General features: G+C 65.3%; 62 protein-coding genes, 2 tRNA genes and 1 other RNA gene (1 of these 65 only partly in view). 25 read left to right on the forward strand and 40 right to left on the reverse strand.

From position 1 onward, the window contains the following. The 15 genes from rpsB to ACTF4R_RS15435 all read right to left on the reverse strand — a co-directional run. Positions 1-682 carry the 5' portion of a 30S ribosomal protein S2 gene (rpsB, locus tag ACTF4R_RS15365; protein ID WP_433628113.1) on the reverse strand. It extends 107 nt beyond the left edge of the window, so 682 of the gene's 789 nt are visible here — the first part of the coding sequence; its start codon is at positions 680-682; its stop codon lies beyond the left edge, outside the window. Next, entirely contained in the window at positions 679-1,884 is a 1,206-nt protein-coding gene (gene eno / locus ACTF4R_RS15370; RefSeq protein ID WP_440008763.1) for a phosphopyruvate hydratase, read from the reverse strand. Before eno ends, rpsB begins: the two co-directional genes overlap by 4 nt. Further along, positions 1,881-2,060, reverse strand: coding sequence for a DNA-directed RNA polymerase subunit K (locus ACTF4R_RS15375; protein ID WP_113277456.1), 180 nt, complete (start codon positions 2,058-2,060; stop codon positions 1,881-1,883). Before ACTF4R_RS15375 ends, eno begins: the two co-directional genes overlap by 4 nt. Further along, positions 2,060-2,260, reverse strand: coding sequence for a DNA-directed RNA polymerase subunit N (locus tag ACTF4R_RS15380; RefSeq protein ID WP_433628107.1), 201 nt, complete (start codon positions 2,258-2,260; stop codon positions 2,060-2,062). The genes ACTF4R_RS15375 and ACTF4R_RS15380 overlap by 1 nt, the downstream gene beginning before the upstream one ends. Positions 2,261-2,272: 12 nt before the next feature. Then, entirely contained in the window at positions 2,273-2,668 is a 396-nt protein-coding gene (locus ACTF4R_RS15385; RefSeq protein ID WP_113277458.1) for a 30S ribosomal protein S9, read from the reverse strand. Beyond that, positions 2,662-3,099: a 50S ribosomal protein L13 gene (locus tag ACTF4R_RS15390; RefSeq protein WP_113277459.1), complete on the reverse strand. Its 438-nt coding sequence runs from the start codon at positions 3,097-3,099 to the stop codon at positions 2,662-2,664. The genes ACTF4R_RS15385 and ACTF4R_RS15390 overlap by 7 nt, the downstream gene beginning before the upstream one ends. After that, positions 3,096-3,449 (reverse strand): 50S ribosomal protein L18e, encoded by a 354-nt coding sequence (locus ACTF4R_RS15395; RefSeq protein WP_113277460.1) that lies wholly within the window; start codon positions 3,447-3,449, stop codon positions 3,096-3,098. The genes ACTF4R_RS15390 and ACTF4R_RS15395 overlap by 4 nt, the downstream gene beginning before the upstream one ends. A gap of 30 nt (positions 3,450-3,479) precedes the next feature. Then, positions 3,480-3,564: transfer RNA gene (locus ACTF4R_RS15400), tRNA-Leu, on the reverse strand. A gap of 171 nt (positions 3,565-3,735) precedes the next feature. Then, entirely contained in the window at positions 3,736-4,482 is a 747-nt protein-coding gene (locus ACTF4R_RS15405; RefSeq protein ID WP_113277461.1) for a DNA-directed RNA polymerase subunit D, read from the reverse strand. A 3-nt stretch (positions 4,483-4,485) separates the two neighbouring features. Beyond that, the gene (locus ACTF4R_RS15410) at positions 4,486-4,875 is read right to left on the reverse strand and encodes a 30S ribosomal protein S11 (RefSeq protein WP_113277462.1); all 390 of its coding nucleotides are present in this window, start codon (positions 4,873-4,875) and stop codon (positions 4,486-4,488) included. After that, positions 4,872-5,393, reverse strand: coding sequence for a 30S ribosomal protein S4 (locus ACTF4R_RS15415; RefSeq protein WP_440008764.1), 522 nt, complete (start codon positions 5,391-5,393; stop codon positions 4,872-4,874). The genes ACTF4R_RS15410 and ACTF4R_RS15415 overlap by 4 nt, the downstream gene beginning before the upstream one ends. Further along, positions 5,393-5,908 carry a 30S ribosomal protein S13 gene (locus ACTF4R_RS15420; protein ID WP_440008765.1) on the reverse strand — a complete coding sequence of 172 codons (516 nt, stop codon included), beginning with the start codon at positions 5,906-5,908 and terminating at the stop codon, positions 5,393-5,395. Before ACTF4R_RS15420 ends, ACTF4R_RS15415 begins: the two co-directional genes overlap by 1 nt. A gap of 27 nt (positions 5,909-5,935) precedes the next feature. Then, positions 5,936-6,020 (reverse strand) — tRNA-Ser (locus ACTF4R_RS15425). A gap of 149 nt (positions 6,021-6,169) precedes the next feature. After that, positions 6,170-7,051 (reverse strand): mechanosensitive ion channel family protein, encoded by an 882-nt coding sequence (locus tag ACTF4R_RS15430; RefSeq protein ID WP_440008766.1) that lies wholly within the window; start codon positions 7,049-7,051, stop codon positions 6,170-6,172. Beyond that, positions 7,051-7,296: a YhbY family RNA-binding protein gene (locus tag ACTF4R_RS15435; protein WP_113277466.1), complete on the reverse strand. Its 246-nt coding sequence runs from the start codon at positions 7,294-7,296 to the stop codon at positions 7,051-7,053. The genes ACTF4R_RS15430 and ACTF4R_RS15435 overlap by 1 nt, the downstream gene beginning before the upstream one ends. Before the next feature lie 84 nt (positions 7,297-7,380). Between ACTF4R_RS15435 and ACTF4R_RS15440 the strand changes: the two genes are divergently transcribed. After that, a complete protein-coding gene (locus ACTF4R_RS15440; protein ID WP_440008767.1) occupies positions 7,381-7,866 on the forward strand; it encodes an SRPBCC family protein in 486 nt (161 codons plus the stop codon). Between the two features lie 159 nt (positions 7,867-8,025). On the opposite strand, the gene ACTF4R_RS15445 is transcribed toward ACTF4R_RS15440, so the two are convergent. Then, the gene (locus ACTF4R_RS15445) at positions 8,026-8,598 is read right to left on the reverse strand and encodes a plastocyanin/azurin family copper-binding protein (protein WP_440008768.1); all 573 of its coding nucleotides are present in this window, start codon (positions 8,596-8,598) and stop codon (positions 8,026-8,028) included. A 148-nt stretch (positions 8,599-8,746) separates the two neighbouring features. Further along, positions 8,747-9,805 (reverse strand): M42 family metallopeptidase, encoded by a 1,059-nt coding sequence (locus tag ACTF4R_RS15450; RefSeq protein WP_440008769.1) that lies wholly within the window; start codon positions 9,803-9,805, stop codon positions 8,747-8,749. 114 nt (positions 9,806-9,919) lie between these two features. Here ACTF4R_RS15450 and ACTF4R_RS15455 point away from each other — a divergent pair, with 114 nt between their 5' ends. Beyond that, a complete protein-coding gene (locus tag ACTF4R_RS15455) occupies positions 9,920-10,177 on the forward strand; it encodes an MTH865 family protein (RefSeq protein ID WP_440008770.1) in 258 nt (85 codons plus the stop codon). Here ACTF4R_RS15455 and ACTF4R_RS15460 read toward each other — a convergent pair whose 3' ends face one another. Both ACTF4R_RS15460 and pdhA read right to left on the reverse strand, forming a co-directional pair. Then, positions 10,178-10,420: a hypothetical protein gene (locus ACTF4R_RS15460; protein ID WP_440008771.1), complete on the reverse strand. Its 243-nt coding sequence runs from the start codon at positions 10,418-10,420 to the stop codon at positions 10,178-10,180. A gap of 91 nt (positions 10,421-10,511) precedes the next feature. Further along, on the reverse strand, positions 10,512-11,573 hold the full coding sequence (pdhA, locus tag ACTF4R_RS15465; protein WP_440008772.1) for a pyruvate dehydrogenase (acetyl-transferring) E1 component subunit alpha: 1,062 nt from the start codon (positions 11,571-11,573) through the stop codon (positions 10,512-10,514). A 212-nt stretch (positions 11,574-11,785) separates the two neighbouring features. Between pdhA and ACTF4R_RS15470 the strand changes: the two genes are divergently transcribed. From ACTF4R_RS15470 to ACTF4R_RS15480, 3 genes are all read left to right on the forward strand, one after another. Then, a complete protein-coding gene (locus ACTF4R_RS15470; protein WP_440008773.1) occupies positions 11,786-13,096 on the forward strand; it encodes a M20/M25/M40 family metallo-hydrolase in 1,311 nt (436 codons plus the stop codon). A 154-nt stretch (positions 13,097-13,250) separates the two neighbouring features. Beyond that, complete coding sequence (locus ACTF4R_RS15475; RefSeq protein WP_440008774.1) at positions 13,251-13,982, forward strand: NAD(+)/NADH kinase; 732 nt, start codon at positions 13,251-13,253, stop codon at positions 13,980-13,982. 88 nt (positions 13,983-14,070) lie between these two features. Continuing rightward, complete coding sequence (locus ACTF4R_RS15480) at positions 14,071-14,505, forward strand: DUF7313 family protein (protein WP_440008775.1); 435 nt, start codon at positions 14,071-14,073, stop codon at positions 14,503-14,505. Between the two features lie 163 nt (positions 14,506-14,668). On the opposite strand, the gene ACTF4R_RS15485 is transcribed toward ACTF4R_RS15480, so the two are convergent. From ACTF4R_RS15485 to ACTF4R_RS15500, 4 genes are all read right to left on the reverse strand, one after another. Next, on the reverse strand, positions 14,669-15,820 hold the full coding sequence (locus ACTF4R_RS15485) for an NAD(P)/FAD-dependent oxidoreductase (RefSeq protein ID WP_440008776.1): 1,152 nt from the start codon (positions 15,818-15,820) through the stop codon (positions 14,669-14,671). Between the two features lie 183 nt (positions 15,821-16,003). Next, on the reverse strand, positions 16,004-16,432 hold the full coding sequence (gene lrpA1 / locus ACTF4R_RS15490; protein ID WP_113277477.1) for an HTH-type transcriptional regulator LrpA1: 429 nt from the start codon (positions 16,430-16,432) through the stop codon (positions 16,004-16,006). Between the two features lie 131 nt (positions 16,433-16,563). Continuing rightward, positions 16,564-17,499, reverse strand: coding sequence for a thiamine pyrophosphate-dependent enzyme (locus ACTF4R_RS15495; protein ID WP_440008777.1), 936 nt, complete (start codon positions 17,497-17,499; stop codon positions 16,564-16,566). A gap of 1 nt (position 17,500) precedes the next feature. Further along, complete coding sequence (locus ACTF4R_RS15500; protein WP_440008778.1) at positions 17,501-19,393, reverse strand: 2-oxoacid:acceptor oxidoreductase subunit alpha; 1,893 nt, start codon at positions 19,391-19,393, stop codon at positions 17,501-17,503. Positions 19,394-19,702: 309 nt separating this feature from the next. On the opposite strand from ACTF4R_RS15500, the gene ACTF4R_RS15505 reads away from it, so the two are divergent. Continuing rightward, positions 19,703-23,011: a PKD domain-containing protein gene (locus ACTF4R_RS15505; protein WP_440008779.1), complete on the forward strand. Its 3,309-nt coding sequence runs from the start codon at positions 19,703-19,705 to the stop codon at positions 23,009-23,011. Between the two features lie 34 nt (positions 23,012-23,045). Next, positions 23,046-23,984, forward strand: coding sequence for a hypothetical protein (locus ACTF4R_RS15510; RefSeq protein WP_440008780.1), 939 nt, complete (start codon positions 23,046-23,048; stop codon positions 23,982-23,984). A 3-nt stretch (positions 23,985-23,987) separates the two neighbouring features. Here ACTF4R_RS15510 and ACTF4R_RS15515 read toward each other — a convergent pair whose 3' ends face one another. After that, a complete protein-coding gene (locus ACTF4R_RS15515) occupies positions 23,988-24,200 on the reverse strand; it encodes a DUF7976 family protein (protein WP_440008781.1) in 213 nt (70 codons plus the stop codon). 3 nt (positions 24,201-24,203) lie between these two features. Next, positions 24,204-25,238, reverse strand: coding sequence for an Mrp/NBP35 family ATP-binding protein (locus tag ACTF4R_RS15520; protein WP_440008782.1), 1,035 nt, complete (start codon positions 25,236-25,238; stop codon positions 24,204-24,206). 202 nt (positions 25,239-25,440) lie between these two features. Here ACTF4R_RS15520 and moaA point away from each other — a divergent pair, with 202 nt between their 5' ends. Further along, complete coding sequence (gene moaA / locus ACTF4R_RS15525; protein ID WP_440008783.1) at positions 25,441-26,400, forward strand: GTP 3',8-cyclase MoaA; 960 nt, start codon at positions 25,441-25,443, stop codon at positions 26,398-26,400. Positions 26,401-26,427: 27 nt separating this feature from the next. Here moaA and ACTF4R_RS15530 read toward each other — a convergent pair whose 3' ends face one another. Together ACTF4R_RS15530 and ACTF4R_RS15535 are read right to left on the reverse strand one after the other, a co-directional pair. After that, positions 26,428-28,374 (reverse strand): ABC transporter ATP-binding protein, encoded by a 1,947-nt coding sequence (locus ACTF4R_RS15530; protein ID WP_440008784.1) that lies wholly within the window; start codon positions 28,372-28,374, stop codon positions 26,428-26,430. Between the two features lie 108 nt (positions 28,375-28,482). After that, positions 28,483-29,220 (reverse strand): FAD-dependent oxidoreductase, encoded by a 738-nt coding sequence (locus ACTF4R_RS15535; RefSeq protein ID WP_440008785.1) that lies wholly within the window; start codon positions 29,218-29,220, stop codon positions 28,483-28,485. A 117-nt stretch (positions 29,221-29,337) separates the two neighbouring features. Between ACTF4R_RS15535 and ACTF4R_RS15540 the strand changes: the two genes are divergently transcribed. After that, positions 29,338-29,868, forward strand: a complete 531-nt coding sequence (locus ACTF4R_RS15540; RefSeq protein ID WP_440008786.1) for a type II toxin-antitoxin system RatA family toxin — start codon at positions 29,338-29,340, stop codon at positions 29,866-29,868. Between the two features lie 3 nt (positions 29,869-29,871). On the opposite strand, the gene ACTF4R_RS15545 is transcribed toward ACTF4R_RS15540, so the two are convergent. Both ACTF4R_RS15545 and ACTF4R_RS15550 read right to left on the reverse strand, forming a co-directional pair. Then, a complete protein-coding gene (locus tag ACTF4R_RS15545; RefSeq protein ID WP_440008787.1) occupies positions 29,872-30,729 on the reverse strand; it encodes a DMT family transporter in 858 nt (285 codons plus the stop codon). A 167-nt stretch (positions 30,730-30,896) separates the two neighbouring features. Further along, positions 30,897-31,067: a hypothetical protein gene (locus ACTF4R_RS15550; RefSeq protein WP_433628040.1), complete on the reverse strand. Its 171-nt coding sequence runs from the start codon at positions 31,065-31,067 to the stop codon at positions 30,897-30,899. 159 nt (positions 31,068-31,226) lie between these two features. Between ACTF4R_RS15550 and dpsA the strand changes: the two genes are divergently transcribed. Next, entirely contained in the window at positions 31,227-31,763 is a 537-nt protein-coding gene (dpsA, locus tag ACTF4R_RS15555) for a DNA starvation/stationary phase protection protein DpsA (RefSeq protein ID WP_440008788.1), read from the forward strand. Between the two features lie 124 nt (positions 31,764-31,887). On the opposite strand, the gene ACTF4R_RS15560 is transcribed toward dpsA, so the two are convergent. Next, positions 31,888-32,619 (reverse strand): fumarylacetoacetate hydrolase family protein, encoded by a 732-nt coding sequence (locus ACTF4R_RS15560; protein ID WP_440008789.1) that lies wholly within the window; start codon positions 32,617-32,619, stop codon positions 31,888-31,890. Positions 32,620-32,731: 112 nt separating this feature from the next. On the opposite strand from ACTF4R_RS15560, the gene ACTF4R_RS15565 reads away from it, so the two are divergent. Next, positions 32,732-33,469, forward strand: a complete 738-nt coding sequence (locus ACTF4R_RS15565) for a metal-dependent hydrolase (RefSeq protein WP_440008790.1) — start codon at positions 32,732-32,734, stop codon at positions 33,467-33,469. A 166-nt stretch (positions 33,470-33,635) separates the two neighbouring features. Here the strand turns inward: ACTF4R_RS15565 and ACTF4R_RS15570 are convergent, their stop codons facing one another. Beyond that, positions 33,636-34,601 (reverse strand): transcription initiation factor IIB, encoded by a 966-nt coding sequence (locus ACTF4R_RS15570; RefSeq protein ID WP_113277492.1) that lies wholly within the window; start codon positions 34,599-34,601, stop codon positions 33,636-33,638. 139 nt (positions 34,602-34,740) lie between these two features. On the opposite strand from ACTF4R_RS15570, the gene rnhA reads away from it, so the two are divergent. Both rnhA and ACTF4R_RS15580 read left to right on the forward strand, forming a co-directional pair. Beyond that, a complete protein-coding gene (gene rnhA / locus ACTF4R_RS15575; RefSeq protein WP_440008791.1) occupies positions 34,741-35,334 on the forward strand; it encodes a ribonuclease HI in 594 nt (197 codons plus the stop codon). Then, positions 35,327-35,875 carry a DUF7108 family protein gene (locus tag ACTF4R_RS15580; protein ID WP_440008792.1) on the forward strand — a complete coding sequence of 183 codons (549 nt, stop codon included), beginning with the start codon at positions 35,327-35,329 and terminating at the stop codon, positions 35,873-35,875. Before rnhA ends, ACTF4R_RS15580 begins: the two co-directional genes overlap by 8 nt. Here the strand turns inward: ACTF4R_RS15580 and ACTF4R_RS15585 are convergent. Further along, positions 35,856-36,212: a PadR family transcriptional regulator gene (locus tag ACTF4R_RS15585; RefSeq protein WP_440008793.1), complete on the reverse strand. Its 357-nt coding sequence runs from the start codon at positions 36,210-36,212 to the stop codon at positions 35,856-35,858. The genes ACTF4R_RS15580 and ACTF4R_RS15585 overlap by 20 nt on opposite strands. A 202-nt stretch (positions 36,213-36,414) precedes the next feature. Between ACTF4R_RS15585 and ACTF4R_RS15590 the strand changes: the two genes are divergently transcribed. The 4 genes from ACTF4R_RS15590 (at position 36,415) to ACTF4R_RS15605 (ending at position 40,036) form a co-directional block, all read left to right on the forward strand. Further along, positions 36,415-36,948: an inorganic diphosphatase gene (locus ACTF4R_RS15590; protein ID WP_433628023.1), complete on the forward strand. Its 534-nt coding sequence runs from the start codon at positions 36,415-36,417 to the stop codon at positions 36,946-36,948. Positions 36,949-37,093: 145 nt separating this feature from the next. Next, complete coding sequence (locus tag ACTF4R_RS15595; RefSeq protein WP_440008794.1) at positions 37,094-38,206, forward strand: DHH family phosphoesterase; 1,113 nt, start codon at positions 37,094-37,096, stop codon at positions 38,204-38,206. Between the two features lie 85 nt (positions 38,207-38,291). Continuing rightward, on the forward strand, positions 38,292-39,638 hold the full coding sequence (locus tag ACTF4R_RS15600) for an alkaline phosphatase family protein (RefSeq protein WP_440008795.1): 1,347 nt from the start codon (positions 38,292-38,294) through the stop codon (positions 39,636-39,638). 188 nt (positions 39,639-39,826) lie between these two features. After that, complete coding sequence (locus tag ACTF4R_RS15605) at positions 39,827-40,036, forward strand: hypothetical protein (RefSeq protein WP_113277499.1); 210 nt, start codon at positions 39,827-39,829, stop codon at positions 40,034-40,036. 5 nt (positions 40,037-40,041) lie between these two features. Here ACTF4R_RS15605 and menD read toward each other — a convergent pair whose 3' ends face one another. Genes menD through ACTF4R_RS15620 form a run of 3 tightly spaced genes read right to left on the reverse strand, consistent with a single transcriptional unit; the run spans position 40,042 to position 43,762 of the window. Beyond that, entirely contained in the window at positions 40,042-41,811 is a 1,770-nt protein-coding gene (menD, locus tag ACTF4R_RS15610) for a 2-succinyl-5-enolpyruvyl-6-hydroxy-3-cyclohexene-1-carboxylic-acid synthase (RefSeq protein ID WP_440008796.1), read from the reverse strand. Next, complete coding sequence (locus ACTF4R_RS15615; RefSeq protein ID WP_440008797.1) at positions 41,808-43,133, reverse strand: isochorismate synthase; 1,326 nt, start codon at positions 43,131-43,133, stop codon at positions 41,808-41,810. Before ACTF4R_RS15615 ends, menD begins: the two co-directional genes overlap by 4 nt. Positions 43,134-43,165: 32 nt before the next feature. Then, positions 43,166-43,762, reverse strand: a complete 597-nt coding sequence (locus ACTF4R_RS15620; protein WP_440008798.1) for a sulfite oxidase-like oxidoreductase — start codon at positions 43,760-43,762, stop codon at positions 43,166-43,168. Positions 43,763-43,974: 212 nt separating this feature from the next. Here ACTF4R_RS15620 and ACTF4R_RS15625 point away from each other — a divergent pair, with 212 nt between their 5' ends. The 6 genes from ACTF4R_RS15625 (at position 43,975) to ACTF4R_RS15650 (ending at position 47,886) form a co-directional block, all read left to right on the forward strand. Then, positions 43,975-44,235, forward strand: coding sequence for a hypothetical protein (locus ACTF4R_RS15625; protein ID WP_433628006.1), 261 nt, complete (start codon positions 43,975-43,977; stop codon positions 44,233-44,235). A gap of 179 nt (positions 44,236-44,414) precedes the next feature. After that, a complete protein-coding gene (locus ACTF4R_RS15630; protein ID WP_113277504.1) occupies positions 44,415-44,633 on the forward strand; it encodes a ribbon-helix-helix domain-containing protein in 219 nt (72 codons plus the stop codon). A 72-nt stretch (positions 44,634-44,705) separates the two neighbouring features. Beyond that, positions 44,706-44,984 (forward strand): UPF0058 family protein, encoded by a 279-nt coding sequence (locus tag ACTF4R_RS15635; RefSeq protein WP_433628003.1) that lies wholly within the window; start codon positions 44,706-44,708, stop codon positions 44,982-44,984. Positions 44,985-45,030: 46 nt separating this feature from the next. Then, positions 45,031-45,786, forward strand: coding sequence for a hypothetical protein (locus tag ACTF4R_RS15640; protein WP_440008799.1), 756 nt, complete (start codon positions 45,031-45,033; stop codon positions 45,784-45,786). 104 nt (positions 45,787-45,890) lie between these two features. Continuing rightward, positions 45,891-46,772 (forward strand): winged helix-turn-helix domain-containing protein, encoded by an 882-nt coding sequence (locus ACTF4R_RS15645; RefSeq protein ID WP_440008800.1) that lies wholly within the window; start codon positions 45,891-45,893, stop codon positions 46,770-46,772. A gap of 343 nt (positions 46,773-47,115) precedes the next feature. Continuing rightward, positions 47,116-47,886 (forward strand): aldo/keto reductase, encoded by a 771-nt coding sequence (locus ACTF4R_RS15650; protein ID WP_440008801.1) that lies wholly within the window; start codon positions 47,116-47,118, stop codon positions 47,884-47,886. On the opposite strand, the gene ACTF4R_RS15655 is transcribed toward ACTF4R_RS15650, so the two are convergent. The 5 genes from ACTF4R_RS15655 to ACTF4R_RS15675 form a co-directional block, all read right to left on the reverse strand. Beyond that, positions 47,887-49,911: an AMP-binding protein gene (locus tag ACTF4R_RS15655; RefSeq protein WP_440008802.1), complete on the reverse strand. Its 2,025-nt coding sequence runs from the start codon at positions 49,909-49,911 to the stop codon at positions 47,887-47,889. It abuts the gene before it with no gap. Positions 49,912-50,108: 197 nt separating this feature from the next. Further along, entirely contained in the window at positions 50,109-50,420 is a 312-nt protein-coding gene (locus tag ACTF4R_RS15660; protein ID WP_113277510.1) for a DUF7565 family protein, read from the reverse strand. A gap of 161 nt (positions 50,421-50,581) precedes the next feature. Next, positions 50,582-50,894, reverse strand: an RNA gene (gene ffs / locus ACTF4R_RS15665) — signal recognition particle sRNA. An 81-nt stretch (positions 50,895-50,975) separates the two neighbouring features. Then, positions 50,976-51,401: a DUF5658 family protein gene (locus ACTF4R_RS15670; RefSeq protein WP_440008803.1), complete on the reverse strand. Its 426-nt coding sequence runs from the start codon at positions 51,399-51,401 to the stop codon at positions 50,976-50,978. 107 nt (positions 51,402-51,508) lie between these two features. Next, positions 51,509-51,913 (reverse strand): DUF7548 family protein, encoded by a 405-nt coding sequence (locus tag ACTF4R_RS15675; protein WP_440008804.1) that lies wholly within the window; start codon positions 51,911-51,913, stop codon positions 51,509-51,511. A gap of 82 nt (positions 51,914-51,995) precedes the next feature. On the opposite strand from ACTF4R_RS15675, the gene ACTF4R_RS15680 reads away from it, so the two are divergent. Both ACTF4R_RS15680 and ACTF4R_RS15685 read left to right on the forward strand, forming a co-directional pair. After that, on the forward strand, positions 51,996-52,316 hold the full coding sequence (locus ACTF4R_RS15680; protein ID WP_440008805.1) for a DUF5798 family protein: 321 nt from the start codon (positions 51,996-51,998) through the stop codon (positions 52,314-52,316). Between the two features lie 37 nt (positions 52,317-52,353). After that, a complete protein-coding gene (locus tag ACTF4R_RS15685; protein WP_440008806.1) occupies positions 52,354-53,334 on the forward strand; it encodes a PLP-dependent cysteine synthase family protein in 981 nt (326 codons plus the stop codon). Positions 53,335-53,355: the final 21 nt, after the last annotated feature.

The raw sequence follows: 53,355 nt of genomic DNA on the forward strand, positions 1-53,355 counted from the left end.
CCTTGTTGTTCGTCGGGACGACGAGGTCGACGTTGCTCGTGTTGTTGTTGGAGTCGCACATCGCGATGACGGGGATGCCGACCGTGATGGCCTCCTTGACCGCCTGGGCGTCGCCGATGGGGTCGGTGACGACCAGGACGTCCGGCTCGATGTAGCCGTCGTACTTCGGGTTCGTCAGCGTGCCGGGGATGAACCGGCCCGTGCGAGCGCGCGCGCCGACCGCGTCCGCGAACTTCTCCGCCGGGAAGCGACCGTACTGGCGCGAACTCGTGACGAGAATCTGCTCGGGGTCGTAGTTCGCCAGGAAGTCGGCCGCCGTGCGGATGCGGCCGTCCGTCCTGCTCACGTCGAGGACGTAGAGGCCGTCGGTCCGGACGCGGTGGATGAACCGCTCCATGTCCTGGGTCTTCTGCTGGGTGCCGATGTGGACACCGGCGCCGAGGTAGTCCTCGACGGGGATGAGGAGGTCGGCCTCCTCGTCGCCGAGCACGTCCTCGTCCAGTCGGGGGCCGTCGTCGGCCTCTTCTGTCTCGGTCTCTTCGTCCGCCTGCGCGCCGACGTCCTCGTCGGGGTCGACTTCGGGCTCCGCGCCCGACTCGCCCGTAGGCTCGGCGTCGATCTCCTCCTCGGCGGCGTCGAGATCGTCCGATTCGTCTACCTGTTCGGATTCGTTGTCGCTCATAATCGTGATGCGTTCTGCTCGATGCGGATGAGTTCGTTCAGTTTGGCTGTTCGTTCACCGCCGACCGCACCCGTCTTGATGAACGGCGCGTCGGTGGCGACGGCGAGGTGTGCGATGGTCGTATCCTCCGTCTCGCCGCTGCGATGGGAGATGACCGGGTCGTACCCGTTCTCGACCGCGAGTTCGACGGCGTCGACGGCGTCCGACAGCGTCCCGATCTGGTTCGGCTTGATCAGGATGGAGTTGGCCGCGCCCTGCTCGATGCCGTCCGAGAGGCGCTCGGTGTTGGTGACGAACAGGTCGTCGCCGCAGATCAGCGTCCGGTCGCCCACCCGGTCGGTGAGTTCGGCGAACCCCTCGTAGTCGTTCTCGTCGAGGGGGTCCTCGACGTACGCGAGGTCGTACTCGTCGACCAGGTCGGCGACGTACTCGATCTGCTCGTCGGTCGACCGCGTCTCGCCGTCGTAGTGGTACTCGCCGTCCTCGTAGAGTTCCGCTGCGGCCACGTCGAGGCCGAATCGGATGTCGAAGCCGAACTCCTCGGAGACGGCGTCGACGGCCTCCTCCATCAGTTCGAACGCGTCGGCGTCGTCGATGGACGGTGCCCACGCGCCTTCGTCGCCCTTGCCGGCGGCGACGCCGCGCTCGTCCAGGAGGTCCGCGACCTCCTGGTGAACCGCGGCGTTGGCGAACACGGCGTCCTTGACGTTCGGTGCGCCGACCGGCGCGGCGAGGAACTCCTGGATGGACGTCGCGTCCGCCGCGTGCTCGCCACCGCCGATGACGTTGCCGAGCGGGACGGGGAAGTTCTCGCCCCGGAACGCGCCGCCGAGATGCTGGTACAGTGGTGCACCGAGCACGTCGGCAGCCGCCTTCGCGGCCGCCATGCTGATGGCGACGGCGCTGTTCGCGCCTATCTCGGAGAAGTTGTCCGTTCCGTCGGCCGCGCGCAGGGTGCGGTCCACGTCGCGCTGGTCGCCGACGTACACCGTCCCTTCGAGTCGTGGCACCGCGCGTTCGCGCGCGGCGGCGATGGCCTCGCCGGGGTCGAGTTCGATGGCCTCGTACTCGCCCGTGCTGGCACCGCTCGGTGCGGCCGCGCGGCCGAACCCGCCGCTCTGGGTGACGACGTCGGCCTCGACGGTCGCGTTGCCACGCGAGTCGAGCACCTGCCGGAGACGGACGCTCTCGACGAGGGTCATTTCCCCTCCCGCCGCACGGTGAACGGTAGGACGCCGGCGTCGTACTCCTCGGCCGCGATGAGGATGGGCTGTGACTCGTCCGTGTCGATGAGCACCGGTGCGCCGTACGACACTTGCAGGGCTCGTGCCCCGATGATGCGCGCCTTCTCGTACCGGGAGTAACGTTGCTGGGCCATCACTGATAGGGTGCCACGATGTCGACGAGGTCCTTGTGCGAGACGAGCATCCGCCGACAGCACTGGCGCTCGACGCCGAGGTCGTCGAGTACCTTCTCGGGGTCCTCGTTGCCTTCCTTCGTCTCGGCGCGCGCCTTGTACTCCTGCCAGTGTTCACCGACGACCTTGCCGCACGTGAAACACCGAACTGGTACCATCATGTTTGAATCACCTTAGCGGTAGGACTTCTGGTAGCGGGCCCGAGCGCCGGGACCGCCCCACTTCTTGGGTTCGGACTGGCGAACGTCGTTCACCAGCAGCGACCGGTCGAACTCCATGAACGCGTCGCGGAGTTCGGCGTCGCCGGAGTGCTGGACGATACCGCGGGCGATGGCGGTCCGGACCGCGTCGGCCTGACCGCTGATGCCGCCACCGGAGACGTCGACGTCGACGTCGACGCTCTCGCGCTCGTCTTCGGCGATGCGGAACGGTTCCAGCATCTTCAGGCGAGCCATCTCCGGTTCGACCAGTTCCACTGGCTGGGAGTTGATGCGCACCCGACCCTCGCCCTCGGTAACCGTCGCGCGGGCGATGGCCGTCTTCTTCTTGCCGCTCGTGTTCGTTACCATGTGACGTTAGCACCCAGGTTTTCGCTGACTTCGCCCAGCTGGACGAAGCGGATGTTCGAGAGTCGGTCCAGCGACGTGTCGTCGAGGACGTCGGCGTCCTCGTCGAACGGATTGCCGACGTAGACCCGGACGTTCTCGAAGGCCTCTCGCCCGCGGTCCTGCTTGTACGGAAGCATGCCGCGAATCGAGCGCTTGAATATCATGTCCGGTCGCTTCGGGTAGTACGGTCCGCTGTCGGAGCCGAGGTCGACTCGCTTGCGGAACGTGGACATCACGTCTTCTTCGCTGCCCGTGATGACCGCGTCCTCGGCGTTGACGACGGCGACCTTCTGGCCGTCCATCGCCTTCTGTGCGACCTGACTCGCCACGCGTCCGAGAATACAGTCCCGGGCGTCGACGACGACGTCCGCGTCGAATTCCGCGATACTCATCGAATCACCCGTACGTTCGCGCCGCTGGGGTTCTGTTCGACTGCCTGTTCGAGTTCGATGGGCTCACCGTTCGCCTGCTCGATCTTCGTCTCCGCGCTCGAAGAGAAGTCGACTGCGGCGACCGTGACGTCCTTCTGGAGCGCACCGCTTCCGAGAACCTTGCCGGGCACGACGACGGTCTCGTCCTCCTGGGCGTATCGCTCGATGCGACCCAGGTTGACCTCTGCGTGCGTGCTCCGTGGTTTCTCGAGGCGCTCTGCAACGTCGCTCCACACGTCGGCCTCCGAATCGCGGGAAACCGACTTGAGTTCGGCGATAAGACTAGTGAGCCTCGGATTCGTCTTGCTCATGCTACTTCCTCCTTGTAATAAGAGCTGAAGTGCAGGGAGCAGGATTTGAACCTGCGGACTCCTACGAGACAGCGCCCTGAACGCTGCGCCGTTGGCCTGACTTGGCTATCCCTGCACGCTGAGAACACGTGCGCACCCTCGCGGGTATCACACTGTTGCAGGCGACCCTTCAAACCACTTTCGGTCTGCCGATTTCCGCCGTCGAGAGTTCCGGTCCGACGACGGTCGGCAGTTGCCACTTCGCGAGTGGCGGACGCGTCAGGGAGGTTCGAAGGGCCAGTCATTGCTATAGTTGAATTGCTTCTTCCAGTTCGTCTGCGCGCGCTTCTATCGTGTCGACCGCTTCCAGCACGAGGTCCTCGATGGACAGCGACCCGTCCGTCTCGACGTCGAACACGAACGCGCTCGGCACGTCGTGGACCTCGACCTCCTTGCCGGGATACCGGTTCGTGAGGTCGTGGTCGAACTCCTCCGTCGGGACGAGTTCGCCGTCGTCTTCGATGACGCCGCGAAGAATCTGGGTCTCCTCTTCCTCGTACTCCTCGCGGTCGCCGACGACTTCGACGCGCTGCAGGTGGCGGTAGCCGACCGCGATGCCACCCTGGTGCTTGGCGTGGTCCTTGCCGGTCGAGAGCACGGCGTCGGCCTCGAGCTCGAGGCGCTGGTCGTCCTTGAGGTCGATGATGGGGACGTTGTCGTCCGCGGGCTGGACCATCTCGTCGGAACTGATGAGATCGCCCGAGAACGCGGTGCCCGGCCCCGACACGTCGAGACTCAGGGTCACCGTGTCACCCTCCTCGAACTCGCCGACCGGCGTGGTCAGCGGCACGAGACCGAGGCGGAGTCCAATCTGCTCGTCGAACATGACCGACGAGTTCTCGATGACCCGGATGGTGTCGATGGCCATCGTCGGCACGTCCGCGATGATCGCCCGCCGGATGCCGTTGGCGAACGCCGGCGAGACGTTGCGGACGAGGAACCGCGCCTCGCGGTCGCCGCGGTCGATGAACTCTACGTCGAAGTCTTCGCTCATGGGTTAGAACCCACTACCTTTCGGTGCGCGGGTACCGTCGTGCGGAATCGGGGTCACGTCCTCGATGCGACCGATCTCCAGGCCGGCGCGCGCCAGCGCCCGGATGGTCGCCTGCGCGCCCGGACCGGGGTTCTGCTGCTGGTTCCCGCCGGGGCCTCGCACGCGAACGTGGACGCCGTCGATGCCGGCGGCCTGGACCTCTTCGGCGACCGTCTCGGCCATCTGCATGGCCGCGTACGGCGAGGACTCGTCGCGGTTCTGCTTGACGACCGTCCCGCCGGAGGACTTCGCGATGGTCTCTGCACCGGTGAGGTCCGTGACGGTGATGATAGTGTTGTTGAACGATGCGTGCACGTGGGCGATGCCCCACTTCTCGTCGTCGTTTGCGCTCATTCGTTATCCCCCGCGCGTTCGGGATGGAGTTCGTCCGAAAGCGGGCTGTTCTCGTCGAACTCGACGGTCGCTTCCTCGTCGACTTCGACCTTGTAGGAGGGTATCGACACGCGACGGCCGTCCACGCGGACGTGTCCGTGCGTGATGAACTGTCGCGCCTGCTCGGGCGTGTTCGCCAGACCCTTGCGGTAGGCGACCGTCTGGAGGCGACGCTCGAGCACGTCGGTGAGCTCCAGCAGCAGCACGTCGCCGAGCTCGTCGCCCTCGTCGAGGACGCCGATGCGCTTCAGCCGGGAGACGAACTCCTCGCCCTCGCCGGACTCCTCGCCGGTCATGCCGCCGAGCAGCTGACGGGCCTCGCGTCGGAAGTTACGGAGCTGACTCTGGGACCGCCAGAGTTCCTCCTTGTTCGCGAGCCCGTAGCGGTCCATCAGGCTCTGCTCCTCGGCGATGCGCTCGCCCTGGAACGGGTGGTTCGGCGTCTCGTAGAACTTCGTGTTCTCGCCAGGTAGCGACATTACTCCTCACCAGCCTCCTCTTCGGCGGCCTGTTCTTCCTTGATCTCTTCGACGTTCACGCCGATGGTCCCCTCGGTACGACCCGTGGACTTGGTTCGCTGACCGCGAACCTTCTGCCCGCGCTTGTGGCGAGCGCCCTTGTACGAGTCGATCATCTTCATCCGGTTGATGTCCTGCCGACGCGTCATCTGCAGGTCGTTACCGGTCTCGTGGGTGGTCTCACCGGAGAAGTACCCGTTGCGGTGGTTCGCGAGCCACTCGGGAATTTCGTCGGCGTACGTCTCGACGGCCTCGACGACGCGTTCGATCTCCTCGTCCTCGAGTCGACCGAACGTCGCCATCCGGTCGATGTCCGCCTTGTCGGCGATGATTCTTGCGGTCCGACGACCGATCCCGTTCATCTCGCTCAGGGATCGCTCCACCGTCTTCGTCCCATCGAGGTCGGTCTGCCCGATGCGGACGAAGTATCGGAGGTCGTCGTCGTCCTCCTCGTCCTGTGGTTGTTCCGTACTCATGGTTGGTCTTTTCGAGCGATGTCGGAGCGTCGAGGGAGGGATTCGAACCCTCGAGGCTTGACGCCACAGAGTTAGCAACCCTGCGCCGTGGGCCAGACTAGGCTACCTCGACACACACTTACGTTCGCCCTCTCGGACTCGGGACGTCACGTCCCTACAGTTCACTGCACTCGTACGTTGGACGAGGGGTTATTTAAGCCCAACGAATCCACTGGAGGAGAACGGTTCCCCGGACCCCGGTGGCCGGCGTCTCGACCGGAGTCAGTCCCCGCTGACCTCGGCGAGGTTCGCGGCGTCGGTCACCTCGATGCCGCCGGCCAGCGTCCGGTGGGGGTAGGGGATGTCGATGCCCTCCTCGTCGAAGCGTCGCTTGACCGCCGAGACGTACTCCGCGCGCGTCCGGACGAAGTCGCTCCGCGCGGGGTCTGCGATCCAGAACCGCGACCGGAGCCCGACCGCGGAGTCGCCCAGTTCGGTCAATCGCACCGACGGTTCGGGGTCGTTCAGGACCTCGGGGTGCTCTCGCGCCTCGTCGACGATTACCTCCGTCGCGCGCTCGACGTCGTCGTCGTAACCGATGCCGAAGTCGAAGGTCACCCGGAGCCTGTCGTACGCCACCGGGTTCTTGATGACGCCGTCCGTGAGCACGGAGTTCGGCACGGTCAGCAGTTCGTTGTCGAACGTCCGCACCCGGGTCACCCGGAGGCTGATGTCCTCGACGATGCCCTTGTAGTTCCCGTCGTCCCACTCTATCCAGTCGCCGATCTTGAACGGCTTGTCCGTGAAGATGAACACGCCGGCAACGAAGTTGGCGATGATGTCCTGGAGCGCGAAGCCGACGGCCAGCGTCGCGGCCGCGGCGACGGTGGCGAGCGCCGTGAGGATGTTGCCGTAGTCCGCGAAGCCGAAGGCGAGCGCGACGGCCGCGAACAGGACGCCGAAGTGAGCGAGCTTCGCCAGCGGCTTCGTCACGCTCTGGTCGTAGTCCCGGCTGTCGAGGACGCGTCGCACGACCGGTAACACGGCCAGCCGACCGACGAGGTACAGCGCGACGAACGAGCCGACGAAGTACAGCGACTGCGTGACCGCTATCGCGTACTCGGTTTCTAGAATCCTGTCGAGGAACGGCAGGGGGGTCACCATCAGTGGTACACTGCAGTGTTCCCCCGCGTCTCCACGAGGTCGGCGCCGACGCGCTCGGCGAGGTCCGCGGCGAGTTCGTCCGTCGACGTGCCGCCGCGCGCCGCCCGGAGGAACTTCACCTTCACGAGTTCGCGGTCGGACAACTGGTCGTCGAGTTCGCCGGTCACCGATTCGAGGCCGCTCTTGCCGACCCAGACGGTCACGTCGAGGTCGTGTGCCTTCTTCCGGAGATCCTGGTCGGTCATGACGAACGGACCTTGGCGGCGGTCCCGTTTAAAAGTTCTACTCCCGACGAAGGGCCTTTACTCCGCGCGCCCCACGCTCGAACGATGGCCACGTATCAGCGGGAGGTCCGGGTCGACGCACCGCTCGACGAGGTCTGGGCGTTCCACTCCGCGATAGACGGCCTGGAGGCGCTCACGCCCGACTGGATGAACCTCCGCGTCGAGGCGATGCGGGGACCGGACGGCGACCCCGACCCAGAGGTGCTCTCCCCCGGCACCAGAATCAGGCTCGCGGCGCGGCCGTTCGGCGTCGGCCCGCCCCAGCGGTGGGTGTCGGAGATAACGCGCCGGGAGCGCGAGGACGGCGCGGCCATCTTCGAGGACGTGATGCACGACGGTCCGTTCGAGACGTGGCGACACACCCACCAGTTCTTCGCCGCAGACGGCGGAACGCTGGTGCGAGACCGCGTGGAGTACGAGTTCCCGGGCGGTCCGGTCGGCCGGGCGGTCGGCCCGCTCGGATGGGTGGGCTTCGAGCCGATGTTCCGGTACCGCCACCGGAAGACGAAGGAACTGCTCGAACGACGCTGACCGACCGCGTCGAAGCCACGAGGGCGGAGACTGCGAGGCTACCGGAACGCGGAGGTCAGGCGTGTCGGAACGCAGTCGTCTCGGGGTCGAAACGACAACTGCCGGGAAGCGAGAACCGACGACGGGTTCGCGACGCCGGGATGGACGACGCCGAGTCGGTTACTCGTACTCGCCGAGCTCGCCGTAGTCGCCGCCGAACTTCATGAAGAAGTACGCCAGTCCGAGCGTGGTCATCAGCGCGCCGGAGGTGGCGACGCCGAGCGTCTTCGCGCCCTTGGGCACCGCCGGCTTGGAGGACCCGCTCGAAGAGGCCCCGCCCTCCTGGACCGTGACGGTACCGGTCATCCCCATCGCCTTGTGGGGGGCACAGTAGTACTCGTAGGAACCAGTAGACTCGAACGTGTGCTCGTGGGTGTGGCCCTTGTCGTACAGCTTCGACTCGCCGCCCTTCGTCCCCTCCCAGTTGGAGCCGTCGGGCTGGTTCTCGACGACGATGTTGTGGCCGTTCCCTTCCCAGACCCACTTCACCGTCGTGCCGGGCGCGACGGTGACTTCGTCCGAATCGAACTCGTTGTCGACGACCTTCACCGTCTTCGTGCCGCCACCGCCGCCGCTTTCGCCGCCGCCTTCCTGGGCGCTCACGCCCCCGACCGCGCCGGTAGCCGCCGCACCGGCCGTCCCGAGCATGAACCCGCGTCGCGTCACCGAACCAGTCGTTTCCCCATCTGTCATGGCCGGGGCTTTGGACCGACGGTTACTGAATACTTTGGTTTGCACCCACCGTTTTGCTTCGTCGGATGCGCTCCCGTCCTTCGTACACTACTCGAAACGCTGGATCGAAAACGTGTCCGCTCCCTGCGGTCGTTCGCCGGACGGCGCGCTACAGCCGGTAGTCGTGCTCGCCGGTCTCCGTGTCGAGGAACGCCGCGAGCAGGTCGATGGCTGTCGCGACGTCGTCGCCGTGGACGCTCTCGGTGACGGTGTGGAGGTAGCGCGTCGGAACCGAGATGGCACCGACAGGCTTCGCGCCGTGGGTGTTCTGGAATCCGGCGGTGTCCGTGCCGCCGGAGGGGAGAATCTCGGTCTGATGTGGAATCTCTCGTCGCTCGGCGACCGACCGCATCCGGCGGTGGACCTTCGGCGTCGTCACGACGCTGCCGTCCTTGAGCTTCACCGCGGCACCCTCGCCGAGTTCGGTCACGTAGTCGGCCTCCTTCTCCACCGCCGGCACGTCCTGGGCGACGGTCACGTCGAGCGCGACGGCGAGGTCCGGGTCGAGGTCGACGCCGAGCGCGGACGCACCGCGGATGCCGAGTTCCTCCTGGACGGTCGCACAGAAGTGGACCGTCACGTCGGGGTCGTCGACGCGCTTCGCGGCTTCCAGCATCGCGAACAGGCAGACGCGGTCGTCGAGCGCCTTGCCCGTGACGTGCTCGCCGACCCGGGTCGTCGTCTGCTCCATCGTGACGAGGTCCCCGACGGCGACGCGCTCGTTCGCTTCCTCGGCGGGCAGTCCGAGGTCGACGTGAACGTCCTCGACGCCCCGTTCGTCCTCGTCGTCGTCGTCCAGCAGGTGCGGCGGCACCGAGCCGATGACGCCCGTCAGGTCGTCCGCCTCGGCGTGGACCGTGACGCGCTGTGCTTTCAGGACCCGCGGGTCCCATCCGCCGAGAGCGTCGAGCGCGAGGAACCCGTCCTCGTCGACGTGCCGGACCATGAACCCTATCTCGTCCATGTGCGCCGCGACGGCGACCTCGTAGTCGGCGTCGCCGTGGACCGTCCCGACGACGTTGCCCATCGCGTCCGTTCGCACTTCGTCCACTATCCCGTCGAACTCCCGCCGAACGACCGCCCGCACGCGGTCCTCGTACCCCGGCGCGCCGCTCGTCTCGGTGAGTTCCCGAAGCAGGTCGTAGTCGAACGCGAACTCGTTCGTCATCCCCAGGTCATCTGGTGGCAAGTGGCATAAACCCACGCGAACGGGGGATAAACTCACAACCTATTTAGTGTTGTTCCGGAACGTTTTTGCCACGTAATCACGCAATTGCCGTACATGGTAGACAAGGAAGCCGAATTCCGACAGCAGTTCCACGACGCATTCGAGGGCGCGGACTACCCCGTCAGCAACCCGATGGACCTCGTGCCGGCGCTCCCGAACGGACCCGGAACCCGGTTCGAGGCTGGCGACACGAGTTTCACGGCGATGGAACTGTCGACGAAGATGTCCGATGCACAGGACTTCCCCTACGACGACGTCGACACGCTCGTCGACGACCTCATCGAGGGGCTCAGAGAAAAGGACATGCTGTAGTCAGTCGTCGTCCTCTTCTTCGGTCGGCATCGCGACGAGCAGTACCTCCCAGACGTCGTGTTGCTCGTTGAATCGGCTGTTCAGGACGCGGTCTTGCTCTCCGATGGGAATCGGTTGCTGGGGCCGAGACAGTTCGAGCCACGTCAGCGTCGGTTCCGTAATCTCCATCTCGGCGATGTCCTCGGAGGGTATCGGCTCCGCTCCCGACTCCTCTACCCCCATCTGTGGATCGTGACGTTCCATGATGAACCCCACAGTCGGTTCTACAGCGGCTCACATAACTATGCTGGCGCGAACGCCGACTCGGACCGTGGCGGACCGCCCGCCGGCGGTCTCAGCGCTCGACCTGCGGGTCGTCGGGCACCGTCTCGCGCTGGTCGGGATGGCGGGGGTGTTCGTCGGCGTAGACGTGGTCGAACATCGCGTCGGTGTCGAAGCCGTCGTGAGCCTCCGCTGCGTCGACCGCTTCGGCGACCCGGGCCTCGCAGTCCTCGCGGAGGGCCGCTTCGTCTTCGTCGGTCCACCCGTGCTCGGCCTGGAGGTACTCCCGGGTGCGCTCGATGGGGTCTTTCTCGACCCACTCCTCGACCTCGGCCTCCTCGCGGTACTTCGAGGGGTCGTCGGTCGTCGTGTGTGCGCCCTGCCGGTAGGTGACCGCCTCGATGAGCACCGGTTCGCCCCGGCGTGCGCGTTCGAGCGCCTCGGTGACCGCGCGGTAGACGGCGAACACGTCGTTGCCGTCGATTCGCATCCCGTCGAAGCCGTAGGCGTCGGCCTTCTGGGCGATGGTCGCGCTCGCCGTCTGGCGCTCGCGCGGGACCGAGATGGCGTACTGGTTGTTCTGGCAGAAGAAGACGACGGGCGCGTCGAACACGCCCGCGAAGTTCATCGCCTCGTGGAAGTCGCCCTCGCTGGTCGCGCCGTCGCCGAAACTCGCCAGCGCGGCCGCGTCGTCGCCGTCGTAGTCCGCCGCCATCCCGACGCCGACGGCGTGCGGAAGCTGGGTGGCGATGGGAATGGTGGGAGTGAACGTCCGCAGTCCGTCGGGGTCCTCGCGGTCGACGTAGTTGCCCGCACCGAGCAGGTGCAGGAGGACGTCGCGCATCGAGTGTCCCCGCGTGAGATACATCGCGTGGTCGCGGTACGTCGGGAAGCAGTAATCGTCGGTCGAGAGCGCGTAGGCCGCCCCGACCTGCGCCGCCTCCTGCCCCTTGAGGGGTGCGTACGTCCCGATGCGTCCCTGGCGGTGTAGCGACACGGCCTTCTCGTCGAACGTCCGTGCGAGCACCTGGAGGCGGTAGACGTTCCGCGTGTCCTCCGCCGACAGTTCGACCTCGCCGTCGACGGTTCCGTCCGGTGCGACGACCTGCGTCACGTCAGGAGCCTGTGAAGCCATTCTTGGAAAACACCGACTGTCTATCGATAGAACACGCTCTTTCGTTATAAAACATCGCCGAGGTCCGTATATATCTCTGAATCACAATGGAGTATTTGTACCCCGACGACGACATTTCGAATCCTCCCCCGGTACGAACCGTCTTTTTCGACGATTCTTCGGGATGTTCCGATTCGAAACACTTAGGCGGCGACCCGGAGACACGATGGCGTATGACACAGTGGATCGGGACGACGTTCGAAAGCGACGCCGGGTGGGACCACCTCGAAACGCTCGTCGACGTCGGCGACCGGATGGCCGGCAGCGAGGGCGAACGACGGGCGGCGGAGGCGACGCGAGACGCGCTCGCGGAGGTCGGCGCACGCGACGCTCGCATCGAGGAGTTCGACGTGCAGGGGTGGACGCGGGGCGGTAGCGAGATTCGTGCGGGCCAAACGAGCCAGGACTGTATCGCGCTCCCCCGGAGTCCGGACGCGTCCGCGACGGGGGAACTCGTCGATCTCGGGTACGGCCTGCCCTCGGACTTCGAGGACACCGACGTGGAGGGGAAGGTCGTGATGGTCGCGACGAACGTTCCCGACTACTTCGACCGGTTCGTCCACCGACGCGAGAAGTACTACTACGCCGTCGAGGGCGGTGCGGCCGCGTTCGTGTTCAAGAACCACGTCGAGGGCTGTCTCCCACCGACGGGCAGCGTCGGCACCGCGGACGACCCCATCGGTGACGTCCCCGCAGTCGGGGTGAGCAAGGAGGTCGGCGCGCGCCTCTCCCGGCGCTGGGAGGGCGAGACGGTCACCGTCGCGGTCGACGCGGACGTCCACGACGCGACGAGCGGGAACGTCCACGCCGAACTCGGTCCCGACACCGACGAGGAACTGCTCGTCACCAGCCACGTCGACGCCCACGACATCGCCGAGGGAGCGATGGACAACGGCGCCGGAACCGCGATGGTCGTCGAGATGGCGCGGGCGCTCGCGGACCGCGAGGACGAACTCGACGCGCGCGTCCACTTCGTCGCGTTCGGCGCGGAGGAGGTCGGCCTCGAAGGGTCCGGACGCATGGCCGAACGGGCGAACTTCGACGACGTCAAGGCCATCGTGAACAACGACGGCGTCGTCCGCGGACGCACGCTCTCGTTCTACACCCACGGGTTCGACGCGCTCGACGAGGCGGCCCACGCCGTCGCCGACCGCTTCGACCATCCCGTGAAGACCATCCCGGAGCAGGGACCGCACAGCGACCACTGGCCGTTCGTCGAGTGGGGCGTGCCGGGCTACCACGTCATGAGCGAGACGGGCGACGAGGGTCGCGGCTGGGGGCACACCCACGCCGACACGCTGGACAAACTCGAGGTCCGGGACCTCCGCGAGCAGGCCATCCTCCTGACGGAACTGACGGTCCATCTCGCCAGCGACGAGTTCTCGGTCGCGCACAAGGCGCCCGAAGAGATCGCCGAGGCGCTGGAAGCGGAGAACAAGGCGAAGGGTATGAAGATAACCGGCGACTGGCCCTACGACGAGTAGGCGTCTGTCGCCGTCTAGCCCGCCGGAAACCCCCGCGACACTGCGCGAGTCTCGGAGGGAACGGACGTCGCCGACCGCAGCGGTCCGCATGCTTTTCAAGCCCCGGCGAGCAACGTCCAGTGATGAGCGACACGTGGCATCCGGGAGAGGAGCGATGACCGTCGGCGTCGTCGGCGAGTCCGACCTGGCGACCCGGGTCGCCGATGCGGTCCGCGACGCGGACGGGACGGTCGAACGCGGCACGGCCGCGACGGTGCTCGACGCGGACCCCTCGGTCGTCGTCGCGCCCGGCGAACCGGCGGTGCTCGACGCGGTTCGCGCCGGGACGTCCGTCCCCGTGCTCGCCGTCGCGGCAGGACCGGAACTGGCCAGCGTCCCGGAGTCCGACGTCGAGGAGGCGGTGGCGGACCTGCTCGCCGACGAGTGGTCGACCACCGAGCGCCCGTTACTCTCGGTGCGTATCGACGGCGAACGCGTCGCACGTGCGCTGTACGACGCGATGCTGGTGACGAGCGAGGCCGCCCGCATCTCGGAGTACGCGGTCCGGACAAGTCACAGCGACGTCGACCAGTTCCGCGCCGACGGCGTCGTCGTCGCGACGCCGACCGGGAGCACCGGGTACGCATACGATGCCGGCGGGCCGGCAGTAGAGCCGGAAACGGACGTCCTCTCGGTCGTTCCCGTCGCCCCCTTCGCCATCCATCTCGGGAACTGGGTGCTGTCGGGGCCGGTGACGCTGTCCGTCGAGCGAGACGATGGCGAAGTGTCGCTGTACGCCGACGACCGCAAAGTCGCGGAAGTGCCGCCGCGGACCCCGGTGGAACTGGCGTACGACGGCGCGGTCGAACTGGTGACCGTCGAGGGGAGCCGGCGGTTCTTCGAGTAGCGCTCGCGACTCGGAACCCCCTTTTTCGAGCGGGACCGGCCAGGCGAATTGGAAAGAATATAATATGCTACCGCACTCAGTTCCGGACATGCAACTGCTATCGCTGCTCGGGCCCATCGACGTGCTCGAACCCGTGGCCGGCTACCTCGTGGTCGTGCTCGTGCTGGTCAACATGGGCACGCGGTGGCTCGCGTTCGGGAAATACCGCGAACAGGCGAAAGACGACGACCGAGAGGAGGTCGACCGCTGGATTCCCCACGAACTGACGAACGTCCTGCTCGTGCTCGCGTCGTTCTACTACCTGACGCTGCACCACCACGGCGGCATCGTGCTCTCGTCGCTCGTCATCGGCCTGTTCATCGCCGACTTCTTCGAGGTCGAGGCCCGGGGCGTCGAGATGCGTCGGGACGTTCCCCTCGACCGCCCGAAGGCGGCCATAGCTGCGTCCGTGCTCGTGTTCCTCTACGCGGCGTACAACACGCTGTTCTTCCTCGTGAAGCCCTGGTGGAGCGCCATCGTCTGACGACGGCTCCTCCCTCTAGCTTCGAACGCCTTCGAACACCTTCGAACGTCGCTTTCGTCGAGCTACGGCCGGCGCTCGCCGGTGGGTCGACGAGGCAGCGAAAGAGAGAGAGAGAGAGCAGCCGAAGGGACGATTCGCGGCGAAGGAAAGAGAGCCGGCGCGGTTACAGCGACTCCCAGGCGTCGAGTGCGCGACCGATGGAACTCACGTCGGCGATCCAGCGCGCGGCGGCGGCCTTCTTCAGGAACTCGGCGGCCGAGGAGTTGAACGTGTCGACGGGAACCAGGGGGATGTCGTGGGCGACTGCCGCGTCGCCGATGGAGATGAGCGTCCCCTTGTCGTCGTAGGTCCAGGTCGCGAGCGGCTGCCCCCGGATGCTGCGGGCGATGTTCTCGCCGGCGACCTCGGCGGCCTGCCAGGCGGCCTGCGCGGTCGGCGGTGCGGGGTCGTTGCCCTGGTCGACGATGGCGCAGTCGCCGATGGCGAACACGCGGTCGTCGCTGGTCTGGAAGTTCGCCTCGGTCGTGACGCGGTTGTGCTCGTTGTCGAGTCCGCAGTCGTTCATCGCAGCGCGGCCCGTGATGCCGCCGGTCCAGAGGAACACGTCGTACTCCAGCGGGTCGCCCTCGTCGAACTGGATGTCGTCCTCGGTGGCCTCCGTGATGGGGTCGCCCGTCAGAATCTCGATGTCTTTCTCCAGCAGGTACTTCTTGACCGTCCCCTGGAGTTCGGGGTCCTGGCCGGGCATGATCTCGTCCAGCGCCTCGACGAGGTAGATGTCGATGGGTGCGCGGTGTTTGTCGCGGTACTCGGCGATCTCGCCCGCGCTCTGGATGCCCGACAGGCCCGCACCGCCGACGACGACCGTCGCGGGGTCGTTGCGCGTGGCCTCGCCTGCGGCCTCCTTGACCGACTCGTGAATCTCCAGCGCGTCGTCGAGGCTCTTCAGCGTCAGGGAGTTCTCGTCGAGGCCGGGGATGCCGTAGTAGGCGGTCTGGCTTCCGAGTCCGACGAGGAGGTAGTCGTACTCTATCTCGTCGCCGGAGTCGAGTTCGACGTTTCGCTCGTCGGTGTCGACGCCGGTCACGGTCCCTTCGACGAACTGCGTGCTCGGGGACTTGATGTCGTGGACGGGCAGCGTTATCTTGTCCTTGACCCGGGGGTCGCGGATGACCCGGTGGGCCTCGTGGAGAACGAGATGATAGTCGTTGTCGGAAACCCAGGTGATGTCGGCGCTGTCGAGTTCTGCTTCGAGCTGCTGAATCGCGCCAGCGCCGGCATACCCGGCTCCGAGCACGACGACCTTCGCAGTCATACGCGCAACTCAGGAGGCATTCGATACAAAGGCTTTGAAACCCCGATGCGATGGGAGAGATTCTCAATCGCAGAGGGCGACCCCGGTCGCCCGGCCGTTTCGAGGAACGCCGGACGGGAAGACCCGGCGCCGCCGAACGCTACCGGATGGTGAGAGCGAAAACGGTGACCGACGGACGAGCACTCACTTGAGTCGTTCCTGGAGAAACGAGGGATGGGCGGCCGTGACGCCGTCGATGGCGAGGACGTCCTCGCTGATGACCTCGCCGACGGCGTCGCCGTCCGGCGCGCGAACTTCCGCCATCAGCATGTGGTCACCGCTGCAGGTGTACAGCGTCTCGATGTCGTCGAGTTCCTTGAGCGCGCGCGTAGCTTCGACGTACTGCTCGCTCGCGACGTCGATGCCGACCAGAGCGATGCTCTGGCTGGAGAGCTTCTTCGGGTCCACCTCCGCCGAGTAGCCGACGATGACGCCTTCGTCTTCCAGTTTCTCGATGTACTTGCGGACGGTCGGCTTCGATACGTCGGCGCGCTCGGCAATCTCGGCGTACGACGCCTGGGCGTCGTTCTCCAGAACGGTGAGAATTCGGTCTTCCGTCGACTCCGTGCTCATTGCTACTGGAATGTTTCCCGTACAGTGAAAAATATCTTCCGAACTCGAAAACAGTTTGCTGGCTGTAAGAATGTTCGTCGAACTACCGTCGGAACTTGGTCGAAAAAGCGTCGACGGCGAACGTAGCCGGGTTACTTGTGCCGGTCGAGCAGGTCGTAGCTCCGCTCCCAGTCGTACTCCTCGTCGAAGTACCGCTCTGCGAGCGGCGTCTCCGGCATGTCGCCGGTCGACTGCTTCTCCTGCTGGTAGGACGGTCGGTCCTCGTCCACGTAGAACCGGCCGGTCAGCACCGTTCCCTCGTACAGTTTGTCCTCGACCTCGTGCATCATCTCCGACGCCTCGCGGCGGTCGTTGACGTCGAAGTCGTAATCGTCGCTGTCCTGCACGTCGACGTAGGGGACGTACTGCTTGGCGTCCTTGTTCCACGTCGGGCACTGCGTGAGGAAGTCGACGTGTGCGAACCCGTCGTGTTCCATCGCCTCGGCCAGGATGTTCTTCGCCTGGTTCGGATTGACCGCCGCGGTCCGGGCGACGTACGACGCGCCGGACGTCAGCGCGAGCGACAGCGGTCGAATCGGGCTCTTGGCGTTGCCGTGGGGCTGGGTCTTGGACTTGTGCCCCTTCGGCGACGTGGGCGACGTCTGGCCCTTCGTCAGCCCGAAGATCTCGTTGTTGAAGACGATGTACGTCATGTCGTGGTTCTCACGGGCGGTGTGCATGAAGTGGTTCCCGCCGATGCCGTACCCGTCACCGTCACCGCCAGCCGCGACGACCTCGAGACCGGGGTTGGCCATCTTGGCCGCTCGCGCGACCGGCAGGGAGCGCCCGTGGATGGAGTGGAAGCCGTAGCTCTGGAAGTAGCTCGAGAGCTTCCCCGAACAGCCGATGCCCGTGACGAGCAGCGTCTCGTCCGGCGTGCGGCCGACCTCTGGCATCGCCTGTTTCAGCGCCTTCAGGACACCGAAGTCACCGCAGCCCGGACACCACGTCGCCTGCGGTTCCAGGCTCGGCGTGAACTCGTCTTTCTCGATATCTCGTTCCTCTCCGATGGCGTTGAATGCACTCATTTTAATCACCTGTCGCGGATTCGATACGGGTGTTGTAGCCACCCGTCTCCACGCTGTCTTCGAGCCGGGACTCGAAGCCGTCGACGACTTCCGCCGGCTCGAAGGGGTTACCGTCGTACTTCAGCAGACTGTACAGCTTCTCGCCGTACATGCCGAGTTCACCCTGGATGTGACGGCGGAACTGTGCCGACGCGTTCATCTCGACGACCAGCGCCTCGTTGACGCTCTCGAGGAACTCGCGGACCTCCTCTCGCGGGAACGGGAGCAGGTCGCTGACGTTCATCGCCTTCACCGAGTGGCCGTCGTCGTTCAGGCGGTCGACCGACTCCTCGACGACGCCCTTCGTGCTCCCGAAGCCGAGGATAGCGTAGTCGGCGTCCTCGGGACCGTAGACGGTCTGGTTCGACTGGTCCATCGAGTCCAGTTCCTCGCGGATGGCGTCGAGCTTGCCCATCCGACGGTTCATCTGGAGAACGCGGTTGTCGGGGTCCTCGCTGATGTGACCGGCCTCGTTGTGCTCGTTGCCCGACGCGAGGAAGTTTCCACCCTTCTGCCCCGGGATGGAGCGCGGACTGACGCCGTCCTCGCCGTCGTAGCGGTACCGCTTGAACCGACCGGCGAGCCGCTCCGCGTCCTCGAGTTCGTCTTCGGTTACGACGTCGCCGATGTCCGGGTTGGGCTCCTCGTCGAACGTCGACTCCGGGACGGTCTGGTGGCCGCCCGACAGCTTCTGGTCGTAGAGGACGACGACGGGAATCTGGTAGCCGTACGCGATCTGGAACGCTTTTCGAGCCTGTTCGTAGGACTCCTGAGCGTCACCCGGTGCCATTACGACCCGGTTGGAGTCGCCCTGGCTGGTGTACAGGACGTGTTCGAGGTCGCCCTGCTCCGGCTTGGTCGGCATCCCCGTCGACGGTCCCGCGCGCATCGCCTCGACGAGCACGAGGGGCGTCTCGGTTATCTCGGCCAGCCCGAGCGGCTCCGACATGAGCGCGAACCCACCGCCGGACGAACCGCTCATGGCCTTCGCGCCGGCGTGGCTGGCTCCGATGGCGAGCGACGCCGCGGCGATCTCGTCTTCGACCTGCTCGGAGATGCCGCCCATGTCCGAGAGGTTCTGGGTCATGATGGTGAACACGTCGGTCCAGGGCGTCATCGGATAGCCCGAGATGAACCGACAGCCCTCGTCGAGAGCCCCGTACGCGATACCGTGACTACCGGAGACGAGTACCTGGTCTTCGTCGTGTTCGCCCGTCGGCAGCGAGATACCGACGTCCGTCTCGTAGTCCTCCTGGACGGATTCGTAGGCTTCGTGGAGAATCTCGAGGTTCGGCTCCAGTATCTTCTCGGGCATCGCGTCTTCCATCAACTTCTCGATGGGTTCGAGGTCGAGGTCGACGATGGCACACGTCGCACCGACGCCGGCCGTGTTCCGCATGACCTCCCTGCCGTGCTCCTTCGCGAGTCCACGCAGGTCGAGGTCGTAGACGTGCCAGTCGTTCTCCTCGACGCGCTCCTCGAAGTTCGGGATCTCGTCCGTGTCGAGCAGCCCCGAGTCGTAGACGATGACGCCTCCCTCACGGAGTTCGTCCAGGTTCTCCGAGAGTGGTTTGATCTCCTCGTTGCCGTAGTAGGCTTCGTCCTGGGGGTTGCGAGCGAAGCTGTCCCCGAGCGCGAGGAGGAAGTTGTAGTTGTCGCCCCTCGATTTCACGTCGTGGTCGCTCGCGCGAATCTCCACGTACGTGTGACCGCCACGGATGCGAGAGGGGTAGTGCCGATGCGTAAATACGTTCAGCCCCGAGCGCATCAGGGCCTTTGCGAAGTTCTGGCTCGTCGAGTCGATTCCGTCTCCGGAACCGCCTGCGATTCGCCAGATGAGTTCATCGTCTGTCATAAGTGGACTCCTGGCCTCCCTGGCCTTGACTTACAGTTTCTCGGCTCAGAGGTAAAGCCTTTGCTATCGATTACCAAGGAACTATTGTGATAGATAGCTTCTAAGGCCCGGTTTCGGTGTTTTCGGGGAATGTGAGACGGTTCGTTAGCGAGAACTCACAGGGTACTTCGCAGGAACTGGTCCTATTGCCAAATCACGACGCTCTCCATCTTCGATAGTCGTCGTATTAATCTCTTACTGAGAAAAATTATGGATGATAGTAATTACGTAATTTTATAAAAAGAAAGGATATTAAACTCGTCCGACACGATGAGGAAAGCAGGAACGAACGCCATAACGCTACTGCTCCTGACAGCATCGTTCGGCCCGGCAATCGTAGTGGCCAATGAAGCGCCGCTCGCCGACGCCGGACTCGATCAGCAAGTCACCCGCGGGTCGACCGTTCTCCTCGACGCGACCGGGTCGCGAGACCCGGACGGTCGAATCGAACGGTACGAATGGAGTGTAGAGACTCCGTCCGGACGGACGGTAACCCCCGACTGCTCCGACTGCGCCCGGACACGGTTTGAACCCGGCGCAGTCGGCACCTACACCGTCACGGTGACCGTCACCGACGACGACGGCGCGACGAGCAGCGACACGCTCTACGTCACGGTTTCCCCGGGTGAATCACCGAAACTCGACCTCGAGGGGCCAGGTGACACCACCGCTGGCAAGCAGACGTCCTACTCCGCAACGATCGACGCCGGAACTGCGTCGCTCGACCACGTCGTCTGGTCTGTCGACGGGACCGAGGCCGTCAATCGAACTCTGTCGGGACGGCACGGTGCTGACACGCTCGTACGCACGTTCCCGACCGATGGCACCAGAACGATCACGGCTACCGTCGTCGACGCCGACGGCCAGCGCACTACCGAAACGCTCTCCGTGTCGGTCCACGCTCCGCGGAACCACGACCCGCCGTCGGACACCCGGACCATTTCCGAACGGCACGATCCTACCGTGAGCGGAGATAACCTCGTGACGGGCACGACGCCGCTTCGCGGAACGTACCAGGTCTCATTCGACGACGCAACTGAAAACGTTCGCACGATCGAATGGATGGCCGACTCCCAACCGTTCGGCTCCGGCCAATCCGCGAACAAGACGTGGGAACCCGGTGATCACACGCTCTACGCGGTCGTGACCTACTCCGACGGTTCGACTGACGTCGCTCGGTTCGACGACGGGTCGACGAAAGTCGTAGCAGACCCGAAACCCACCGCTTCTCTGTCCGGATTTGACGAGATCGACGCCATCTCCGGTACCGGTGTCGGCACAGACACCTATGGAAACTTGCTATCGGTTACGGTCAAAATAGACGGAAATATCGTCGGCGTTTCGGAGATGGACCTCCGTGGTGCTAATCCGTCTCAGCGTCAGGAGGCTCGATTCACACACCGGGATTTCGAACCCGGTGAAACGTACAACCTGACCGTCGTCTCGGTCGACGACAGAGGGCAGCGGTCGACCACGACGAAAACCATTGAACCAGTGAAACGCCCGGAAGTCGTGGAAGCAGGTTTCGTGAATGGGCCCGTGGATTCCTATCACGAGCGGATCGACTCGGATCGATACACCGCACACCACGTCATGAAAGTGGATTTGAACGGCGTGGATGCCTCTAAGGTTTCCTCCAGTTATTTAGGGAAATCTTCAAACATGCAGAGGTTGTCAAGCTCAAAGGAGGTCAAAGACGGAGTTGTTACATTTCATACCTACTGGTCAGGAAATATCCCAGGTGAATATTCTCTAATACCAAGAGTAAGGGTGTCCCAGAGTGTGGAAGTAAGGAATAATCTAGAAGATCAATCATCGTTTCGGGTAACACCTAGTCCTCCAGAACTACATTTTGAAGTTATTGCGCCTGGGGCCCATACACGCTATCCGAAACATTGGGGAATGGTTGTTGATGCCAGTAGATCTTTCGATCCTGATGGAACAGAAATATCGTATATTTGGAAAAAGGGCTCAAATCCTATTACGAAAGACAACGCTACCGCAAAATTTGATTCTGTAAGGTTTGCTGAGCTAACTATAGAAGACGGTTACAAGTTAAAGTCTACAAGAAAGGTAGAATATCTAAAACATTACACACCAACAGTAACAAGACCTAAAATGAAAACCAGCGGCCCGTATAAACCGGATGAGGAAGTCACGGTCAGTATCGCAACAGAACCATATAGATTCTCGAAAAACAGGTATCATCTCGACTTCGAGCTAGAGGCGAGTGTTACTAGCTCCGACGGGGAAGTGATAAAGTGGAAGAAGAGGCGAGTCGATAACGATTCCTCTTCCCCTAGTGATGACCATCGGCAGTACGTCGGTACTGTTAAGATACCGGCATCGGAGCTCGCCAAAGATACCGAAAATCCAGAGGTGCGTATATTCAATGCTGAACATTCGAAGACGGAAGAGAGGATTTCACTTCCTGACGTTCGTGTCCTTCGACGATACGGACAAGTGTGGAAGAATGTTTCCGTAGAAAACGTCAGATACCTCGTTGAGCGTCCGAAATATGATTGGGTGACCGTGCGGTCGACGTCGGACCGAGATAAATATCTTAACGAAGGCTACTCAGTAGCCGACAAAGAACAGGAAGGGTTCCAGTACACAGTCGAAGAGCGCGTGAAGGTAAGGGATGCGAAGTTCCGACAATTACAGAAAATTTTCTCCAGTCGATGGGAACGATCGGCCTTCGTACAGAATTTCCCGAGCTGGTCAGTTGCAGGAACGGACGTGACGACGAAGACGAAGACGGTGACGAGGTCCGAGTGGAGAGACTCAAAGTCCGGACGAGGGAGATTCACCGGTGAGACGAGACGTGTCAAGACTCAGCGTGCGAAGTATCGAACGTTGAAACAGTACGCATACAGCTACGACGTCCAGAAAACCGGTACGAGAACGGTAACCAAAACACGACGGGTGATTCGGTGTCCTCGCCGATACCTCTGCTACGATGATACTCGAACCTATACCACGACAGAAACGTACACGTACACTGTTACACGGACAGAAACTTACTGGGCGCATCGGAAAATGGGACGGGACCACTGGTCGACGGGTGAGCACAGGCAAGAGAAAGTAAGGGACGCCGAGTACGAGACTCAGTACCGCTTCGAATACTCCACCGAAAAGACGGAAGTCGTTCGCCGGTACATTGCTGAACGACGGAAGAAAATCCGCGATGCAAAGTACGAGTGGCGGATCAAGATAACGACTAAGGACAGATTACTGACCGAATCGTACCTCTCTTCCGATAACTATCGCATCGGCTCTGCTGAGCCGATCACGAGTTGGACTCTTTCCAAACCGGACGGTAACCGTACGATTCGGGTATCAGATTACCGGGAGAGTGACACAGTCCTCAGAACCTCCGCAACCGTATCGGGGGACGTCAAGAAGAAGTTCATCTACGTGGGTGAAGATAAGTCAAAGCTTGTCGAGGCAGGTCACCGACGGGTGGACGTGAGTCTCTTCGGAAAAGCGTCCGAGGAGGATCTCCGGAAGGAGGCAGTTAGTGCCAAGGAGGAAAACGATGGTGACTGTCGAATCGGGGACAACTGTATAGCTAGCTAGAAGATTTTATATCCTGGTATTATTAAGTTATCTTATGAGAAAAAATACAATGATATTACTGTTGGCATTTTTGGCAGTCACTGGAGTAGGAATTAGTTCTACAGTTGCAAAAGAAGGAACAGATTGTACCAAGTATGCAGAAAAAGAGTCAGAGATAATACAATCTGGAAGAGGACTTTGCGTTATCAGTACAATCAACAAGTCGTCTTACGATCTTGCAGTAACAGCATATACTAAGAGGTCAATTAACATTGAAAATACTGGTGTAATAGTCAATGTGGACGGACAAAGAGTCGCTGACTACTCTTTTGATCTCGCGGGAAATGAACAGTGGACCCATAATATTAACCTTTCTACCTATATGGATGTCAACCGAAATAATCATACCGTCACTATTTCTACCTATGGGGATTACACCAAAATTAATATTACAAAGAAAATTGACTCATCTAATACCGATATACCCCATCCTTACATCACTAATGTGGCAGTTGCAGAAGGGACAGTCGATGGCAAACCCTCATCAGTCGCTTACGTCACTGTCGTAAACCCATCAATCCAATTATACAGCTCGAAACTAATGGTGCACACTCAGAAAACGAGTGGAAGTTTCTATGCTGCCTCTGTTCCACCGGGCGAATCCCGGACTATCAAAGTAGAACTTCGTGACGACCTAAGCGAAAAAATAGCGGGGGAGGCCCGTCTCTACACGAAGAACGTAAGTGAACGAGAGGGCGCTCTCGACCAGGTCGAGTTCGTCGGTCGCGTCAACGGTACGACGTCGCTGTGGAACGAGTCGTACGAACCGATTCGCGGGCCCTGGCGAGAGAATTCCTACGAGTACGAGAACGAGAGCTACTCGAAGAGCTACGGTGAGAAAATCAGCGGTGGTCACGAAATCGAAGGCGTTCCGCTGGTCTATCCCGCCGTCGGAATCATCCTGGTACTGTTGGTCGTCCGCAGACTCCGTTAGGGCTCACTCCTCTTTCGTCCGGACGATTTCGCGCATGTTGAGGTAGATGTCGCGCGGCGACGTCTCCTCGTCGGGGTCGTACAGGTCGCTCACCCGGTACAGCAGCGCGGCGACCTGCTTGCTCTCGCTGCTCTCCCCGCGAACGTCGTCGGCGACGTTCCGGAGGAGTTCCACGCGCTCGGGGTCGGAGTCGAACGAGTTCGTCTCGGGGGACATGGTTCAGCGCTGTTTCCGGCGGTTGAGAATCCCGACGTTGTTGGCGACGTTCTCCGTGAGGATGCGGAACGCGTCGCCGGTCTCGCTGTCCTCGTCCAGGACGATGGGTTGCCCGTCGTCGCTGCCGGTGCGGACGGCGGGGTCGATCGGAATGGAGCCGAGGAACGGCATGTCGTGCTCGTCGGCGAACTTCGCACCGCCGCCGCGGCCGAAGATGTCGTGTTCGCTGCCGCAGTCCGGACAGCGGAACGTGCTCATGTTCTCGGCGATGCCGAGAACGGGCGTGTCGTGTTTACCGAACATCTCGAGCCCTTTTCGCGCGTCGTCGAGCGCGACCTCCTGGGGCGTCGTGACGATGACGGCACCGGTGACGGGGACGCTCTGGAGGAGTGTCAACTGCGTGTCGCCGGTGCCCGGCGGTAGGTCGACGACCATGTAGTCGAGTTGGCCCCATTCGACGTCCTCCCAGAGCTGGGTGAGAACCTTGTGCACCATCGGGCCCCGCCAGATGACCGGGTCGTCCTCGCCGACGAGGAAGGCCATGCTCATCAGTTTCAGACCGAACTGTTCGGGCGGAACGAGCTTCTCGTCTTCGGTCGCCCGCGGATGTTCGTCGGCGGCGACCATCCGGGGGACGTTCGGGCCGTAGATGTCGGCGTCGAACAGCCCGACGCGTGCACCGAGTTTCGACAGTCCGGCGGCGAGGTTGACGGCGATGGTGCTCTTGCCGACGCCGCCTTTGCCGGACGCGACGGCGATGACGTTCTTGACGCCGGGCAGTATCTGCTCGTCGTGAGAGAGGTCGTCGTCGACCCTGGCGGACAGCTCCGCGTCGAGTCCGTCGTCGGCGAGCACCTCGCGGACGCGGTCGGCTATCTGCGTCTCGTGTGGCGCGTACGGTGCTCCGAGAGCGAGCGAGACGTGAGCGGTCTCTCCGTCGACGGTGACGTCGTTTACGAGCCCGAGGGAGACGATGTCCTCGCCCAAGTCGGGGTCCTCGACCGTCCGGAGACGGTCGCGTACGTCGGCTTCGTCCATGAAAACACCTAGGGAGGGACCCGTCGATAAGGCTTGTGAACCGGTCGACCCGACGAGCAGAGCGAACGTCGAGACACCGGTGGGCTGGCGAGCCAGTGGAACTCGTCCTCCTTTCTCTCCCTGCACCTCGTAACCGAATTCGGTTACGTCCGCGGGCGTTCCTCCCGCGAGTTTATGAAGTTTCGTCCGGAAGGTGGGAGTAATGCTGGAAGACTCGTTCGGGCGCGAGGTCACCGGCGTCCGGGTTTCGCTCACCGACCGGTGTAACTTCGACTGCGTGTACTGTCACAACGAGGGACTGGGAGACACGCGCGGTCCGATGGAAGCCCAGGACGACGAGATGAGCGCGGACGACGTGGTCCGGTTTCTCGAAGTCGCACGCGAGTTCGACGTCGGCAAGGTGAAGTTCACGGGGGGCGAGCCGATGCTCCGTGAGGACCTCGAAGAGATAATCCGACGGACGCCCGACGAGATGGAGGTTTCGTTGACGACGAACGGGACCTTCCTCCCCGGGCGCGCCGAGGCCCTCCGCGACGCCGGACTCGAACGAGTGAACGTCTCGCAGGACGCACTCGACCCGGACGACTTCGCGAAGGTGACCGAAACCGGTGCGTACGAACAGGTCCTCGCCGGCGTCCGGGCCGCCGTAGAAGCGGGGCTGTCTCCCGTGAAGCTGAACATGGTCGTGTTCGAGGCCACGGCGGGGTACGTCCCGGAGATGGTCGAACACGTGGCGGACAACGACGGCCTTCGCCTCCAGTTGATCGAGTACATGCCCGAACTGACGGGCAACCCCGAGTGGGCCATCGACATCCAGCGCGTCCACGACTGGCTCGAAGAGAAGGCCGACGACATCGAGATTCGGGAGATGCACGGCCGGCGACGCTACTGGGTGGACGGCGGCATGGTCGAGATCGTCGACCCCGTCGAGAACCCCGAGTTCTGTTCGAACTGCCACCGCGTGCGCGTGACCCACGAAGGCTACCTCAAGGGCTGTCTGAACCGCAACGACGACCTCCGCTCGATGGGCGAGATGACGAAGGCCGAGATTCGCGAGACGTTCCGCGAGACCGTCGCGAACCGGGTTCCGTACTACGGCGAGTACATGGTCCGGGGCGACGACGGCGAGTGGGAAGTCAACGACGAATACATCGACGCATAGAGCCGCTTCTGCGAGAGTAGGGTGCGTCTACGCGTCGTCGCGCGCCGCGCTCGCTCGCCTGGCGGCCTCCCGGACGAACTCGTCGGAGAGGTCGTCGACCTCGCCGGCCTGCACTCGCCAGAGGTCCGCGTACAGACCGTCCTCCTCCAGCAGTTCCTCGTGAGACCCCCGCTCGACGATTTCGCCGTCGTCGACCGAGAGGATCGTGTCGGCTCCCTTCACGGTCGAGAGGCGGTGGGCGATGACGAACGTGGTGCGGTCCTCGGTGAGTCGGTCCAGACTGCGCTGGATGAGCATCTCCGTCTCCGTGTCCACGTCGCTGGTCGCCTCGTCCAGGACGAGGATGTCGGGGTCGGCGAGCACGGTCCGGGCGATGGAGATGCGCTGGCGCTGGCCACCGGACAGTTTCACGCCGCGCTCGCCGACGCGCGTGTCGTATCCCTCCGGCAGGTTGGTGATGAACTCGTGGGCTTCCGCGGCTTTCGCCGCCGCCTCTATCTCCTCGTCGCTCGCGTCGAAGCTCCCGTAGGCGACGTTCTCACGGACGCTCCCGTCGAAGAGGAACGTGTCCTGGCCGACGTAGCCGACGTGGCTCCGCAGGCTCTCGACGGTCACGTCGCGCACGTCGTGGCCGTCGACCCGTATTGCGCCGTCGGTCACGTCGTAGAGCCGGACGAGGAGCTTGCAGATGGTGGATTTCCCCGCGCCCGTGGGTCCGACGAGACCCACCGTCTCGCCGGGGTCGGCGGTGAAGGTCACGTCCCGGAGGACGACTTCGCTGTCGGAGGAGCGCCCGTCCGACGACTCTCCCTCGACTCCGTACGCGAAGTCGACGTGGTCGTACTCGACCCGGCCCGCCACGTCGTCCAGTTTGACCGCGTCCGGGTCGCTCGTGATGGAGGGCTCGATGGCCATCAGACCGAAGATGCGCCGCGTCGACGCCTTGGCGTCCTCGTAGCGGTCGACGATTTCGCTCATCTGGGTCAGCGGCTCGACCATCCGCTGGGCGAGCAGCAGGAAGGTGACGAGGGTGCCGACCGAGAGGTCCCCGCCGAACCACAGCGGCGGCTCGCCGATGAGCCAGAGTCCGCCGACGACGAAGGTCGTGACGAACGCGATGGAGGTCAGAAGCTGCATTCCCGGCCGGTAGATGAAGTTCATCCGGAGCGCCTTCCAGTCGCGCTGGAAGTACTCGTAGGACGCCTCGCGGACCCGCTCGCTCTCGTACGCCTCGGTCCCGGCGGTCTTGATGACGCCCACGCCGGCGAGGTTGTTCTCCAGGCGCGTGTTCAGGTCGCCGACGGACGAGCGGATGTCGGCGTACTGCTGTTCGACGATACGCATGAACCACCAGGTGAACACCGCCGCGACCGGGATGACCGCCAGCGTGACGACCGCGAGTTCGGGGTTGATAGAGAAGAGGACGCCCCCGATACCGAGGACGAGCACGCCGAGCTGGATGGCGCTGCTCATCATGTTGTCGAGGAACAGTTCGAGGCGATTCGTGTCGTTGCTGAGGATGCTCATCAGCTCGCCGGTCCGTCGGTCGTCGAAGAAGGCCGTGTCGAGCCGCTGCATTGCCCGGTAGGTGTCGGTCCGCACCTCGTGTTTGACCCGGTGGGAGAAGAGGTTCAGGCTCGACTGGCGCGCGAAGTTACAGACTGCACCGAGCGTCATCGCGACGCCCATGATGCCGACCGAGAGCCAGAACTGGTCGAGCGTCGCCGTCGGGAGCCAGGCGTCGGGCACGCCCGGAAGCGAGTACGGTCGGTTGTCGTAGAACACCGCGTCGATGGCGACCCCGAGGACGACCGGCGGGACGAGTGCGAGGAAACGCGCCGCCGTACTGGTCAGCAGTCCGACTGCGAACCACGCCCAGTGGTCGCGGCCGTACTCGGTGAACAGCCTGAGCATCGGTCGGTCGACGTTCCCGCCCCACTTCCCAGGGTCTACCTCGTCGGGGTCGTCACTCATCGTTCCGAAGGGTTCAGAACTGTTTCACTACTTCGTTGGGGTAACGGCAGACTGGCGGGCCCCCGGAGACGAGGACCCCGGTCGGTCCGCCGTCGCAACGGCGAACGCTCACCTGACGTCGTCGACGAAGCTCGGATGCGGCACGGGCGTCTCGTCCTCCCACTCTTCGAGGTAGGTCCGCAGGCGGTCGTGGCCCCGCCGAGTGCGGCGTCGGCGCTCTTCCTCGCTGATCTCCTCGCAGCCCTTCGGCACCTCGTGACCGCGATTCGTGAAGTACCCCTCCGGTGTTACCCAGTCGTTGTAGAAGTCCGGGTCGGCGTCGCCGACGACGGTGAGGCCGACCTGCGAGCCGTGGCCTGCGGCGACGATAGCCTGGTGGTACCGGTTCGCCAGCCGACCCGCGGCGTACAGTCCGTCGACGGCGGTCCGGCCGCCGTCCGTGGCCGAGACGAACCGCTTTCCCCCCGACCGCTCGAACCCCACGTCGAGCGGTTCGAGGTACTCGGCGTCGGCCCACGAGGCGGCGACGACGCGCTCGGCTTCGACCGTCTCGCCGTCCGTCCGGACGACGAACCCGTCGGCGGCGGACCGGACCGCCTCCGTCCGGGCGTCGAGGCGCGAACAGCCGGCGCGTTCTATCTGCTCGTCGAGCATGAGGCAGAACAACCGGGGGTCGATGCCCGCGGGGAAGCCAGGGAAGTTCTCCAGGATGGCGTTCCGTTCGAGAATCGAGACGCCATCGTTGACGACGAGCGTGTCGAGGTCCGCGCGAGCGGTGTAGAGGGCCGCCGACAGCCCAGCGATGCCGCCACCGACCACGACCACGTCGTAGCGTTCGTTCGTCATACACGACCCTTCGAAGCCGGGGGATACCAACTGTGCGGTTGGGGCCGGTACGGCGCGAACATTAACTTCGAAGCCGAATGCCAGAATGCTTACTTTCGGTCGTTCACAATCAACGGCGTGGACAGCGTCGAACTCAGCACCGTCGTCTACGTGCCGCCGGAGGAGGCCTACGAGTTCCTCCTCGACTTCCCCGGGTACGCCGACTACTCGAAGCACCTGGCGCAGGTGACCCACCGGGGCGACGGCGGACCGGGAACCGAGTACGACATCCACCTCCAGTGGTGGAAGCTAACCTACACCGTCAGGTCGGAGGTGACCGAACTCGACCCGCCCAACCGCATCGACTGGAAGATAGTGAAGGACCTGCACGCACACGGCCACTGGCGCGTCGAGCCCGCGCCGGCGGAAGCGCCCGAGGACTGCGAGGCTGCGTCGCGGGTCTACCTGTACATCGAGTTCGACGCCGATTCGGCCGACGCCGGCATGCTCGACCTGCCGATGTTCGTCTCGCTCGGCTGGGTCGTCGACAAGGTGAGGCCGCTCGTCCAGAAGGAGGCCGAGAAGGTCGTCGAGCGCATCGTCGCCGACCTCGAAGGCGAACCGCGCGACGTGGACCTGGAGTTCCACGAGAAGCCCGACACGGTCTGAGTTCTACTCCACCTGTACGACCAGTACGCCGCCGAGCACGAGCGCGCCACCGACCACGGTAGCGAGCGTCACGGGCTCGGAGAGGACGGCAGCGCCGAGCAGCAGCGTCACTACTGGTTCGGTGGTACTGACGACGCTCGCACGGCTCGCCCCGATTCTGGCGAGGCCGGCGAAGAACGTGAAGATAGGCAGCGCCGTGGCGACGACAGCGATGGCGACGACGATGCTCCACTCGTACGCCGTGGCCGGTACCGCGAGCGCACCGGTCGCGGAACCGTAGACGAAGTACGCCGCGGCGGCCGCCGGGAGGACGTGCGCCGTGAGCCGGTCCGCCGGGACGGCGTCCAGCGCAACCCGGCTGACGGTGATGTACGTGGCGTAGACGACCGCGCCCGCGACCACGACGGCCACGCCGCGCGGGTCGGCACCCGCGGGGTCCGCGCCCGTGACGAGCGCGACGCCCGAGAGCGCCAGCGTCAACGCGGCGGCGGTCCGCCGGGTGACGCGCTCGTCCAGCGCGAACGCGGCCAACACGACGACGAAGACCGGATACGTGTACAGGAGGATGCCGACGAGTCCGGCGGTCATGAACGACAGCCCCCAGAAGTAGAGACCGCTCATCACCGCGTAGCCGAACGCGCCGAGGCCGAGCCCCACGAGCAGGTTCCGTCCGGAGAGGAGGTCGAGCCGCCCGCGAGCCGCTAACAGCCCCCAGACCAGCGCGGTGGCGAGCAGGAACCGGAACAGCAGGACGGTCGGAATCGAGAGGCCGGCGGCGGCCGCGAGCTTGCCGAAAATCCCCAGCGTGCCGAACCCCGCGGCCGAGACGAGGACGAGCGCCACGCCGACCCGGTCAGTCATAGGGGAGTCTCCGCCGTACTGCGTTTTAGGTCGTTCGACTGCGGAACGTGAGCCCTGCGGCTCGTAGCGGGTCGGGGACGGGGCCCGGAGCAAAGCAGGTCCGTCGATTCGATACCGGTGCCCGAGTCGGTCGCTATCAGGTGGACGACGCCCGTCAGCGGGTCGGTCTATCGGGGGACGTCGACCGTCAGGTCGCTGGCGATCCAGCCGTCGGTGTTCCCTTCCTCGGTCAGGACGTTGCGTCCGGGTCGCGTCTCGTGCAGCGACAGCGTGGGCGTGTCGGTCTCGGCGTCCGCAGCGACGGGTACGTCGCTGTCTGTCTCCAGATCTGCGGCCATGCGATGTTTTAGGCTAGCCTAATCATTAAAGCGCTTCGGTCCCGCCTCTCGACGTCCGGTACAGGAGGAACGACCGCGTACTCGATGTAGCGCCGCTGTCACGCCTGAATTCCAGTTTCGGCGGGAAATTATATACTGTGTGGCGGCGTAGCACTGACCATGGGAGCACGACAGCAAATCCGCCAGCAATCGGACACCGTCGAGGAGAACCCGCTTCGTCTCGACCAGGACAAGGCCGAGCAGATAATCGACGCGCTGAACACCGACCTCGCCAACGCGTACGTCCTCTACCACCAGCTCCACAAGCACCACTGGAACGTCGAGGGCGCCGAACACCTCGGAATCCACGAGTTCCTCGAGGAGGCCTACGAGGACGTCGAGCACGCTGCCGACGAGGTCGCAGAACGCGTCCAGGCGCTCGGCGGCGTTCCCCACGCGAGCATGACCGCGCTGTCGAACGCCGCGACGGTCGAGAGCGAGGACGAAGACGTCTACGACATCCGAACCTCCTTCGAGAACGACATCGAGATGTACGGCAGCATCATCGAGAGCTACCGCGAACACATCGAACTCGCGGAGAGCCTCGGCGACCACGCGACGGGGGAGATGCTCCGCCAGCAACTCGTCGAACTCGAGGAACACGTCCACGTCATGGACCACTACCTCAAGGACGACACCCTCGTCGAGCACTCGTAGGTTCCTGTCGCCGACCGTGGGGCGCACGTCGGTCGAGTGGCGTCCCGGACGAACGCGGCGGTCGCACCGCCACCCGGAGACGGGGGCTTACCGACGCGGGGAGACGGGCGACCCGGCTCTCCCGTCACGGAATCCGGACGTCGTGGGCGAGCGTGCCGACGCCCTCGACTTCGACCTCGACGCGGTCGCCGTCCGAGAGCGGTCCGACGCCGGCCGGGGTGCCAGTCAGCACGACGTCGCCGGGTTCGAGCGTGAGGTAGGTCGTTATCTCGGCGAGCAGTTCCGGCACGGAGAAGATGAACTCGTCGCGGGAGGACTCCTGACGGAGGTCGCCGTTCACGCGCAGTCGGACCGCGGCGTCCGCCGGTACCTCGTCGGGCGTCGCCAGCACCGGACCGAGGGGACAGGAGTTGTCGAACGCCTTGCCGCGCACCCAGTTCTGCTCTCGGTCCTGGTCGTCGCGGTTCGAAAGGTCGTCCGCGCACGTGAACCCGGCGACGGCGTCCATCGCGTCCTCGGGGGTGAGGTTCCGACACTGCTCGCCGACGACGACCGCCAGTTCCGCCTCGTGGTCGATGCGGTCCTTGCCGGACGGGAGGGTGACGGTGTCGCCGTGCGCGGAGACCGCGTTCGGCGGTTTGAGGAAGAGGAGTGGTCGCTCGGGCAGGTCCTTGTCGCGCTCGGCCGCGTGGTCGGCGTAGTTCAGGCCGACGCAGACTATCTTGGAGGGGTCGGCGGGTGCGAGCACGTCGACGTCGTCGGGGTCGTACGTCTCGCCGCCGAACGCGATGCCGGCGTCGGTCCACTCGCCGTTCCTGACAGAGCCTGCGGGGTCGCGGAATCGAACTCGTCGCATACGGAGTGGTCTCGTTCCCCGAGTCTAATAGCGTTCGGTCCCGGCGAACCCTCGCCGACGACGCGAGGCCGCCATCCTTTATGGCTCTCTGCGAAGAAGTGAAACCGTACCCATGGAACTCACCTGGCACGGACACTCGACGTGGCACGTCACCGTCGGCGACACCGACCTGCTCATCGACCCGTTCTTCGACAACCCCAAGACGTCGCTCGAACCGTCGGACGTCGACGACCCGGACTACCTCCTCCTGACGCACGCACACGCCGACCACATCGGCGACGCCGGGGAGTTCGGCGACGCCACCGTCGTCGCGACGCCGGAACTCGCGGGGTACGTCGAGGACGAACTCGGACTCGACGAGGCCATCGCCGGCATGGGCATGAACATCGGGGGTACCGTCGAGTGTGGCGACGCCTACGTCACGATGCATCGCTCGGACCACACGAACGGTGCCCAGACCAGCTACGAGTACGACGTCGGGATGCCCGTCGGGTTCGTCGTCAGCGACACGAAGCCGACGCAGGTCAGCGACGAGGAGAGCGAGACGTTCTACCACGCGGGCGACACGGCGCTGATGACCGAGATGCGCGAGGTCATCGGGCCGTACCTCGAACCGGACGCCGTCGCGGTCCCCATCGGCGACCACTTCACGATGGGACCGTCCCAGGCCGCCATCGCCGTCGACTGGCTTGACGCCGACGTCGCCTTCCCGATGCACTACGACACGTTCCCGCCCATCGAACAGGACCCGGCGGACTTCGAGCGCGAGGTCGAGGCCACCGGCAGCGACGCTGAGGTCCACGCGCTCGACGGCGACGAGACGGTCGACCTGACCGAGACGCTGTACTGACCATCCGGGCAACGCTACGCCGACCCTCTTTTCGAAAACGACGCTGTGCAGTTCGCTCGACCGAGATACGAAGCCGTTCGCTGGCCGTCGTACAATCGCTGCGAGAGTTCACGTTCGAGGTCGGTCGTCGCTCGCGAGCGGCGGAGAACGGGACTGCGGCAGCGGGTTAACTGTGAATACCCATCGCCTCTATCTGTTCCTGGTAGCGGTTGCGGATGGTGACCTCGGTGACCTGGGCGACGTCGGCGACCTCGCGCTGGGTCTTCTTCTCGTTGCAGAGCAGCGACGCGGCGTAGATGGCGGCCGCGGCGTACCCCGTCGGCGATTTGCCCGACAGCAGTCCTTCCTCGGCGGTCGTCTCGATGATGTCGTTCGCCTTCGACTGGACCTCCTCGCTGAGTTCGAGTTCAGAACAGAACCGCGGAACGTACTTCTTCGGATCGACCGGCTTCATCTCGAGGCCGAGTTCCTGGGAGATGTAGCGATACGTGCGACCGATCTCTTTCCGTTCGACGCGCGAGACTTCCGATATCTCCTCCAGACTTCGCGGAATGCCCTCCTTTCGGCAGGCAGCGTAGAGAGCGCTCGTGGCGACGCCCTCGATGGAGCGGCCGCGGATGAGGTCCTCTTTCAGTGCACGTCGGTAGATGACGGAGGCGACTTCGCGTACGGACCGGGGAACGCCCAGCGCGGAGGCCATCCGGTCGATCTCGCTGAGCGCGAACTGGAGGTTGCGCTCGCCGGCGTCCTTGGTCCGGATGCGCTCCTGCCACTTGCGCAGTCGGTGCATCTGACTTCGTTTCTTCGAGGAGATAGAGCGACCGTAGGCGTCCTTGTCCTTCCAGTCGATGGTGGTCGTCAGCCCCTTGTCGTGCATCGTCTGGGTCGTCGGCGCGCCGACCCGGGACTTCTGCTGGCGTTCCTGGTGGTTGAACGCCCGCCACTCCGGACCGGGGTCGATCTGTTCCTCCTCAACGACGAGACCGCAATCGTCACAGACTAGCTCCGCGCGATCAGAACTCTTGACCAGATTGTCGGAATTACACTCCGGACAAGCCCGCTCTCCCTCTTTTTCGTCCGCCGTTTGATCCCCTTCGAGTTGGCGCTCCCGCTGACGAGTGGACCGTGTCATCGCACTTTTATAGTAGTAGCTCCTACGCACTTAAACCCTTGGTCACAACGGTTTTATAACTGGCGATACTGCGCGCCGATAACACGTCTGGGGGCGGCCATCGGAAAGCGTATACTCCATCGTAGCCGAAATCCGAGAGATGCCTGTCATCGAATGCGACGTCGACGAGGCCCGCGAGGCGCTCGCCAGCGCCGGGGCGGAGCTGTCGGAGGGGAAGACGGACCACGAGCGCTGGCGTGCCGCGCGCGGCGACGCGGTCGCGGTCGCCTACGACGACAAGGTCGTGATACAGGGCAGTTCGCCGCAGGACATCGAGGCGGTCCTGCGGGACGAGGGCGGTCGCGCGTACGTCTACTTCGACGGCGCGAGCCGCGGCAACCCCGGTCCGGCCGCCATCGGGTGGGTCATCGTCACCAGCGATGGCATCGCCGCCGACGGGGGAGAGCGCATCGGCCGCGCCACCAACAACCAGGCGGAGTACGCAGCGCTCGTCAGGGCGCTCGAAGCCGCCAGCGACTACGGGTTCGACGAGGTAGAGGTGAAAGGCGACTCGCAGCTCATCGTCAAGCAGGTTACCGGCGCGTGGGACACCAACGACCCGGAACTGCGCGAACGCCGCGTCAGGGTCCGGGAGCTGCTCGAGCGCTTCGACGACTGGTCGCTCGACCACGTACCGCGGGAGGTAAACGAACGCGCCGACGAACTGGCGAACGAGGCACTGGACGATGGCTGACCTGCCAGACGACGCCGTCGAGCGGGCGGAACGACTCACCAGACTCGCCCGGGAGGCGGTCGACGACGACGAACGGGAGAAGTATCGGAACGAGCGCGACTCACTGCTGGCTGAATACGAATTCTCCGCACGCGTGCGTAACGAAGACAAGCGGGACGTGCTCGTGCTCCATCCCGACGAGTGGACCGAGGACGGGACGGTCCGCGTCGAACGCATCGAGGACACCGACCGCGCGGCGGAGATTCCCCTCGACGGTCCCGGCGACCCGGAGGACTGGGACGAGGTCGACGAGCACAACCGCGCCGTTGCGACGGCGGTCCGGGAGGAACACGGCGACGTTCACGGCGCGAACGCCACCGCGTTCGCCGACTTCATGAGCAACCACTACGCGCGCCCTGTCGAATCGGCGACCGACGACGAAGTCGAGGAGTTCCTCTCGGAGTACTTCCCGCGCAACGCGTGGCCGACGGGGCGACAGAAAGAAATCGTCGAAGAGTCGGTCGAACTGGTGTTCGAACGAACTAGTTCCGGCTCTCGATGAGCGACCGAACCTTCTCGGCCCGCTCCTCACTCGTGACGAACTTCGAGAGCGACCAGGAGATCTGGTCCTTGACTGCTTCGAGCCCTTTCTCGGTGAGAGCGTACTCGTTGGTGCGCTTGTCGAGTTCGCTCTTCTCGACGAGGTCGCGCTCGACGAGCGTGTCCAGGTTCGGGTACAGACGACCGTGGTTCACTTCCTCCCCGTAGTAGTCTTCGAGTTCGCGCTTGATGGCGAGCCCGTACATGGACTCCTCGGTGAGCACCATCAGGATGTTCCGCTGGAACGCGGTGAGGTCGCGCGCAGTACTGCTCTCGCTCAGTGTTTGTGCCTCTGACATTGGCTTTGACAGAACGAAATATGTAACCGAGATATTTAACCCTTCTCAAGTTTCTTGGCGTTTCCGGCCACGGTAATCCGTTTTTCGTTTCGAAACCCGCCCGAGAGCGTAGAGACGACGCCGCGTGGGGAGGGCGTCGACGGAGCTTTGAGTCGATGCCGAAAGGACTTTTTGGTCTTCCCGTCGATTCCCCGACTGACCCATGACGAACCTCTGGGAAGACCTCGAGACGGGCCCGAATCCGCCCGAAGAAATCTACGCCGTCGTCGAATGTCTCAAAGGCGAGCGCAACAAGTACGAGTACGACAAGGACATCCCCGGCGTGATGCTGGACCGCGTTCTCCACAGCAACGTCCACTACCCCTCCGACTACGGCTTCATCCCGCAGTCGTACTACGACGACGAGGACCCCTTCGACGTGCTCGTCCTCGTCAAGGACCAGACGTTCCCCGGCTGCGTCATCGAGGCCCGTCCGGTCGCGATGATGAAGATGGACGACGACGGCGAACAGGACGACAAGGTCATCGCCGTCCCCATCGAGGACCCTCGCTACGACCACGTCGAGGACGTCGACGACCTCACCGACCAGAAGAAGGCCGAGATCGAGGAGTTCTTCGAGACGTACAAGAACCTCGAAGCGGGCAAGGAAGTCGAGACCCTCGGCTGGGAGGACAAGGCGGCCGCGAAGGACGCCATCGAGCACGCGATGGACCTCTACGAAGAGCACTTCGGCTGAACGACGACCGCTTTCGAACTCTCTTGCTTTCTTCGACCGTTCGTCGCGCCGTCCCCGACCAGCGCCCGGACGCCACTGCAGCAAGTGACATTCTGCGTATCTGTCCCGGAAAGTATTTATCTCGTGGCAGAGGTACGCGACATCAATGGCCGCAGGCTTCCCCGTCGAAAACGCCGCTACGATAGCTCTCACCGCACTCGCCCTCCTGCTCTCCGGCGGTATCGTCGTGTACGCCGTACAGTCACAGGAAGCTGATACGACGACCGAGGAGTCGTCCGTCGACTCGCTGCGGACCACCGTCGCCGGACAGAACCGCGTCGCCCTCGTCGTCCCCGAAGGGGCGAGCATCGACGCACTCGCGGCCGCCGTCGGTCTCCAGGCGCTCTGTAAGGAGTGGGGCGTCGCCGCCCGCGTCCTCGCGGAGGGGGACGTGACCGAGGAGGACGGCAAGGCGTTCTGCAACATCTTCGACGTCGACCTCACGGTGCTGGAGGACGGCACGGAGAGCAGCGACTGCGACGCCGCCATCGCCATCGGCGGCGGCGGCGCGGTCCCCCGCCTCTCGAACAACCCGCCGGTCGTCGCGGTCGTCCGGCACCGACCGACCGCGGAGGAGAACATCCTCACCGTCACGCGCACCGACGACGGAGCCACCTCGACGACGGTGACGGAACTGGTCCGGGAGGCCGGCCTGGTCCCCGACCAGCGCGTGGCGACCGCGCTCCTGTACGGCATCCGCGCCGGAACCCGGGAGTTCCGTCGCGCGAACGGTCGCAACGACTACGACGCCGCCGGCTTCCTCCACGCGTACGCCGACCTCGGCCGCATCGAGGACCTGCGCTCGCCGGGCGTCAGCGGCGACACCTTCGACGTGCTCGGCGACGCCATCGCCAACCGCGAGCGCCGCGCGAGTTTCGCCGTGACGAACGTCGGCGCGGTCCCGTCCGTCAGCGCGCTGGAGGAGGCGTCGGACTCGCTGCTCCGCCTGGAGGGCGTCTCGACCGCGGCCGTGTTCGGTCTCCACGAGGAGACCATCGTCGTCTCCTGTCGCGCCGAGGACGTCCGAACGAGCGCGGTGGACATCCTGACGGCGGCGTTCGACGCCAGCGAGACGACCGGCGGGAACGCCGACGCCGCGACCGCCCGGGTCCCGCTGGGCATCTTCGCCCGCGTCGAGGGCGAACACGAGGAGACGCTCGACTCGCTCATCGACGCCAGCACGCGGAAGGCGCTGTTCTCCGCGTTCGAGCAGTCCTGACCGCTCTCCCGCTTCCCGTCCGCCGGTTCGAGTGTTGGTAGCACGGAAAAGAAACTACTTGTGTCCGCCCGTGATAGGGCCGCGTATGGGTTTGTTCGATAAGCTCCGTGGCGACGACGAGCCGCGGGTTGCTTTCTTCGGCATCGACGGCGTGCCGTACAGCTTTCTGAAGGACAACGCCTCCGAGTTCGAGAACATCGCCGCACTCGCCAGAGAGGGCAGCGCCGGCCCCATCGACAGCATCGTGCCGCCCGAGTCGTCCGCGTGCTGGCCGGCACTCACCACCGGAGCGAACCCGGGCGAAACCGGCGTCTACGGCTTCCAGGACCGCGAAACCGGGTCGTACGACACCTACGTCCCGATGGGTCGGGACGTACAGGCGACCCGCATCTGGGACCGGGTCACCGACGCCGGCCGGAACTCGACGGTGATGAACGTCCCCGTCACGTTCCCGCCGCAGCGTAACGTCCAGCGCATGGTCTCCGGCTTCCTCTCGCCCGGCGTCGACAAGGCCGCCCACCCCGACGAACTCCGGGAGTACCTCGAATCCATCGACTACCGCATCGACGCGAACGCGAAACTCGGCCACGACGACGACAAGTCCGAGTTCATCGAGAACGCCCACCGCACCCTCGACGCGCGATTCGAGGCGTTCGAACATTACGTCGAACAGGACGACTGGGACCTCTTCTTCGGCGTCTTCATGACGACCGACCGCGTCAACCACTTCCTGTTCAAGGACTACGAGGAGGACGGCGAGTACAAGGAGGAGTTCATCGACTTCTACCGCCAGGTCGACGAGTACATCGGCCGCCTGCGCGAGATGCTGCCCGACGACGTGACGATGGTGGTCGCAAGCGACCACGGGTTCACCTCGCTCGACTACGAGGTCCACTTCAACCAGTGGCTCGCCGACGAGGGCTGGCTCTCATACGAGGACGACGACCACGAGGAACTCAGCGACATCGCCGACGACACCGAGGCGTACTCGCTCATCCCGGGTCGGTTCTACATCAACCTGGAGGGCCGCGAACCGCGCGGGCGCGTCCCCGAGGAGCAGTACGAGGAGAAGCGCGCCGAACTCAAGGCCCAACTCGAAGACCTCGAAGGCCCCGACGGCCGGAAGGTCTGCGAGCGCGTCGTCGAGAAGGAGGAGGCGTTCCACGGCGACCACACCGACATCGCGCCGGACCTCGTCGCCATCCCGAGCCACGGCTTCGACATGAAGGCCGGATTCAAGGGTCACGACGACGTGTTCTCCCAGGGTCCCCGGAACGGGATGCACAGCTTCGACAACGCCTCGCTGTTCGTCGACGACCCCGACGTGACCGTCGACGACGACGTCGACCTGTTCGACATCGCGCCCACCATCCTCGACCTGATGGAGATGGACTACCCCGACCACGAGTTCGAGGGGCGGAGCCTGGCGTAACGCCGGTCGGTCTCCCCGACGCTCGCACGTTTTTCGCCGGACCGTCACCCCCGCGAGCGACGCCGCCCGCGAACTCGACGACCGCCGTCCAGCGCCCTCCGCGTCGGCGGCCGAGACCGGAGGGCGTCCAGCCGCCCGATTCGCGGTGAGGTAGAAAGTTTATGTCGCCGCGCTGGCGAGGCCGGAACATGGTCCCCCTGTTCGGTCCGGTTCCCGGCGGCATGGAACTGATAGTAATCCTGCTCGTGGCCGTCATGATGTTCGGCCTCCCGCTGACCGTGTTCGGCGGGTTCTATCTCGTCTACCGACGCTCGAAGACCGACGAAGCCGAGGAACTGGAGGCGCTCCGCGAGGAGGTTGCGGCGCTCCGCGACCAGCTAGACGAACGAGACGAGTAGCGACGTCAGGAGAGCCGTTCGACGGTTCGCTCCCGCAGTCGCTCCCGGGTTCGGTGGCTCGACTCGGCGTCGGTGACCGCCTCGACGACCTGCGTACCGGACGTCGACAGCGACGTCCGAACCCGCTCACGCAGGGCCGACAGCGACTCGACCCGCGAGAAGTCGAGGTCGTAGAGCTCCCCCGTCGGTTCGAAGTCGAGGCCGTGCGGGGTCCGGAACTGGTCGGTGAAGGGCGGGTCGAACTCCTCGATGGGGAGCATGTGGAAGATGCCGCCGCCGTCGTTGTTCACCTCGATTACGGTCGCGTCGACCCCGCAGCGGCCGAGCGCGAGCAGGCCGTTCATGTCGTGGTAGTACGCCAGGTCGCCGGTCACGACGACGAGGGGGTCGTCGGTCGCGCTGCCGGCACCGAGCGCGGTGCTGGTGATGCCGTCGATGCCGCTCGCGCCGCGGTTGCTGAGTGCCGTCACGTCCGCCGACCGCGGCCGGGCGAACCGGTCTAAGTCCCGGACCGGCATGCTGTTAGAGACGAACAGGGTCGCGGGGTCCGGAAGCAGGTCGGCGACCGCACCGACCACGGCCCCCTCGAAGTACGCCTCGCTCTCCGCGACGACCGCCCAATGGCTCGATTCCGCCCGCTCGAAGCGCTCGCGCCAGTCGTCGCTTCCCCGGGAGTCGACGGCGGCCGCCACCTCGCGCGCGAACCGCGTCGGGTCGGCGACCACGAGGTCGCTCGCGGTGAACGTCGCCTCGCGCCACTCGCCAGCGGGGTCGACGAGGAACTGCCGGGCGTCGGCGCGTTCGAGGTACCGGCGGAGGGGCTTGGAGGTCGGGGACGCGCCGAACCGGACCACGACCTCGGGGTCCGGCCACTCGTCGGTCACCCCGGGTGCGAGGTAGGCGTCGTACCCTCCGGCGACTAACGGCTCGTCGCCGTGGCCGAACCGGTGGCCCGACAGGGGGTCGGCGAGCACCGGAAACCCGGTCGCGTCCGCGAGGGCGGCGAGGGCATCCCGGGTCGGCGTGGCCGCGCCGTCGGCCGACGCGGCGTCCGCCGGTCCGGCGACGAGCAGGCCCCGGTCGGCCGCCGAGAGGGCGTTCGCGACCGACGCCAGGTCGCGCTCGTCCAGTTCCGGTTCGCCGCGAGTCACCGTGACGAACGGTCCGTCGCGACCCTCGGCGGCGAGCGGGTCCCGCTCGGCGAGGTCGGTGGGAACGTCGCCGGGTACCTCGGTCGGTTCCAGGGGTTTCCGGAACGGGAAGTTCAGGTGGACCGGGCCGGCGGGCGTCCCGGTCGACTCCGCGACGGCCCGTGCCGCGGTCGTCCGGAGCGAGCGCAACTTCCGCGGCTCCGCTTCGGGTTCGGCGACGTCGGCGTACCAGCGCACGGCGTCGCCGTACAGCTTCTCCTGGTCGACGGTCTGGTTCGCACCGCTGTCGCGCAGTTCCGGCGGGCGGTCGGCCGTGAACACGAGCAGCGGCACCCGCGCCTGGTTCGCCTCGATGACCGCGGGGTGGAAGTTCGCGGCCGCGGTGCCGGAGGTGCAGACGACCGGCGTCGGTCGCCCCGTGCGCTTGCCCCGTCCGAGCGCGAAGAAGGCCGCCGAGCGCTCGTCGAGGTGCGAGAAGACGGTCACGTCGTCGTGCTCGGCGAACGCGACGGTCAGCGGCGTCGAGCGACTGCCGGGCGCGAGACAGGCCGCGTCGACGCCCCCGGCCACGAGTTCGTCCACGACCGTCTCCGCCCACAGCACGTTCCTGTTCGGTGCCGTCATTCGAGTTCGTCGAGTATCGGCAGGTACTTCAACTGCACTTCCTCCCACTCGTCGTCCGGGTCGCTGTCGGCGACGATTCCGTTGCCGGCGAACAGGGTCGCCCGGTCGCCGGCCGCGACGCCGGCGCGGATGGCGACCGCGAACTCCCCGTCGCCGTCGGCGTCGAACCAGCCGACGGGCGATGCGTACCAGCCGCGGTCGAACGTCTCCGTCTCGCGGATGGTCCGCATCGCCGCGTCCGGCGGCAGTCCGCCGACCGCGGGCGTGGGATGCAGCGCCTCGACCACGTCGAGGACGTGGCCGTCAGCGCTGAGCGTCGCGGAGATGGGCGTCTGGAGGTGCTGGATGGTCGAGAGGCGGCGGAGGCCGCGACTGCCGACGGTCACCGATTCGGCCAGCGGTGCGAGACGGTCGCGTATCGTCTCGGCGACGAGCGCGTGTTCCTCGCGAACCTTCTCGCTGTCCAGCAGTTCCGCGGCGAGTTCGTCGTCCTCCTCGGGCGTCTCCCCGCGACCGACCGTCCCCGCGAGCGCCTCGGTCTCGACGGTGCGCCCGGAGAGGGAGACGAGCCGTTCCGGGGGTGCCCCGAAGAATCCGCCCCCGTCGCTCGGCTCCAGCAGGAACCGGTAGCAGTCGGGGTAGGAGGCCCGGAGGCGTTCGAGCACGTCCGGCACCGACACCGGCTCGGAGAGGGTCACCTCGAGCGCCGTCGCGAGTACGACCTTCCGGAGTTCTCCGCGGTCGATGCGGTCGGTCGCCCGTCGGACCTGGGCGCACCACTCCTCGCGGGAGGTAGTGTGACGAGTGGTCTCGACGCCGGGCGGCGATCCGGCGGGGCGCATCGTCGGCAGGTCGGCGAGGTCGGAACGCGTCGCGGCGAGCAGCGCGTCGGCCTCGTCCGCGTCCTCGACCGCGACGGTGAGCCACGTGTCGCTGTCCGTCCGGGTCAACTGGACGCGCGGCAGGACGAACTCCGCGCCCGGAAACCCGTCCCACGGGGACACGGGGTCGTGGTCGGCGTGGAACGCGAATCCGCCGAACAGCCGGGGGCGCGTCGCGGCGGGCGCGTCGTCGGGGGCGTCGAGCGCGTCGAAAAGCTCCGCGCCCTCGTCGCGGACCGCCTCGAATCGGTCGGGGCCGTCCGCTGTCAGTCGCGCTGCCGCGCCACAGGCGGCGATCTCGAGCCCGTCCGGCGCGACCCAGTGGACGCGCGGGGAGGTCCGCCCGGCGAGAAACGAGCGAAAGGAGACGTCCGGGATGCGGCGAGAGCGTGCCACGATGCGAGCCCCCGCCGACACCTGGCCGTCGCGGTGCGGTGGCATTGCACTGGAATCAGGAACGCGATGCCTTCAGCCTAACTATATCTCTCCTCGTTCCACGGATTCGCGGTGTTCGAGTAGCCGCGCTTCTCCCAGTAGCCGCGTTCCGGTTCGGTGAGGAACTCCACGCCGTCGACCCACTTCGCACCCTTGTACGCGTACCGGTGGGGCGTGACGACGCGGAGCGGACCGCCGTGTTCCCGCGGTAGCTGCTCGCCGTCGAACTCCCAGGTGAACAGGACCTCCTCGCGCATGCACTCGTCCAGCGGAAGGTTGGTCGTGTAGCCGTCGAGCGCGGAGAACATGACGTGGACGGCGTCGTCGCGCACGCCCGCGCGCTCGGCGATGGTCGGAAACGGCACGCCGGTGAACTCGTTGTCGAACCGGCTCCATCCCGTCACGCAGTGGAAGTCCTGGCGCTGGGTCTCGGCCGGGAGGTCGGTGAACTCGTCCCACGAGAACGCGAGTTCGTCCTCGACCGCGCCCGTCACGGTGAACTCCCAGGTGTCGGGGTCCCAGTCCGGGGTCCCGCTCTTCGAGAGGACTGGGAACTTGCTCGTCTCGCGCTGACCCGGCGGTAGCCGCTCGCCGTCGAACTCCCGGTGAAGGTCGGTCACGTCCCGCTTGCTCATGTTCGGGTGATGGGACGGCGTGCAGGTAGGTTTAACGACACCCGTCGGGGAGGACCGAAGGGTCGCTCGGAACCGTTCGAAACGACCGATTATCGGCGAGTAATCGCGATATCGGAGTATATTCCGTACCTTCCGCCGAGTAGCAACTGAATAACAAAGGACAGCCTCGCGCTATCGGTTGACGCATGTCCGAGGCAGAACAACGACCCAGAATGGCGGAGAGAGGAACGATGGAAGCGGCCGAGGAATCGACGCGCGACGTGGCGATAATCGCGTCGGCGATGTCGGTGCTGCTCGCGTGGCATCAGTTTTTCCTTCGCGGGAACCGCGAGCGGGGGCTGTTCATCGGTCTCTGGCCGCCGACCATCCTCGCGTTCGCGAGTTACTTCAACCAGAAGCGAATGCAACAGCGACTGGAGTCGCTGGCGCCGGGAAGCATCATCAAATCAATCGACCAGATGCTCAACCGGTGAGGACCGGACGAGAAACGCTTTCTTTATCCAGTCGGTGAACTGCGAGCATTTTGCGAACAGAGAGTGATATAGCCGTATCTGAAAACAAATCTTTTCGTTTGGAGCATCATCTTTCAGATACCGCCATTATATACCCGTCAGACTTAAGAACACCCCTCCCGAAGCCCACAACTGTTCCAATGCCGAAGGTAGAGATAACCGTCCCGGAGCACCTCGAAATGCAGATCGCCCAGATGGTCGAACAGGGCGAGTTCGTCAACCGCGAGGAGGCCATCGAAGACCTGCTGTCGACGGGCCTCAAGGCGTACAAGACGAGTGGTCCGATGGACGACGAGGACAGAGACGCAGGAATAGAGGACGAAGGAATGATGGGTCACGAAGACGAGTACGTCTTCTAACGCTGCCGTTCTTGTCAGTTGATCCGACCTTTCTGGGAAACGCTTAAACGGCCTAACTCCCAATCCGCGGTTATGCACAAAGACGAACTCCTCGAGCTTCACGAGCAGATGGTCACCATCATGGAGTACTTCCGCGGCTCGGAGGACGTCCCGGCGGGCACGTTCGAAGCGTACGACCAGCTGGACGTCGACCCGTCCCACGTCCACAAATCCAAGAGCGAACACAAACACGCCGTGTTCGTGCTCGGTAACGCCCTGGCGACCGTGATGAGCGAAGACGAGTTCAGCGAGGCGGGCCGCATCGGCAAGCGGATGAAGGAACTCGCCGACGACGCCGAACAGAAGATCTGATTTTCGGACCGTCGCACTTTTGCCCGCACCGCGCGGAACGGCCCGCATGGACACGCTCGGCGACCTGGTGGCGCGCGAGCGCCGGAGCGACGACCCGGCGCTCCTCGTGCCGGGCGACTCCGCGCGAGAGTTCGACTATCACCGATTCTGCACTACCGCGTGGAAGACGGGAAACTACCTCCGGCGGCTCGGCGTCCGCGCGAGCGAGGAGCGTACGAGCGACGACGCGGATTCGTCGGGGGCGACCGTCGCCATCGTCCCGGCCCGCGCGCCCGAGGCGGTACTCGCGCTCCTCGGCACGGCCCTGCTGGGCGCGCGAGTCCGGTTCGCCCCGCCCCGCGACGCCCGGGCGCGGGTACTGGTCGCACCGGGCGACCGAATCGGGGAGTACGACCTCCCGCCGGGCGGCCAGCGAATCGCCTTCCGCGAGGAGGCCGACGACCCCGCAGTCGCGTGGTTCGGCGAGAGCGTCTGGAGCGAGAACCCCGCGTTCCCGCCGACGCCCGTCTCGCCGGACGCGCCCGCACTGACCGACGGGGACCGGGACTACTCGCACGCCGCGTTGCTCGACGCCACGGAGACGGTCGCCGCGGAGCGGAACCTCGAACCGGGCGACGCGGTGGCGGTGCGCGCGTCGCTCGCCGACCCCCGGGCCGTCGTCGCCGGCGTGCTCGCGCCGCTGTTCGCCGGTGCCGCGATTCTGCTGCCCGACGGCCAGAGTACCGGGACGTTCGCGGTCGTCGCGGACGGCGACGATGCCCCGGAGGACGACGCGCTGTCGCTGACCGAGGTGGCGCTCTGAGGCCCCGCGCCGCGGCCGCTTTCCACCAGCGCGAGCGGTCCGCGCGCGACGTTTCCCGCCGGTCCGTTACCTATTAGCACTCGTTCGACGAACCGTCGATGGGGATGACGGGGGAGTCGACCGACGGCGAGAACCTCGAACCGGAGCGTGCGTTCCACCTCGTGGGCCACGAGATACGGGTCGACATCCTGCTCGCGCTCTGGCGCGCGCCGGAGCACGCGCTCGCGTTCTCCGAACTGCGGGACCGTGTCGACGTGCGCGACAGCGGCCGGTTCACCTACCACCTGTCGAAACTCGAAGGACGGTTCGTGCGCCACGAGGGCGACCGGTACGAACTCCTGTACGCCGGCCATCGGGTCATCGACGCGATACGGAGCGGCGTCTTCCACGAGACGACCGAGGTCGAACCAACCGGTCTGGCCCAGTCCTGTCTCGACTGCGGGTCGACGCTCGCGTTCGAGTACGCCGGCCACGTCGGCACGGTCTCCTGCCCGGACTGCGGAACGACGTTCCTCGAATATCCGTTCGACCCAGGCGGCGTGGACGGCCGGTCCGTCGAGGAGGTCGCGGCGGCCTTCGACCGCCGAACCCGCCACGTGTGGGCGCTCGCCCGCGAGGCCGTCTGTCCCGTCTGCTCGGGGACGGTCGCGAAACGGCTGGTGACGTCCGCGACCAAGAGCGAGGACCACTACGCGAGCCACCACCCCGTCGTCGCGTCCCTCGACTGCCAGCGGTGCAGTTTCTTCAGCTACGTCCCCGTCGGCGGGACGCTCCTGGCCCACCCCGCCGTCGTGAACGTCCTGTACGAACGCGGCGTCGACGTCCGAAAGACGCCGCTGTGGCGTCTCGACTTCGTCGTCGACGCTGACCGCGTCGAGGTGCTGTCGACGGACCCGCGACGGGTGGCGGTCGTCGTCTCGGCCGGCGACGAGACGATGCGCGTCGTCGTCGACGACGAGGTAAACGTGTTATCGGTCGACGGATGACGTCGGAGGGTCGCCGTCCGGTCGCGTTTCCCTCGCCGCGGTCCGTGAAACGCGTTTCAGTAAGCCGCGCTACTGAAGTGTAGTTCAGATTATACTTTTGGCAGTGGGGCACCAACTTCCGAACGCGTCCGCGAGGACGCGACCATGAAATTCGACTGCACGCGGTGGCAGACGGTGACGAACTGGTATCGGTGCCGGCGGCGCAAACTGCAACTGGGCGCGTCGGTCACGGCGTCCGCGGGGTGACGCCGGCACCCGAATCGCATCGCAGACGGTCGGCATCCGAACTGTCCTCACGTCGAACCCCTGCCCGTTAACTTCTCGCTCCCGCAACCGGGGGTAGATGCCGACCGAGACCCTGCCGACCGTCGGACTGGGAACGATGGAGATAGACGACGCCGACCGCATCGCCGACGCGATAGCCGCGGGCTACCGACACCTCGACACGGCCCAGATCTACGACAACGAGGCCGTGGTCGGTCGGGGCATCGAGCGCGCCGGCGTCGACCGCGAGGACGTCTTCCTCGCGACGAAGGTGTGGGCGGACAGCCTCGGGGCCGACGACGTGCGCGAGTCCACGGCGGAGAGCCTCGACAGACTCGGCGTCGACGCCGTCGACCTGCTGTACGTCCACCGTCCCATCGGGGACTACGACCCCGGGGAGACGCTGCCGGCGTTCGACCGGCTGCGCGACGCGGGAGCGGTCGACCACGTCGGCGTGAGCAACTTCACGGCCGACCAGCTCGATACGGTCCGCGAGACGCTCGACGCCCCGCTCTTCGCCCACCAGGTCGAGATGCACCCGCTCTACCAGCAGGAGGAACTGCTCGCCTACGCCCGGCGTCACGACCACTACCTGGTCGCGTACTCGCCGCTGGCGCAGGGCGAGGCGTTCGACCTGCCCGCGGTGACCGCAGTGGCCGAGAAACACGACGCGACGGCGGCGCAGGTGAGCCTCGCGTGGCTCGCCGGCAAGGAGAACGTCGTCCCCATCCCGCGGTCGGCCAGCCCGACGCACCTGCGGGAGAACCTGGCCGCGCGCGACCTGACGCTCGACGACGAGGACGTGGCTCGCATCGAGGCAATCGACCGCGAGAAGAAGCTGTTCGAGTAGCTAGCTCGCCTCTTCGAGTTCCTCCAGCGCCCCGGGGTTCTCGATGCTGGACATGTCGCCGAGGTCCTCGCCGGTGTAGGTCGCCTCGATGGCGCGCCGGATTATCTTCCCGCTCTGGGTCTTCGGGAACTCGGAGACGAACAGTATCTCGCGGGGGCGGAACGGCTTGCCGAGTTCGTCGCCGACCTGCTCGCGCAGCACCTCCCGGAGCGCGTCGCTCGGCTCCTGGTCGTCTTCGAGGATGACGTAGGTGACGACGGCCTGGCCGGTCGTGTCGTCCGGAACGCCGACGGCGGCGGCCTGGTTGACGGCCTCGTGGTCGATGAGCGCGCCCTCCACCTCGGCGGGGCCGACCTTCCGCCCGGCGACGTTGATGGCGTCGTCCGCGCGGCCGTGGAGGAACCAGAAGCCGTCCTCGTCCTTCTGGGCCCAGTCGCCGTGGTCCCACATCGGCGGGTCCTCGAACGTCGACCAGTACTCCGCCAGGTAGCGCTCGTCGCCCGACCAGAGGCTCTTGGTCATCGACGGACAGGAGTCGCGGGCGACGAGGAAGCCGCGTTCGTTGGTGTCAGCGATGGACTCGCCCTGCGAGTTCACGATGTCGACGTCCATCCCGAGGCCCGGCCCGCCGAGCGTGCAGGGCTTCAGCGACTGGATGGGCATCGGCATGAGGAAGCAGCCGCAGATCTCCGTGCCGCCGGAGATGTTGATGATGGGCGCTTCCCCGCCGCCGACGTTCTCGTAGAACCAGTTCCAGGACTCGGGGTCCCACGGTTCGCCCGTGGAGCCGAGCAGGCGGAGGGTGGAGAGGTCGTGGCCCTCCAGCCACTCGTCGCCGTGCTTCCGGAGCGCGCGGATGGCGGTCGGCGAGATGCCGAACTGGGTGAGGCCGTGGCGGTCTATCATCTCCCAGAAGCGGTCCGGCTGGGGGTGGTCCGGCGCACCCTCGTACATGAAGACGGTGCCGCCGAACGCGTGATTGCCGATGAGCGTCCACGGCCCCATCATCCAGCCGATGTCGCTCACCCAGAAGAACCGGTCGCTGGGTTTGAGGTCGAAGCCGAAGTAGAGCTCTTTCGCACACTGGACCAGTTGCCCGGCGTGCGTGTGGACGATGCCCTTCGGCTTGCCCGTCGTGCCCGACGAGTACAGCAGCATCGACTCGTCGCTGGCGTCCGTCTCCACCGTGTCGAACTCGTCGTCCTGCTCGGGGACGACGTCGTGCCACCACTCGTCGCGCTCGTCGTCCCACGGAATCGCGGCGTCGCCCGCTTCGTCACTGTCCTGCTCGCCGTTCGAGGCCCGCCGGGTATCGCTTCCCAGACGGTCGTAGACGATGGTGTGTTCGACGTGGCCGACTTCCTCGATGGCGTCGTCGGCCGTCCCCTTCAGCGTGACCTCGCTCCCCCGCCGGTAGAAGCCGTCGCCCGTGAACAGCACCGAACACTCCGAGTCGTCGATGCGGGTCGCCGTGGCGTCCGTGCCGAATCCGGAGAAGATGGGGACCGCGATAGCACCCGCCTTGAGGATGCCGTAGAGGATGGAGATGACCTCGGGCACCATCGGCATGTAGAGGCCGACCGTGTCACCCTTCCCGACTCCGCGTTCGGCGAGCGCGTTGGCGACCTGGTTCGACTCGCGGTGGAGTTCGTGAAACGTTATCTCCCGCACGTCGCCGGGTTCGCCCTCCCAGATGCAGGCGACCTTGTTGCGCTCCTCCGCGTCGGGAGCGGCCCAGCGGTCGACGACGTTGTGCGCGATGTTGACGGCACCGCCCGGATACCACTTCGAGAACTGCGGCCCCTCGGAGTCGTCCCGGACCGCCTCGTAGTCCTCGTAGAAATCGATGTCGAGGTAGTCGACCATCTCGTCCCAGAACCAGTCGACCTCCGACGTCGTTCGCTCGATGAGTTCCTCGTAGTCCTCGATGTCGTGCGTCTGCATGAACTGCCAGACGTTCGTGGATTCGACGAACTCCTGCGACGGTTCGTGGACGACCTCGTCGACGTCCGCAAGCGTATCCATGTGGGTTTCCTCCTGTGGCAGAAGTTGCACACGCGCCTCAAAATACTTTACTTCGGCATCTCAGGGCGCGTTCGATGGGATGCGTTCGGCTCCAGACGTCTCGATGGCAGTCGCTCTCGAAACGTCGTCGGGCAAGCGGAGGCGAATCGGGCGTAGCGTCGACGGCCGTCGACCGAGCGCCGGGGACGGTCGCGTTCTCAGGGCAGTTCGCCGCCGTCGAGTTCGTCGAGGCGCTCGACGACGTCCTTGAGGTCGGCGGACTCCTCGACGTCGTCACGCACCCGCTCGCGGACTCGCACCGCGTTCGAGTCGGCGTCGTACGACCGGACGTACTCGGCGCGCGAGTGTTCGTCGAACGCGTGCCGGATGGCGAAGTAACCGTCGGGGACGACCGCACCGCAGACCGCACACTCCTGGCGCTCGTGCTCGGTGGTCTGGTGGACGATGGCGTCCTCGACGCTGCCGAACTGCTTCCCGCAGCCGTCGATGTCGCATTCCCAGGCCGACATTCGGATGGACGTTGTAAGTCCGGTGATAAAACCTTTTCTTGCGCTACCGGAACCGTCCCGGGCGCGACTGCCGCAGGAGCGTCGACCGACTCGGCCTCCCGACGGTCCGACCCGTAGGTGGCGCGTAGCGACCGCTGGTGACGCGTAATGACGGAGTATGAATGCGGACGACCGGGGTTGCCCGGCGTTCCGGGCCGGGTAGTCCCGGGTGCCTTCTCCACCCCGCAACCCTACGAGCGACAGATGTCCGGCGGTCCGCTGCTCACTTCCGTGCCTGACGGATTACCACCGGTTAACTGCGACGACGACGCCCCTGCGGGCGTGCGCCGCAGACCTCTGTCCCCGCAGGACGAGGCTTCTGCGTCGGCTTCCGGGGCCCGGCCCGGTCTGACCGGACGAGCCCGGCGTTCGGTCCCCGCTGAAGACCATAGTGCGGGTGACGAGCAGGGCCTAACTGCCCGACCTAGTCCATTTCATAGTAGTCGACTCTGACTTAAGGACTTTTCGCCTTTCCGCCCGACCGCCTCCGTTCGGCGTGCGAACCACGAACCGGGGTCACGCCGCGACCGAGGCGATGGCCAGGAGGTTCGAGATGACGACGAGCGTCCCGACGATGAGATAGACGAAGCTTCCCAGGCGGAAGGTCCGGCGCGAGCGTCGGGTGAGCGTCGGCAGCACGACGAGCAGGCCGGCGGTGACGGCCTTCACGAGGACCAGTCCCGCGATGCCGAGGTGGGCCAGCAGGGTCGCCACGATGGGGTTGCCCTCGTCCAGGCCGAGGTGAAGTCCTACGCCGGTCGTGACGACGTCCCCGGCCATGACGACGAGGACGGCCAGCAAGAGCGGTGGCGAGACGTGCGACCACGGGGCGTCGTCTCGCCGAACGCGGTCGACCGACCGGCTAGCGTCGGCCGATCGACCGGCGTCCGGCGAGGGAGCAGCGTCAGACGACGAACCGGCGTCGAGGTCGGTTCGAGGCACGGAGACGACTCCGTCATCCCTGTACTTTGTTATAGCCAGACTGACCGGGGGTAACGAGCCACTGCGACGCGAAACGACGGTCTATCCCTGCCGGCGGCCGGGGACGATTACAGCACGCTCCGGGCGTACCAGGTCGCGCTCGCGGGAATCGCCAGCGCGGCCAGCAGCACCACCCAGCGGTGGTACTCCAGGGAGTCCATGCGCGCGGTCTCGATCAGCGTGTCGGCGGGCGTCGCGGTCACCCACCAGAGCGTGAGAAGCGCGATGAAGCCGCCGAGGGCGAGCGTCGCTCCCGCGACCGTCGGCGGGTCGGTGCGTTCGTTGATGGCGGAGCCGAACACGACGACGGCCACCGACGCGAACAGGGCGTCCAGCAGATAGACCGGAACGGCGACGGTGCCGTAGTAGACGGCGACGGCGGACCCGGGCGCGACGAAGTAGGGAAAGACGAGCGCGGCGAGCAGCACCAGACACGACGCGATGCCGACCGCGGGGGCGAGTCGCTGGCTCATGTCCGGGGGTGACTCACCCGACCGAGTTAAGCCCCGTGCTTCAGTCGGAAAAATGAGGGTAGTGGAGCACGACGGGACACGCATGGGACTCGGAGGAACCGCCAAGAAGATCCAGAAGTTGGCCGACCGAGCGGAACAGTTGTACAGCCGACTGAACGAGGTGTACGACCAGGTCCAGAAGCTACGCGAGAGCCTGGAGACGACCGAGCAGCGCGTCGAACGACTGGAGACCGAGAACGCGAAACAGCAGGCGCTCGTGGAGGCGCTGGCGCGCGAGCAGGGTATCGACGTCGACGAGGTGTTGGCAGACGTCGAGGGCGACGCGACCGACGCCGCGGACGCCGGAGCGGAGTCAGGCAGTTCGACCGACTCGACCGCGCCGCCGACGGACTCGTCCGAATAACAACGACTAACAGCCACGCAGCCATCGTTTCACGCGAATGACGACGCATCTGGAACCGCTCGATTCGGTGCTCGACACCGTCGGGCAGACGCCGCTCGTGCGCGTCCACGCCGGCCCCGACGACGTGCCAGTGTACGCGAAACTGGAGTCGTTCAACCCCGGCGCGAGCGTCAAAGACCGCATCGGGAGGTACATGATCGAGCGGATGCTCGAACGGGGCGACCTCGAACCCGGTGGCACCGTCGTCGAGCCGACCGCCGGCAACACCGGCATCGGATTCGCCGTGGCCGCCGGCCAGCTCGACGTGAACGCCGTCTTCGTCGTCCCGGAGCGGTTCAGCCTCGAAAAACAGCAGCTCATGCGGGCGCTCGGTGCGGAGGTCATCAACACGCCCACCGAGGACGGGATGGGCGGCGCCATCGACCGCGCCCACCAGCTCGCCGAGGAGACGGAGGGAGCGGTCGTCCCCCAGCAGTTCGCCAACCCGCTCAACGTCGAAGCCCACTACGAGACCACGGGCCCCGAGATGTTCGAGGCGCTGGACGGCGAGGTCGGCGCGGTCGTCGCCGGTTGTGGCACCGCGGGCACGCTGATGGGCATCGCGAAGTACGCTCGCGAGCAGGACCCCGACACGTACGTCGCCGCGGTCGAACCCGAAGGGTCGCTGTACGCCGAGACGAAGGGCGCGGACGTCGAGGAGGCGGAGTACAAGATAGAGGGCATCGGCACGCACGACCCTTCGACGAACGAGCTGTTCGACCCCGACCTCGTCGACGACGTCGTCCGGGTCGCCGACCGGGCCGCCCAGGACGAACTGAAGCGACTCGCCCGCGAGGAGGGCCAGCTCGTCGCCTCCAGCGCGGGTGCGGCCAGCGTCGCCGCGCGGGCCGTCGCGGAGGGCATCCGCGACGGGAACGTCGACGCCCCCCACGACTCCGTCGTCACGGTGTTCCCGGACTCCAGCGAGCGGTACCTCTCGAAGGGCATCTATCGCTCCTTCGAGGACTGGGAGGGCTGAGCCGTCCGGAGTTCCGCCGCG

This window comes from Halomicrococcus pelagicus (genome assembly GCF_051917725.1).
GTDB lineage: Archaea > Halobacteriota > Halobacteria > Halobacteriales > Haladaptataceae > Halomicrococcus.

Bases quoted from the DNA above. Each gene is read 5' to 3' on its own strand.
- ACTF4R_RS15625 (WP_433628006.1), top strand. From the start codon at position 43,975: ATGGCGGAGAGAGGAACGATGGAAGCGGCCGAGGAATCGACGCGCGAC.
- ACTF4R_RS15420 (WP_440008765.1), bottom strand. From the start codon at position 5,908: ATGAGTACGGAACAACCACAGGACGAGGAGGACGACGACGACCTCCGA.
- ACTF4R_RS15585 (WP_440008793.1), bottom strand. From the start codon at position 36,212: ATGTCAGAGGCACAAACACTGAGCGAGAGCAGTACTGCGCGCGACCTC.
- ACTF4R_RS15390 (WP_113277459.1), bottom strand. From the start codon at position 3,099: ATGAGTATCGCGGAATTCGACGCGGACGTCGTCGTCGACGCCCGGGAC.
- ACTF4R_RS15530 (WP_440008784.1), bottom strand. From the start codon at position 28,374: ATGAGTGACGACCCCGACGAGGTAGACCCTGGGAAGTGGGGCGGGAAC.
- menD (WP_440008796.1), bottom strand. From the start codon at position 41,811: ATGACGGCACCGAACAGGAACGTGCTGTGGGCGGAGACGGTCGTGGAC.
- ACTF4R_RS15430 (WP_440008766.1), bottom strand. From the start codon at position 7,051: ATGGTGACCCCCCTGCCGTTCCTCGACAGGATTCTAGAAACCGAGTAC.
- ACTF4R_RS15495 (WP_440008777.1), bottom strand. From the start codon at position 17,499: ATGAGTGCATTCAACGCCATCGGAGAGGAACGAGATATCGAGAAAGAC.
- ACTF4R_RS15520 (WP_440008782.1), bottom strand. From the start codon at position 25,238: ATGGACGAAGCCGACGTACGCGACCGTCTCCGGACGGTCGAGGACCCC.
- ACTF4R_RS15415 (WP_440008764.1), bottom strand. From the start codon at position 5,393: ATGTCGCTACCTGGCGAGAACACGAAGTTCTACGAGACGCCGAACCAC.
- ACTF4R_RS15480 (WP_440008775.1), top strand. From the start codon at position 14,071: ATGCAACTGCTATCGCTGCTCGGGCCCATCGACGTGCTCGAACCCGTG.
- ACTF4R_RS15455 (WP_440008770.1), top strand. From the start codon at position 9,920: ATGGTAGACAAGGAAGCCGAATTCCGACAGCAGTTCCACGACGCATTC.
- eno (WP_440008763.1), bottom strand. From the start codon at position 1,884: ATGACCCTCGTCGAGAGCGTCCGTCTCCGGCAGGTGCTCGACTCGCGT.
- ACTF4R_RS15605 (WP_113277499.1), top strand. From the start codon at position 39,827: ATGGTCCCCCTGTTCGGTCCGGTTCCCGGCGGCATGGAACTGATAGTA.
- ACTF4R_RS15510 (WP_440008780.1), top strand. From the start codon at position 23,046: ATGAGAAAAAATACAATGATATTACTGTTGGCATTTTTGGCAGTCACT.
- ACTF4R_RS15515 (WP_440008781.1), bottom strand. From the start codon at position 24,200: ATGTCCCCCGAGACGAACTCGTTCGACTCCGACCCCGAGCGCGTGGAA.
- ACTF4R_RS15680 (WP_440008805.1), top strand. From the start codon at position 51,996: ATGGGACTCGGAGGAACCGCCAAGAAGATCCAGAAGTTGGCCGACCGA.
- ACTF4R_RS15580 (WP_440008792.1), top strand. From the start codon at position 35,327: ATGGCTGACCTGCCAGACGACGCCGTCGAGCGGGCGGAACGACTCACC.
- ACTF4R_RS15595 (WP_440008794.1), top strand. From the start codon at position 37,094: ATGGCCGCAGGCTTCCCCGTCGAAAACGCCGCTACGATAGCTCTCACC.
- ACTF4R_RS15645 (WP_440008800.1), top strand. From the start codon at position 45,891: ATGACGGGGGAGTCGACCGACGGCGAGAACCTCGAACCGGAGCGTGCG.
- ACTF4R_RS15560 (WP_440008789.1), bottom strand. From the start codon at position 32,619: ATGCGACGAGTTCGATTCCGCGACCCCGCAGGCTCTGTCAGGAACGGC.
- ACTF4R_RS15545 (WP_440008787.1), bottom strand. From the start codon at position 30,729: ATGACTGACCGGGTCGGCGTGGCGCTCGTCCTCGTCTCGGCCGCGGGG.
- ACTF4R_RS15600 (WP_440008795.1), top strand. From the start codon at position 38,292: ATGGGTTTGTTCGATAAGCTCCGTGGCGACGACGAGCCGCGGGTTGCT.
- rnhA (WP_440008791.1), top strand. From the start codon at position 34,741: ATGCCTGTCATCGAATGCGACGTCGACGAGGCCCGCGAGGCGCTCGCC.
- ACTF4R_RS15630 (WP_113277504.1), top strand. From the start codon at position 44,415: ATGCCGAAGGTAGAGATAACCGTCCCGGAGCACCTCGAAATGCAGATC.
- ACTF4R_RS15405 (WP_113277461.1), bottom strand. From the start codon at position 4,482: ATGAGCGAAGACTTCGACGTAGAGTTCATCGACCGCGGCGACCGCGAG.
- ACTF4R_RS15410 (WP_113277462.1), bottom strand. From the start codon at position 4,875: ATGAGCGCAAACGACGACGAGAAGTGGGGCATCGCCCACGTGCACGCA.
- ACTF4R_RS15590 (WP_433628023.1), top strand. From the start codon at position 36,415: ATGACGAACCTCTGGGAAGACCTCGAGACGGGCCCGAATCCGCCCGAA.
- ACTF4R_RS15460 (WP_440008771.1), bottom strand. From the start codon at position 10,420: ATGGAACGTCACGATCCACAGATGGGGGTAGAGGAGTCGGGAGCGGAG.
- ACTF4R_RS15470 (WP_440008773.1), top strand. From the start codon at position 11,786: ATGACACAGTGGATCGGGACGACGTTCGAAAGCGACGCCGGGTGGGAC.
- ACTF4R_RS15380 (WP_433628107.1), bottom strand. From the start codon at position 2,260: ATGATGGTACCAGTTCGGTGTTTCACGTGCGGCAAGGTCGTCGGTGAA.
- ACTF4R_RS15570 (WP_113277492.1), bottom strand. From the start codon at position 34,601: ATGACACGGTCCACTCGTCAGCGGGAGCGCCAACTCGAAGGGGATCAA.
- pdhA (WP_440008772.1), bottom strand. From the start codon at position 11,573: ATGGCTTCACAGGCTCCTGACGTGACGCAGGTCGTCGCACCGGACGGA.
- ACTF4R_RS15435 (WP_113277466.1), bottom strand. From the start codon at position 7,296: ATGACCGACCAGGATCTCCGGAAGAAGGCACACGACCTCGACGTGACC.
- ACTF4R_RS15550 (WP_433628040.1), bottom strand. From the start codon at position 31,067: ATGGCCGCAGATCTGGAGACAGACAGCGACGTACCCGTCGCTGCGGAC.
- ACTF4R_RS15535 (WP_440008785.1), bottom strand. From the start codon at position 29,220: ATGACGAACGAACGCTACGACGTGGTCGTGGTCGGTGGCGGCATCGCT.
- ACTF4R_RS15620 (WP_440008798.1), bottom strand. From the start codon at position 43,762: ATGAGCAAGCGGGACGTGACCGACCTTCACCGGGAGTTCGACGGCGAG.
- ACTF4R_RS15650 (WP_440008801.1), top strand. From the start codon at position 47,116: ATGCCGACCGAGACCCTGCCGACCGTCGGACTGGGAACGATGGAGATA.
- ACTF4R_RS15375 (WP_113277456.1), bottom strand. From the start codon at position 2,060: ATGGCCCAGCAACGTTACTCCCGGTACGAGAAGGCGCGCATCATCGGG.
- moaA (WP_440008783.1), top strand. From the start codon at position 25,441: ATGCTGGAAGACTCGTTCGGGCGCGAGGTCACCGGCGTCCGGGTTTCG.
- ACTF4R_RS15565 (WP_440008790.1), top strand. From the start codon at position 32,732: ATGGAACTCACCTGGCACGGACACTCGACGTGGCACGTCACCGTCGGC.
- ACTF4R_RS15445 (WP_440008768.1), bottom strand. From the start codon at position 8,598: ATGACAGATGGGGAAACGACTGGTTCGGTGACGCGACGCGGGTTCATG.
- ACTF4R_RS15475 (WP_440008774.1), top strand. From the start codon at position 13,251: ATGACCGTCGGCGTCGTCGGCGAGTCCGACCTGGCGACCCGGGTCGCC.
- ACTF4R_RS15485 (WP_440008776.1), bottom strand. From the start codon at position 15,820: ATGACTGCGAAGGTCGTCGTGCTCGGAGCCGGGTATGCCGGCGCTGGC.
- lrpA1 (WP_113277477.1), bottom strand. From the start codon at position 16,432: ATGAGCACGGAGTCGACGGAAGACCGAATTCTCACCGTTCTGGAGAAC.
- ACTF4R_RS15385 (WP_113277458.1), bottom strand. From the start codon at position 2,668: ATGGTAACGAACACGAGCGGCAAGAAGAAGACGGCCATCGCCCGCGCG.
- ACTF4R_RS15505 (WP_440008779.1), top strand. From the start codon at position 19,703: ATGAGGAAAGCAGGAACGAACGCCATAACGCTACTGCTCCTGACAGCA.
- ACTF4R_RS15660 (WP_113277510.1), bottom strand. From the start codon at position 50,420: ATGTCGGCCTGGGAATGCGACATCGACGGCTGCGGGAAGCAGTTCGGC.
- ACTF4R_RS15655 (WP_440008802.1), bottom strand. From the start codon at position 49,911: ATGGATACGCTTGCGGACGTCGACGAGGTCGTCCACGAACCGTCGCAG.
- ACTF4R_RS15450 (WP_440008769.1), bottom strand. From the start codon at position 9,805: ATGACGAACGAGTTCGCGTTCGACTACGACCTGCTTCGGGAACTCACC.
- ACTF4R_RS15615 (WP_440008797.1), bottom strand. From the start codon at position 43,133: ATGCCACCGCACCGCGACGGCCAGGTGTCGGCGGGGGCTCGCATCGTG.
- ACTF4R_RS15500 (WP_440008778.1), bottom strand. From the start codon at position 19,393: ATGACAGACGATGAACTCATCTGGCGAATCGCAGGCGGTTCCGGAGAC.
- dpsA (WP_440008788.1), top strand. From the start codon at position 31,227: ATGGGAGCACGACAGCAAATCCGCCAGCAATCGGACACCGTCGAGGAG.
- ACTF4R_RS15635 (WP_433628003.1), top strand. From the start codon at position 44,706: ATGCACAAAGACGAACTCCTCGAGCTTCACGAGCAGATGGTCACCATC.
- ACTF4R_RS15395 (WP_113277460.1), bottom strand. From the start codon at position 3,449: ATGAGCAAGACGAATCCGAGGCTCACTAGTCTTATCGCCGAACTCAAG.
- ACTF4R_RS15640 (WP_440008799.1), top strand. From the start codon at position 45,031: ATGGACACGCTCGGCGACCTGGTGGCGCGCGAGCGCCGGAGCGACGAC.
- ACTF4R_RS15685 (WP_440008806.1), top strand. From the start codon at position 52,354: ATGACGACGCATCTGGAACCGCTCGATTCGGTGCTCGACACCGTCGGG.
- ACTF4R_RS15675 (WP_440008804.1), bottom strand. From the start codon at position 51,913: ATGAGCCAGCGACTCGCCCCCGCGGTCGGCATCGCGTCGTGTCTGGTG.
- ACTF4R_RS15440 (WP_440008767.1), top strand. From the start codon at position 7,381: ATGGCCACGTATCAGCGGGAGGTCCGGGTCGACGCACCGCTCGACGAG.